The sequence below is a fragment of the Pseudarthrobacter sp. J1738 genome, from assembly GCF_050490315.1.
In the GTDB taxonomy this organism is placed as follows: domain Bacteria; phylum Actinomycetota; class Actinomycetes; order Actinomycetales; family Micrococcaceae; genus JBNPEO01.
In genome coordinates, this window is sequence record NZ_JBNPEO010000002.1 from 287305 (window position 1) to 344975 (window position 57671).

At 56.0% G+C, this 57671-nt stretch carries 51 protein-coding genes (2 of these 51 only partly in view); 16 read left to right on the top strand and 35 right to left on the bottom strand.

The features are described 5' to 3' along the window. Nucleotides 1-2386, bottom strand: partial view of a chromosome segregation protein SMC gene (gene smc, locus ACQR35_RS04985; RefSeq protein WP_430269383.1) — the 5' portion only. 1190 nt of this gene lie to the left of the window's left edge; 2386 of the gene's 3576 nt are visible here — the first part of the coding sequence; its start codon is at nt 2384-2386; its stop codon lies off the left edge, out of view. Between the two features lie 242 nt (nt 2387-2628). Between smc and ACQR35_RS04990 the strand changes: the two genes are divergently transcribed. Further along, a complete protein-coding gene (locus ACQR35_RS04990; RefSeq protein WP_430269384.1) occupies nt 2629-3552 on the top strand; it encodes a 2-dehydropantoate 2-reductase in 924 nt (307 codons plus the stop codon). A gap of 95 nt (nt 3553-3647) precedes the next feature. Here the strand turns inward: ACQR35_RS04990 and ACQR35_RS04995 are convergent, their stop codons facing one another. The 4 genes from ACQR35_RS04995 to ACQR35_RS05010 form a co-directional block, all read right to left on the bottom strand. After that, nucleotides 3648-4136: a peptidoglycan-binding domain-containing protein gene (locus tag ACQR35_RS04995; RefSeq protein WP_430269385.1), complete on the bottom strand. Its 489-nt coding sequence runs from the start codon at nt 4134-4136 to the stop codon at nt 3648-3650. Between the two features lie 276 nt (nt 4137-4412). After that, on the bottom strand, nt 4413-4754 hold the full coding sequence (locus tag ACQR35_RS05000) for a ribonuclease E inhibitor RraB (RefSeq protein WP_430268150.1): 342 nt from the start codon (nt 4752-4754) through the stop codon (nt 4413-4415). Between the two features lie 122 nt (nt 4755-4876). Beyond that, complete coding sequence (locus tag ACQR35_RS05005; RefSeq protein ID WP_430269386.1) at nt 4877-5131, bottom strand: Txe/YoeB family addiction module toxin; 255 nt, start codon at nt 5129-5131, stop codon at nt 4877-4879. After that, nucleotides 5132-5392: a type II toxin-antitoxin system Phd/YefM family antitoxin gene (locus tag ACQR35_RS05010; RefSeq protein ID WP_430268148.1), complete on the bottom strand. Its 261-nt coding sequence runs from the start codon at nt 5390-5392 to the stop codon at nt 5132-5134. It abuts the gene before it with no gap. 117 nt (nt 5393-5509) lie between these two features. Here ACQR35_RS05010 and ACQR35_RS05015 point away from each other — a divergent pair, with 117 nt between their 5' ends. Further along, nucleotides 5510-6097, top strand: coding sequence for an Abi family protein (locus tag ACQR35_RS05015; RefSeq protein ID WP_430269387.1), 588 nt, complete (start codon nt 5510-5512; stop codon nt 6095-6097). A gap of 279 nt (nt 6098-6376) precedes the next feature. Here the strand turns inward: ACQR35_RS05015 and mutM are convergent, their stop codons facing one another. The 5 genes from mutM to coaD form a co-directional block, all read right to left on the bottom strand. Beyond that, nucleotides 6377-7375: a bifunctional DNA-formamidopyrimidine glycosylase/DNA-(apurinic or apyrimidinic site) lyase gene (gene mutM / locus ACQR35_RS05020; RefSeq protein WP_430269388.1), complete on the bottom strand. Its 999-nt coding sequence runs from the start codon at nt 7373-7375 to the stop codon at nt 6377-6379. 8 nt (nt 7376-7383) lie between these two features. Further along, on the bottom strand, nt 7384-8121 hold the full coding sequence (gene rnc / locus ACQR35_RS05025; RefSeq protein WP_430269389.1) for a ribonuclease III: 738 nt from the start codon (nt 8119-8121) through the stop codon (nt 7384-7386). Nucleotides 8122-8139: 18 nt separating this feature from the next. Beyond that, on the bottom strand, nt 8140-8343 hold the full coding sequence (gene rpmF / locus ACQR35_RS05030) for a 50S ribosomal protein L32 (RefSeq protein ID WP_430269390.1): 204 nt from the start codon (nt 8341-8343) through the stop codon (nt 8140-8142). 33 nt (nt 8344-8376) lie between these two features. Continuing rightward, nucleotides 8377-8904 (bottom strand): YceD family protein, encoded by a 528-nt coding sequence (locus ACQR35_RS05035; protein WP_430268235.1) that lies wholly within the window; start codon nt 8902-8904, stop codon nt 8377-8379. Nucleotides 8905-9054: 150 nt separating this feature from the next. Next, nucleotides 9055-9540 (bottom strand): pantetheine-phosphate adenylyltransferase, encoded by a 486-nt coding sequence (coaD, locus tag ACQR35_RS05040; RefSeq protein ID WP_430268143.1) that lies wholly within the window; start codon nt 9538-9540, stop codon nt 9055-9057. A 125-nt stretch (nt 9541-9665) separates the two neighbouring features. Between coaD and ACQR35_RS05045 the strand changes: the two genes are divergently transcribed. Together ACQR35_RS05045 and ACQR35_RS05050 are read left to right on the top strand one after the other, a co-directional pair. Next, a complete protein-coding gene (locus ACQR35_RS05045; RefSeq protein ID WP_430269493.1) occupies nt 9666-10943 on the top strand; it encodes an aminotransferase class I/II-fold pyridoxal phosphate-dependent enzyme in 1278 nt (425 codons plus the stop codon). Beyond that, nucleotides 10940-11719, top strand: a complete 780-nt coding sequence (locus tag ACQR35_RS05050; protein WP_430268142.1) for a spermidine synthase — start codon at nt 10940-10942, stop codon at nt 11717-11719. Before ACQR35_RS05045 ends, ACQR35_RS05050 begins: the two co-directional genes overlap by 4 nt. Nucleotides 11720-11736: 17 nt before the next feature. On the opposite strand, the gene rsmD is transcribed toward ACQR35_RS05050, so the two are convergent. The 4 genes from rsmD to thiL are packed head-to-tail and all read right to left on the bottom strand — an operon-like array spanning nt 11737 to nt 16767. After that, nucleotides 11737-12315: a 16S rRNA (guanine(966)-N(2))-methyltransferase RsmD gene (gene rsmD, locus ACQR35_RS05055; RefSeq protein WP_430268141.1), complete on the bottom strand. Its 579-nt coding sequence runs from the start codon at nt 12313-12315 to the stop codon at nt 11737-11739. A gap of 48 nt (nt 12316-12363) precedes the next feature. Further along, entirely contained in the window at nt 12364-14697 is a 2334-nt protein-coding gene (locus tag ACQR35_RS05060; RefSeq protein WP_430269391.1) for an ATP-dependent DNA helicase RecG, read from the bottom strand. Continuing rightward, on the bottom strand, nt 14694-15665 hold the full coding sequence (locus ACQR35_RS05065; protein WP_430269494.1) for a DAK2 domain-containing protein: 972 nt from the start codon (nt 15663-15665) through the stop codon (nt 14694-14696). The genes ACQR35_RS05060 and ACQR35_RS05065 overlap by 4 nt, the downstream gene beginning before the upstream one ends. A gap of 22 nt (nt 15666-15687) precedes the next feature. After that, nucleotides 15688-16767 carry a thiamine-phosphate kinase gene (gene thiL, locus ACQR35_RS05070; RefSeq protein WP_430269392.1) on the bottom strand — a complete coding sequence of 360 codons (1080 nt, stop codon included), beginning with the start codon at nt 16765-16767 and terminating at the stop codon, nt 15688-15690. A gap of 33 nt (nt 16768-16800) precedes the next feature. Here thiL and ACQR35_RS05075 point away from each other — a divergent pair, with 33 nt between their 5' ends. Further along, entirely contained in the window at nt 16801-17370 is a 570-nt protein-coding gene (locus ACQR35_RS05075; RefSeq protein WP_430269393.1) for a YdcF family protein, read from the top strand. A 477-nt stretch (nt 17371-17847) separates the two neighbouring features. Further along, nucleotides 17848-18993, top strand: coding sequence for a non-hydrolyzing UDP-N-acetylglucosamine 2-epimerase (wecB, locus tag ACQR35_RS05080; protein ID WP_430269394.1), 1146 nt, complete (start codon nt 17848-17850; stop codon nt 18991-18993). A gap of 79 nt (nt 18994-19072) precedes the next feature. On the opposite strand, the gene ACQR35_RS05085 is transcribed toward wecB, so the two are convergent. Further along, nucleotides 19073-19762, bottom strand: a complete 690-nt coding sequence (locus ACQR35_RS05085) for a hypothetical protein (RefSeq protein ID WP_430269395.1) — start codon at nt 19760-19762, stop codon at nt 19073-19075. 382 nt (nt 19763-20144) lie between these two features. Here ACQR35_RS05085 and ACQR35_RS05090 point away from each other — a divergent pair, with 382 nt between their 5' ends. Further along, entirely contained in the window at nt 20145-23459 is a 3315-nt protein-coding gene (locus tag ACQR35_RS05090; protein WP_430269396.1) for an FkbM family methyltransferase, read from the top strand. 102 nt (nt 23460-23561) lie between these two features. Here the strand turns inward: ACQR35_RS05090 and ACQR35_RS05095 are convergent, their stop codons facing one another. Together ACQR35_RS05095 and ACQR35_RS05100 are read right to left on the bottom strand one after the other, a co-directional pair. Then, nucleotides 23562-25025: a glycosyltransferase gene (locus ACQR35_RS05095; RefSeq protein ID WP_430269397.1), complete on the bottom strand. Its 1464-nt coding sequence runs from the start codon at nt 25023-25025 to the stop codon at nt 23562-23564. Between the two features lie 11 nt (nt 25026-25036). Beyond that, nucleotides 25037-26356: a hypothetical protein gene (locus ACQR35_RS05100; protein WP_430269398.1), complete on the bottom strand. Its 1320-nt coding sequence runs from the start codon at nt 26354-26356 to the stop codon at nt 25037-25039. A gap of 271 nt (nt 26357-26627) precedes the next feature. On the opposite strand from ACQR35_RS05100, the gene ACQR35_RS05105 reads away from it, so the two are divergent. The 5 genes from ACQR35_RS05105 (at nt 26628) to ACQR35_RS05125 (ending at nt 34627) form a co-directional block, all read left to right on the top strand. Beyond that, entirely contained in the window at nt 26628-27932 is a 1305-nt protein-coding gene (locus ACQR35_RS05105) for a hypothetical protein (RefSeq protein ID WP_430268335.1), read from the top strand. Between the two features lie 308 nt (nt 27933-28240). Further along, nucleotides 28241-29497 (top strand): nucleotide sugar dehydrogenase, encoded by a 1257-nt coding sequence (locus ACQR35_RS05110; protein ID WP_430268336.1) that lies wholly within the window; start codon nt 28241-28243, stop codon nt 29495-29497. A gap of 9 nt (nt 29498-29506) precedes the next feature. Then, nucleotides 29507-32293 carry a glycosyltransferase family 2 protein gene (locus tag ACQR35_RS05115; RefSeq protein WP_430269399.1) on the top strand — a complete coding sequence of 929 codons (2787 nt, stop codon included), beginning with the start codon at nt 29507-29509 and terminating at the stop codon, nt 32291-32293. Nucleotides 32294-32997: 704 nt separating this feature from the next. Further along, entirely contained in the window at nt 32998-33747 is a 750-nt protein-coding gene (locus ACQR35_RS05120; protein ID WP_430269400.1) for a glycosyltransferase, read from the top strand. 277 nt (nt 33748-34024) lie between these two features. Further along, on the top strand, nt 34025-34627 hold the full coding sequence (locus ACQR35_RS05125) for a hypothetical protein (protein WP_430269401.1): 603 nt from the start codon (nt 34025-34027) through the stop codon (nt 34625-34627). On the opposite strand, the gene ACQR35_RS05130 is transcribed toward ACQR35_RS05125, so the two are convergent. The 8 genes from ACQR35_RS05130 to ACQR35_RS05165 all read right to left on the bottom strand — a co-directional run bounded on the left by ACQR35_RS05130 (nt 34593) and on the right by ACQR35_RS05165 (nt 44214). Further along, on the bottom strand, nt 34593-35363 hold the full coding sequence (locus tag ACQR35_RS05130) for a DUF6270 domain-containing protein (protein WP_430269402.1): 771 nt from the start codon (nt 35361-35363) through the stop codon (nt 34593-34595). The two genes, ACQR35_RS05125 and ACQR35_RS05130, sit on opposite strands and share 35 nt — an antisense overlap. Next, the gene (gene wecC, locus ACQR35_RS05135) at nt 35363-36655 is read right to left on the bottom strand and encodes a UDP-N-acetyl-D-mannosamine dehydrogenase (RefSeq protein WP_430269403.1); all 1293 of its coding nucleotides are present in this window, start codon (nt 36653-36655) and stop codon (nt 35363-35365) included. Before wecC ends, ACQR35_RS05130 begins: the two co-directional genes overlap by 1 nt. A gap of 66 nt (nt 36656-36721) precedes the next feature. Then, on the bottom strand, nt 36722-38413 hold the full coding sequence (locus ACQR35_RS05140; protein ID WP_430268342.1) for a glycosyltransferase family protein: 1692 nt from the start codon (nt 38411-38413) through the stop codon (nt 36722-36724). Between the two features lie 212 nt (nt 38414-38625). Further along, nucleotides 38626-39507, bottom strand: coding sequence for an ABC transporter ATP-binding protein (locus ACQR35_RS05145; protein WP_430268343.1), 882 nt, complete (start codon nt 39505-39507; stop codon nt 38626-38628). Further along, entirely contained in the window at nt 39494-40372 is an 879-nt protein-coding gene (locus ACQR35_RS05150) for an ABC transporter permease (protein WP_430268344.1), read from the bottom strand. The genes ACQR35_RS05145 and ACQR35_RS05150 overlap by 14 nt, the downstream gene beginning before the upstream one ends. Beyond that, entirely contained in the window at nt 40372-41928 is a 1557-nt protein-coding gene (locus tag ACQR35_RS05155; protein WP_430269404.1) for a glycosyltransferase family 4 protein, read from the bottom strand. Before ACQR35_RS05155 ends, ACQR35_RS05150 begins: the two co-directional genes overlap by 1 nt. Nucleotides 41929-42152: 224 nt before the next feature. Continuing rightward, entirely contained in the window at nt 42153-43349 is a 1197-nt protein-coding gene (locus tag ACQR35_RS05160) for a glycosyltransferase family 4 protein (protein WP_430269405.1), read from the bottom strand. A gap of 55 nt (nt 43350-43404) precedes the next feature. Next, nucleotides 43405-44214 (bottom strand): hypothetical protein, encoded by an 810-nt coding sequence (locus tag ACQR35_RS05165; protein WP_430269406.1) that lies wholly within the window; start codon nt 44212-44214, stop codon nt 43405-43407. A 243-nt stretch (nt 44215-44457) separates the two neighbouring features. Between ACQR35_RS05165 and ACQR35_RS05170 the strand changes: the two genes are divergently transcribed. Further along, the gene (locus ACQR35_RS05170; protein WP_430269407.1) at nt 44458-46146 is read left to right on the top strand and encodes an ATP-binding protein; all 1689 of its coding nucleotides are present in this window, start codon (nt 44458-44460) and stop codon (nt 46144-46146) included. Here the strand turns inward: ACQR35_RS05170 and ACQR35_RS05175 are convergent. The 3 genes from ACQR35_RS05175 to ACQR35_RS05185 are packed head-to-tail and all read right to left on the bottom strand — an operon-like array spanning nt 46115 to nt 48941. Then, entirely contained in the window at nt 46115-47587 is a 1473-nt protein-coding gene (locus tag ACQR35_RS05175; RefSeq protein WP_430269408.1) for a glycosyltransferase family 2 protein, read from the bottom strand. The genes ACQR35_RS05170 and ACQR35_RS05175 overlap by 32 nt on opposite strands. Next, a complete protein-coding gene (locus ACQR35_RS05180) occupies nt 47587-48570 on the bottom strand; it encodes a HEAT repeat domain-containing protein (protein WP_430269409.1) in 984 nt (327 codons plus the stop codon). Before ACQR35_RS05180 ends, ACQR35_RS05175 begins: the two co-directional genes overlap by 1 nt. A gap of 2 nt (nt 48571-48572) precedes the next feature. Continuing rightward, the gene (locus ACQR35_RS05185) at nt 48573-48941 is read right to left on the bottom strand and encodes a response regulator transcription factor (RefSeq protein WP_430268351.1); all 369 of its coding nucleotides are present in this window, start codon (nt 48939-48941) and stop codon (nt 48573-48575) included. Nucleotides 48942-49123: 182 nt separating this feature from the next. On the opposite strand from ACQR35_RS05185, the gene ACQR35_RS05190 reads away from it, so the two are divergent. After that, a complete protein-coding gene (locus tag ACQR35_RS05190) occupies nt 49124-49570 on the top strand; it encodes a DUF3515 domain-containing protein (protein ID WP_430268409.1) in 447 nt (148 codons plus the stop codon). Nucleotides 49571-49591: 21 nt separating this feature from the next. Here the strand turns inward: ACQR35_RS05190 and ACQR35_RS05195 are convergent, their stop codons facing one another. The 6 genes from ACQR35_RS05195 to leuC form a co-directional block, all read right to left on the bottom strand. Next, nucleotides 49592-50722, bottom strand: a complete 1131-nt coding sequence (locus ACQR35_RS05195; RefSeq protein WP_430269410.1) for a D-alanine--D-alanine ligase family protein — start codon at nt 50720-50722, stop codon at nt 49592-49594. 23 nt (nt 50723-50745) lie between these two features. Continuing rightward, complete coding sequence (locus tag ACQR35_RS05200) at nt 50746-51819, bottom strand: NAD(P)H-dependent glycerol-3-phosphate dehydrogenase (protein WP_430269411.1); 1074 nt, start codon at nt 51817-51819, stop codon at nt 50746-50748. Beyond that, a complete protein-coding gene (locus ACQR35_RS05205; protein WP_430269412.1) occupies nt 51816-52592 on the bottom strand; it encodes a lysophospholipid acyltransferase family protein in 777 nt (258 codons plus the stop codon). The genes ACQR35_RS05200 and ACQR35_RS05205 overlap by 4 nt, the downstream gene beginning before the upstream one ends. Before the next feature lie 12 nt (nt 52593-52604). After that, the gene (gene murA / locus ACQR35_RS05210; RefSeq protein ID WP_430269413.1) at nt 52605-53930 is read right to left on the bottom strand and encodes a UDP-N-acetylglucosamine 1-carboxyvinyltransferase; all 1326 of its coding nucleotides are present in this window, start codon (nt 53928-53930) and stop codon (nt 52605-52607) included. Between the two features lie 224 nt (nt 53931-54154). Beyond that, nucleotides 54155-54754, bottom strand: coding sequence for a 3-isopropylmalate dehydratase small subunit (gene leuD / locus ACQR35_RS05215; RefSeq protein ID WP_430269414.1), 600 nt, complete (start codon nt 54752-54754; stop codon nt 54155-54157). Nucleotides 54755-54782: 28 nt separating this feature from the next. Beyond that, the gene (leuC, locus tag ACQR35_RS05220; protein WP_430269415.1) at nt 54783-56237 is read right to left on the bottom strand and encodes a 3-isopropylmalate dehydratase large subunit; all 1455 of its coding nucleotides are present in this window, start codon (nt 56235-56237) and stop codon (nt 54783-54785) included. A gap of 112 nt (nt 56238-56349) precedes the next feature. Here leuC and ACQR35_RS05225 point away from each other — a divergent pair, with 112 nt between their 5' ends. Then, entirely contained in the window at nt 56350-57069 is a 720-nt protein-coding gene (locus ACQR35_RS05225; protein ID WP_430268358.1) for an IclR family transcriptional regulator, read from the top strand. 35 nt (nt 57070-57104) lie between these two features. Beyond that, nucleotides 57105-57647 (top strand): DUF1697 domain-containing protein, encoded by a 543-nt coding sequence (locus ACQR35_RS05230; RefSeq protein WP_430268359.1) that lies wholly within the window; start codon nt 57105-57107, stop codon nt 57645-57647. Here ACQR35_RS05230 and ACQR35_RS05235 read toward each other — a convergent pair. Then, nucleotides 57625-57671, bottom strand: partial view of a GTPase gene (locus tag ACQR35_RS05235; protein WP_430269416.1) — the 3' portion only. It continues 1573 nt past the right edge of the window; 47 of the gene's 1620 nt are visible here — the last part of the coding sequence; the start codon falls outside the window, past its right edge — the gene reads right to left on this strand; it ends in the stop codon at nt 57625-57627. The genes ACQR35_RS05230 and ACQR35_RS05235 overlap by 23 nt on opposite strands.

Genomic DNA, 57671 nt, shown 5'->3' on the forward strand with positions numbered 1-57671 from the left:
CCAAGGCTGCACGCTGTTCCGCAGATGGTTCTTCCTCGTCCTGAGTGCCCGGGTCCTCCTGAGCGGCATCGAGGCGTTGCGTGGCTTCTTCGAGGGCAGCCTGTTCGCGCACAAGGTTGGCCTGGGCCGTTTCCAAAGACGCGGAAAGACGTTCTTGCTCGCCAATGGCCGAGCGTAGTTGCGAGTTCAGCTGGCCAAGTCGCTCGGCCACTGCGGCAAATTGGGCGTCTGAATCATGCAGCTTGGCCAGAGCGGAGTCAGCCCGGTCGTGTGCCTGGGTTTTTCGCGAAGTGAGCGAGGCCTGCGAAAAACGATAGCGCTCAAGATCAGCTTGGATGGCGGCGAGCTGCTTTTGGGTTTCGTCGGCTGCGGACTGGGTTTCCAACAACGACGGTGCGGCACCGGAACCACCGTGAGCTCGGGAAGCCGTGAGCAACTCCCCCGACGGAGTCACGGCCGTCAGCTCCGGACGTTCGGCAATAACGCTCGCGGCGGCTTCCAGAGAATCCACCAGGACAGTGTTTTCCAAAAGTGCGACGACGGCCTGACCGGCTTGAGAGGATGCGCTCACAACGGTGTTCGCCCAGTTAGCACCGGCGGGCAGAGGTCCGGAGGATTTTTTAGAACTGGTTTTGCCTGTTGCTGTGTCAGGTGCTTTTCCGGGAGCCCCGGAACCGCCGGCGATCAGCAGCGAGGCTGTGCCGGCGTCGTCCGTTTTGAGTTCTTCCAAGGCCGTTAAGGCGGCTTGAGCGTCAGCAACTACCAGTCCACCGGCAATGGAGCCGAGCGCCGCGGCGATGGCCGCCTCATGCCCGGAGGTGATTTTGACCGAGGCGGATACCTCGCCGAGCAGCCCTGCCGCACCGTGTTCTAGGAGTGCCGCGGTGCCGTCTTTACGGTTCAGCCCCAGGCTGAGCGCTTCGAGTCGGGCGGCGAGGGCAGCCCGCTGTTGTTCGGCGGCGCTGGAGTTTTCGGCGAGTTGACGGCCTTCTTCATTCAGGGCGTCGAGTTCATTGGCGGCCGTCTCGTATTCGGCGTCGAGATCTTCTTCCCCGGCTTCGGCCCCGGCAACCTGAGATTCGAGGGCAGCAAAATCCAGTTGTGCTTTGGTGCGGCGCTCCTCCCCTGCCCGGAGCGATTCGTGCAAACGGCCCACTTCGGCCGCTGCGGATTCCATCCGAGAACGGGCAGAACCAAGGTGACCGGCAAGCCTTGCGAGCCCTTCGCGCCTGTCCGCGGCAGCCCGGAGCAGCGCGGTGAATCGTTGCTCTTCCGCGTTGGCGTTGGCTTCGGCTTGGGCCCGGTTTTCGACGGCGGCGCTCAGGGCTGCGGCGCGAATTTCCAGTTCGGTGGTGAGATTTTGCTCTTCACTACGCAGGCGGGCGGCTTGTTCTTGAAGCTGTTCGGGGTCTCTGCCACCAAAACTTGGGCCGGACTCGCTGCCCAAGAGGCGTTGCCGATCCTGGGCGAGCTGGGCAAGCGAGCGGAACTTCTCGCGCACTGCTGAGAGCTGGTACCAAGTGTCACGCAGCGCGCCCAATTGTGGTGCGGCTTGCGCAGCTGCCTGTTCCAGAGTGTTTTGAGCAGCGCGGGCGTCCGTGAGGCGTCGCTCAACCTCGGCCCGGCGTTCCTTCAGCGCCGTTTCATCAGCGACCTCTTGAGCCAAAACCGAGCTCAGCTGCACTAGATCATCGGCCAAGAGTCTGGCTTTGGCATCGCGGACCTCGAACTGGACACTCTGTGCCCGGCGGGCAACTTCGGCCTGTTTGCCAAGGGGCGTCAGTTGCCTGCGGATTTCGCTGGTAAGGTCGCTGAGCCGTTGCAGGTTAGCCTGCATGGCGTCGAGTTTGCGGACCGTGCGTTCTTTGCGGCGGCGGTGTTTGAGAATTCCGGCGGCCTCTTCGATGAAACCGCGGCGATCCTCGGGGGTGGCGTGAAGGACGCGGTCCAGTTGCCCCTGACCCACAATCACGTGCATCTCCCGGCCCAAGCCGGAGTCGGAGAGGAGCTCTTGAATGTCCAAGAGCCGGCACGGCGCGGAGTTGATGGCGTACTCGCTGCCACCGTTGCGGAACAGTGTGCGGGAGATGGTGACTTCGCTGTAGTCGATCGGCAGGGCACCGTCGGTGTTATCGATGGTGAGTTGGACGTGCGCACGGCCCAGCGGCGGGCGGCCGGCGGTACCTGCGAAGATGACGTCTTCCATCTTGCCGCCGCGCAAAGTTTTGGCGCCTTGTTCGCCCATCACCCATGCGAGGGCGTCCACCACATTGGATTTGCCGGAACCGTTAGGACCCACGACCGCCGTTACGCCAGGCTCAAAGTCGAAGGTGGTTGCGGAGGCGAAAGACTTAAACCCCCGGACGGTTAGGCTCTTGAGGTGCAAGGTGGTCCGGATCTCCTGGCGGTGCGGTCTGAAATTCCGACGTCGATGTGTCGGCGCGGCGTGTACGTCCAATCTATCCGGTGCTAGGCACATTTCCGGGCAGATTCGCCTTAGTACTTAGGACAGTCCTGCACCGCCGCCGCCGTCTGCAGTGCGGAGTTGGGGATAGGCTTTTGCAAACATGACCAGCCCGTTTACCTCAGGTGAGGGCTGAAATTCATTCCCAGAGGGAGCACGTAACCATGACACGAATCCTCATTGTTGGGGCCGGAGCAACCGGCGGAGCTCTCGGAGCACGGCTGGTTGCCGCGGGCAGGGAGGTGACGTTTTTGGTTCGCGAACGGCGCACGGCCCAACTCGCAGCTGATGGTCTGCGTTTTACGGCTTCGGGTCTGGAGGTCAGCCACACGGTTCAGGCTGTCACGGCTTTAGATAGCGCCGGCGAATTTGATGTGGTGATTGTTGCGGTCAAGGCACCGGCCTTAGAAGCGATTCTTCCTACACTGGCTCCCGCCGTTGGTGCGAACACCCAGATCATTCCCTTGCTGAACGGTATGGCGCACATGGATCTCCTCGAGGGTGCTTTTCCCGGACGCGTGATGGGTGGAATCGTAAAAATTGTGGCGACCTTGGACGAGTCCGCCACCGTGGTTCAGATGACTCCCATGAGTAGCCTGACAATTGGTTCGCTTGATTCCACTCCCGTCCCCGCGGAAATTGTTGAGGCCCTCGATGTGGAAGGGATCGATCTGGAAGTCAGGGAAAACATCGTTGCGGGCTTGTGGGAGAAGTGGGCATTCATTGCTGGCGCGGGTGTGATCACTTGCCTGTTCCGCGGGAGCATCGGCGACATCCTGGCAGCTGGCGGCAAGGAGCTAATCCTTCGAGCAGTCGAGGAATGCGAATCCGTTGCCCGCACCGCCGGCTATCCTGTCAGCGAAGCAGGCCACCAACTATCTCTGACGTTGTTCACTCAAGCTGGTTCCGGCTTTACCTCCTCGCTCTACCGCGATCTTCAGCACGGTGATCCTCTTGAGGCGGAGCACATCCTGGGTGACTTCGCCGCCCGGGCGAAGGCTCTCGGCGTCGACGCTCCCCTGCTCGACGCCGCAATTCTCCAGCTGCGCACCCACCATCAGCAGAGCCTGGCGGCCAATAAGATGTAGCCCAAAAAAACTAACGGCCCCGGCGCAGTGAAGCGCCGGGGCCGATAGTTGAGTTACCTAGCGTTTGTTCGATTGTTCAGGAACAGAGGATCCGACTAGTAACGCTTAATCGTGCGGTAGTACGGATACGTAGAGGTAGGAACTTCTACATAGCAACCAGCGTTATAGGCGGCCTGCCAAGCGCCGTTTTTAGTGGCCCCTGAGGATGAGTAGTAGAAGTTGACTTGGCCAGCGTAGAAACACAGCCTGTTCCACGTAGTCTTGCCGACCACTCCGTCCGTCGAGAGGCCAACCCACCCCTGGAAACGGCGGGCTTGCGTATCCGTTGCAGGCCCAAAGCTGTTGTCAACGGTGAGGCCATAGCCGCCATAGGATCGACCGTATTGGTAATTGATCCCATTGAGCATCCGCTGGATGTTGCCGATGCAGCTCGCGTAACCGCCACGCGAATATTGATAAGCGGTACAACCCTGGCCACTTGTGCCCGAGTACGCTTCCGCCGACGAGGCCGGAATAATCATGCCAGCCCCAGCTAGGGAAACCGCTAGGGCTCCGCCGGCGATTAGCCGTTTGATCCTTCCCATGTTGTACTCCTTCGTTTGGATATTCGAAGGGCCCCCGGATGAGCGCCCGCTTTGCGCAGATCGCACCAGGGTGCACAACATAAAAAGACCAATCCCCCAGTTGCATTCGTAACGCACAAAATTCAGAGTAGCTAGAGAATTGCCGCTTGTCAGTAGTTAAACAAAACTTTGGATAAATTCAGTGCGGAAGGCGGTTCTCACATCTTTGGACTACAAAGAATTAGCGAATTCGTGGATTCATCCAAGTCGCGCCACGAGCTGGGCGAAGGCGCAAGGCTACGAAGTAACTACGGGCCCGCCCCACCCCTCGTAGTCGCCGCCAAATTTGTGGAATACGGTAAGCACTTCTTCAGTGAACTTTTCTACGGTTTCTGGGTCCACAGGAGTCACCTTGTGGGCCTCTAAAAGAACATATCCCCGTCCCTCGCTGATGCGAGTTTCGTAGCCCAACGAGGCTAGCTCCAAGCTGGCATCAGTTGCTGACTGCTTTTCCGGAAATTCCCCGCTGTGATCTACCTTCCGGGGCGTGCTGAGCCGGTCAGACATGCTGCGTCGTTGTTGCAGCTGTTGCACTGTAAGCTTCCGCTGTTGAGCGAGTTCTTGGGAAAGTGTTGTCATGGCCCAAAGACTACTGGCCGGTAGGAACCGAGTTGGCGGAAGCGCGCCGTGAGTCCCGACGACTTACCTTAGAAACTGGGCCGGGCGTGGCGGCGATTGCGCCCCACTGCACCAGTGACATATCAGTAGTGGTAACGGGCCTGGAGAATGACCAGATCGTCACCGTCTACCAAGTAGACCAGCCGATGCTCCACGTCGATCCGTCGCGAGCAAGACCCCTGAGCCCCGTATTTCAGCTGCTCGGGCTTACCAATGCCGGCAAACGGTTCTCTCAGGCAGGCATCGATCAGCAGATTAATCCGCTTGAGAATCTTGCGGTCGGCTGTTTGCCAATGCTTGTAGTCGTCCCAAGCGGCTTCGTCCCAGACGAGACGCACCTAGAGCCCCTCGTCTAACCTGTCGAGCTCGTGGATTTCGGTTTTACCCGTGGTTGCGCGCTCGTAAGCGTCCAGAAGACGGCGAGCGTTGGCCGGGGAGCGAAACAGGTAGGCAGTCTCCTGCCATGCCGCATACTCGTCCGCCGGCATAAGAACGGCGTTACCTTTGCGGGAAACGATCTCCACCGCATCATGGTCTGCGTTAATCCGCTCAATCAAAGGAAAGAGGGTCTTACGTGCCTCACTGGCGCTTATGGACATAACGTCATCCCTCCAATTCCTTGACTCGTACCCAATTACGGTACCACTTACCAAATCGGACGATATTCAAAAAACGCTGGCGACCAACGCGGTACTCGCCATTACGACAAGCCTGCCATGGATTTGGACGAGCTGCTTGACCCTCTGATCGACCGGGGACTGATGATCGACGACCGAGATCGTGCCCTTCGTCTCCTAGTCTTAGACGCGCTCGAACGCATCGAGGTCGCCGTGCGCGCAGCCCTGACGGATCACGTGTCAACGACTTACGACGATCCTCACTGGTACTTAGATGCCTCGCACTTTAGGGACCACGGCAGGCAAGCACAGCTCCTCAGGATCGTGAGGGAGACCTGCGATGCGCGCCTTAGTGGAATGCCGGATAGCGGAGAAGACTCGCTGGTCCACCGCTCAGCCCTCGAGCATTACCGCATCACCTACGGCACGCCCGAATTGCCGCCGTCGTGGCTCATGGTTGAGACCCTTACTGTTGGACAGCTGGCCAGCACCTTTCGGAACCTCCGACTCCGAGCCGATCGAACTGCGATTGCCGGTCGAATAGGACTGACGGCTCGTCTGCTCGAGTCGTGGTTGCAAACCTACGTCCGGGTCCGGAACGTATGCGCCCACCACGGGAGGCTGTGGAATGTAGGACTTGACGGTCTACCCGGCTATCCCGACTTCGAGTTCACTTTCCTGGCTTGAGCGAGAGAACGCGCTGCCCGAAAGTGCGAGGAAAAGGCTCTACCCAGTCCTCGTCTCGCTGCAAACCGTCCTTGGCACCATCTCGCCGCGAAGCTCTTGGGCCAGAATGCTCTACGATCTGATCGGGCAAAGGCCGGCGATGAACCGCCGTGCCATGGGCATTCCGGAAAGTTGGGCCGAGGATCCGTTCTGGCAACGTCACCTCCGCTAGCCGACGGTGACCGCGTTGATTTGCGAGGCGCCGCTTTTCAAAAGCATTCCGTCGGTACCAACCATCGACTAACGTTTCCGCTGGCACATCGGGCAGAAGTGGCTGGACCGATTAGTGAACTTCTCCCGGACAACTGGCGCTCCGCAGCGGTCGCAGGGCTGGCCGGTTCGCCCGTAAACGTTTAGGGAACGGGAGAAGTAACCGGAGGCTCCGTTGACGTTGACATACAACGAATCAAAGCTGGTCCCGCCGGCGTCGAGTGCTTCCGTCATCACTTCACGGGCGGCCTCAACAATAGTCTTTGCCGACTTTTTGGTCAGAGAATCTGAGGCGCGCGCATAGTGCATTTTGGCTCGCCACAGCGCCTCGTCAGCATAGATATTGCCAATTCCGGAGATCAGTTCCTGATCCAACAGGGCGCGTTTGATGGCGGTTCGTTTTGATTTGAGTCGGTGGAAGAACAACTCGAAGTCGAATTCTGGATCCAGCGGGTCACGGGCAATGTGCGCCGCCTGCTCGGGGATCAGATGTGTGAGGAGTTCGACGCCGTCACTCACCTCTGGTAACAAAGGCGCGGCTTCGGTCTGCCAACGGCCACCGGCACCACCATCGGCCGTGGCAACGAGCGGCGAGAGCGCAAGGCCACCGAAGATTCGTTGATCCACAAAGCGCAACTCCCCCGGCATTCCCGGCCGCGGGCTGAGGTTCAGCCGAACCTTAAGATGCTTTTCGTCCGCAGCCTCGGAGTCCTCCACAAGCAACTGCCCGCTCATTCCAAGGTGCGCCACAAGCGCGAGGCCAGAAGGCGCTGGAGCAACGGCGGCCGCGGCAGGCGCCGTCGTACTTTCACCTATAGCCAAAGACGGAAAACTCAGCGGCATCCATAGAAACTTGCCGCGACGAACGGCGGCGGTAACAACGGCACCGGAAAGTTGGGCAGAAAAGTCGCCCAAGAGATGCCGGCGAAGTGATCGTGGGTCCAGGACGTCCACGTTTTCCACGGTTCGTCCCACAACCCAGCGTTGGAGTCCGCGGCGAACTACTTCGACTTCGGGAAGTTCAGGCACTTAGGTACTTAGGAGTTGGTCCCAGAAACGGAAACCGAACCAGCTGGCGTGACACCGTCAACGGCGGCCGGGGCCAGCGTTTTCCAGGTGTCTGCAGCGGCTTCCTGTTCGGCTTCCTTTTTGGAATTGCCGGAACCTTTGCCGTATTCGTTTCCGCCAATGAGCAGCACTGCCTCAAAGGTGCGGGCGTGGTCTGGGCCGGAGCCGGTGACCTCGTAGTGAATGGTGCCCATTTGGCGGGCTGCGGCGAGTTCCTGGATGTTTGTTTTCCAGTCAGTGCCGGCGCCAAGGGCTGCAGCATCCTTGAGCAGAGGGCCAATGAGGCGCATCACCAATTGGCGCGCTACTTCAATGCCGTTGCTCAGGTAGGTCGCACCGATCAGCGCTTCCATGGTGTCCGCCAGGATGGAGGACTTGTTTTTCCCGTTGGTCAGCTTTTCGCCTTGACCAAGAAGAATAAAACTACCCACGTCTAGGCTGCGCGCTATCCCGGCAAGAGCTCGCGTACTGACTACGGCTGAGCGGCGTTTAGCCAGCTCACCTTCGGGCAGTTCTGGGTTGTCCCGGAACAGCGCGTCGGTTACGGAGTAGCCCAAAATGGAGTCGCCTAGAAATTCCAGACGCTCATTGGTGGGCATGCCGCCGTTTTCATAGGCATACGAACGGTGTGTCAGAGCAAGACGAAGCGTCCCGGCGTCAATAGTGACACCGAGACGCTCCAGAAGCTCTTCAGTTGAAGACGTCATGATCAGCCTAGTGGCAGATTAGACGTCAGCTACCTTGCGGCCCTTGTATTCAAGGAACAGCGCGGTGCCTGCAGCGTCAGTTACGACCTTTGCCTGGTGCGGCAGGCTGTAGGACACGCGGCCGTTTTCGACGGTCTTTACCAGGTTGGGGGCAGTTGCCTTCCACTGGGACCGGCGGGCGCGGGTATTTGCGCGGGACATTTTCCGCTTGGGAACAGCCACGGCTAACTCTTTTCTCTCTTAGTCCAACACTTATCAGTCAGTTTTGCCGGTTTTGCCTTGCAGATCTGCGAGGGCAGCCCAGCGAGGATCTAGCACCTCGTGGTGGTGCCCCGGATCATCCTGCAGGCGCGCTCCGCATTCGGAGCACAGACCCTGACAGTCTTCCCGGCACACCGGCTGGAACGGCAGGGTGGTTACCACTGCGTCCCGCAACACCGGTTCAAGATCGATTGAATCGTGCTCGACTCGACGTTGCTCTTCATCTTCATCCTCAGACAAGGACGCATTGTCCTCGTAAAAGAAAAGTTCTTGCACATTGACCTGTTGGTCATACGCAAGGGGATCCAGGCAGCGGCCGCATTCGCCAACAATCTCGACGTCTACGGTTCCCGATACCAAAATTCCTTCGTGTACGGCCTCCAGTCTCAAGTCCAACTCGATATCCGAGCCTTCTTTGACACCAATGAGTGCCACACCAAGATCACTTGGTGCGGGTACATGCTCCGTCAGTGTTCGCATAGTGCCCGGACTGCGTCCGAGGTCCTTGACATCGATAGTCAGGGGCGAACTGAGATCACGCTTAATGGGAACTCCTGGTTGAACATATGACCGACGTACCATCTTAGCCTGAAGTCATTGGTGGACTCAAACCGGGTGGTCCGGACAAGCCGGGCCGCAAGATGGCACCGAAACAGTCTACCCGTGGTGGGACTACTTAGGTGCAGACTCGCCAGCGCTGAGCCGTTTGAGCACTGCTCGCGGTATGAATTCGGACACATCCCCGCCGAGTGCGTGCACTTCTTTGATCAGAGTTGAGGACAAATGAAGATAGTGCCCCTCGGCCGGAATAAACACCGTTTCCACTCCGGAGAGCTTTCGGTTCATGGTTGCCATGGGCAGTTCGTAGTCAAAGTCGCCGGAGGAGCGCAGGCCCTTAACGATTGCTGTTGCCCCGCGGCGGCGGCAATATTCGGCAAGGAGCCCCTCACCCATGGGTTCCACCACCACTCCGCGGAGTGCCGAGAGCGTCTCGCGAGCCATGTCCAGCCGGTCTTGAAGGTCAAAGCGATACTTCTTGGCAGGGTTAGTGGACACTGCAACGATCACTTCGTCGAACAAACTTGTGGCACGTGCAATGACTTCAAGGTGTCCATTGTGGATGGGGTCGAAGGACCCGGGGCATACTGCGCGGCGCATAGTGAGAACCTACCCCATTCCGGGGCCGGGATACCATGGCAGCAGACTGGGCGATTAAGGGCTGAGCGATCATGGGCTGGGCGATCAAGGGCCCGGCAACCAAAGAATGGGAAACGGTGGGCAAGATGATGGACGAAGGTTCCGGGGCTATGCAACCGTGGCAGCGCACTGCAATGGGTGCAAACCTTCTCTCCTTTGACGGAGGTTCTCCCACCGGTAGCTTGGGAGTCACTATTTTTGAAGAGATGACCTCTCTTGCCACTGCTACCGGTGCTATCAACTTAGGTCAGGGTTTCCCGGACGAGGATGGTCCGGAAGTGATCAAAGATGCGGCTCGTTTGGCCATCAGCAACGGTGCTAATCAGTATGCGCCCGGCAAGGGCTTTATCAACTTGCGTAGCGCCATTTCCCGGCACCAGCAACGCTTTTACGGGCTAATTCCGGACCCGGAAACGGAAATCATTGTTACCACCGGCGCCACCGAAGCCATTGCGGCGAGCATCCTGGCTTTGGTCTCCCCCGGCGATGAAGTTATTACTTTTGAGCCTTTTTATGATTCTTACGGCGCCATGATTGCTCTGGCCGGCGGCAAGCACGTTACGGTCCAGCTGAAAGCGCCGGAGTTCCAACCAGACTTGGATGAGCTGACCGAAGCTTTCTCAGACCGCACCAAAGTGGTTCTGCTGAACAATCCGCACAACCCCACGGGCGCGGTTTTTGGCGCGAATATTTTGGAGCGTTTGGTTCAGTTAGCCCACCAGTACGACGCCGTGATCATCAGTGACGAGGTTTATGAGCACCTTGTGTTTGGGGCTGAGACAGTTGTGCCAGCCCATGTGCCCATCGCTACGGTGCCGGGAGCGGCGGAGCGGACGCTGACGATTTCTTCAGCTGGCAAGACTTTTTCTTTGACCGGCTGGAAGGTTGGTTGGCTCATGGGCCCGGCAGATTTGGTTGCCGCGGTGCGCACTGTCAAACAATTTATGTCTTACAGTTCAGGTCCCCCGTTCCAGAACGCTATTGCTCAGGCCCTAGAACTTCCGGATTCGTATTACACCTCGGTGGCAGCCACACTCAAAGGCAAACGGGACCTGCTGATTACCGGGCTCAAGGCAGCTGGGTTGGCTCCATACACTCCGGCTGGCACTTATTTTGTCAATGCTGACGTCACGCCTTTGGGTGTCACAGATGCAACAGCGCTGGCCCGCGCCTTGCCTGAGCTGATTGGTGTTGCGGCCATACCGGTAGGTGTCTTCTGCACCCCTGAGGGTGCCAAGAACTATCAGAGCCTCTTGCGCTTTGCCTTCTGCAAACGGGAAGAAGTCATTACCCAAGCCGTTGATCGCCTCGCGGGACTCGGTTCAGCGATCAGCACCTCAGGTCTACTTGGAAGCCTCAAGTGACAGCTCGGCGCTTTCTGCGAGGAATTGGACTGCACGCGAGCATCGAAGAGGACGGCTTCACTCCCGGTGCGTATGTGATGAGCATTGGGGATGCCGAACAGTCACATGTGAACATGGGCCACCCTGAAGAGATCTTCTACGAGTACTTGCGCCGAATGGGCAATGTGGTTGACCTTCTGGCACCTGCTGGCCAGCCGATCCGCGCCCTGCATTTGGGAGCCGGAGCATTGACGTTGGCGCGCTACATTCAAGCTACCCGGCCCGGATCTATCCAAGTTGCCGTGGAGTTGGAACGCGAGCTTTTGGACTTTGTTCTGGACGCTCTCCCCTTGCCCGCGGGAACTAAACTCACCACCCGAGTAGGTGACGCACGGGCCGAGCTCGCTGAGCTTGCCGCAGCGGAGAACGCAGAACTTTTTGACTGTATTGTGCTGGACATTTTTTCCGGCCCTGAGGCTCCGGAACATATTGCGTGCACGGAGTTTTACCAAGAGGCTGCAGCGATGCTGGCTCCCGGTGGTGTGCTGTTAGTCAACGTTGGCGACGAACCTGGATTAACTCTGGTGAGGAGCCAGGTTGCAGCAATGCGTAGGGCCATCACTGATGTTGCGGCTACCGCGGAGTCAGGAATGTTCGCCGGACGCTACCCAGGCAACATCATCTTGCTAGGGACCACCACAGCTTTCCCACCGGAGTGGAGCCCCGCACTGGTGGCTGCAGGTCCACACCCGGCAAGAGTGCTGACCGGGGTGGATCTGGACCCCATCAGCGACTAGTAGCTGCTTACGTGGGGCTAGTCGGTAGGCGTGGGCTCGGCGAACCACAACACTGTCTCGCCATACTTCTTCTCCGAGAACCTCTCGAGCCCCTCGGGCCAGATGGGTTCGGGTGAGCGCGAGGAGCGTTCCAGCACCAGCACTCCGCCTTGGTCTAGGTGCGGGGCCAATTTGGCAAGGACAGCGGCTAAGGGTTCCTCTTCTAGCGGGTAGGGAGGGTCCATCATCACCAGATCCCAGTGTGGCCCGTGTTCGGGGACCCGGTCCAAAAATGATTCGACCTTGGAACGGTGCACTGTAACGACTTTTTTGCCTATAGCGTCGTTGACCATGGTTGCGTTGCGCTGGCATACAGCTGAGGCTTTGTCATTGAATTCAACAAGTTCCACCACAGCAGCTCCACGGCTGGCACTCTCAAGTCCTAGGGCGCCGGAACCTGCGTAAAGGTCTAGGACCCGGGCGCCGGCGATAATGTCAAAGGCATCAAGGCGCGAAAAAAGGGCCTCTTTGACCCGGTCTGTGGTGGGCCTTGTGGCTGATCCGGGCACGCTGGTCAACGGCGATCCACCAGCTGCGCCGGCAATAATCCGGCTCACGCGGCACTCACTGCAAAGACAGTAGTTCCAGCGAGTATCACCATGCGTTTAGCCTCGCTCAAGGAAGGCCTCCTTTTCCGGGTTCAAATAATTTTCAATCGCTCGGGCCAGATTGGTGTGCCGCTCCAGCGAAGGATCGTCAGCAACAATACTTTGTGCCTGTTCACGTGCTCGCTCAATAATGTTGCCGTGCTCCAGGACTCGCAAAAACCGCAGTGTGGAGCGTCCGCCAGACTGGCTTGCACCAAGAATGTCGCCCTCACGCCGGAGTTTCAGGTCCTCGTGTGAGAGCTGGAACCCATCGGTGGTGGAAGCGACTGCGTCAAGCCGTTGCCGGCTGGGGTGCCCTGGTTCGAGTGAAGTCACCAGCAGGCACGTGCCCGGCAGCCCGCCACGTCCCACACGGCCACGGAGCTGATGCAATTGGGAGATGCCAAAGCGGTCGGCATCCAGAATGATCATCAGGGTGGCGTTGTGCACGTCAACGCCCACCTCAATCACCGTGGTGGAAACCAACAACTTGACCTGATTCGCTGCGAACGCAGCCATGGTGGACTGCTTATCTTCGGGCGCTAACCGTCCGTGAAGTGGAGCCATCGGCACTTCTGCGAGCGCGGGGTTCTCAGTCAAGTGTTCGACGACGGCACTCACCGAGGCGAGCTGGCGCCCGCCGTCGTTCTCGCCGTCCGGTTCGGTAGCGGAGGGCGAGAATTCGCCCGGTGTGAAGTCGCCGTCGTCGTTGTCACCGATCTTGGGGCACACCACATAGACCTGGTGCCCAGCGTCGATTTCTTCGCGTGAACGCTGCCATAAGCGTTGGGCCCAGTTGGGGTTTTCTGCCAGTCCCACCACGTGGGTAGTGATGGGCGCGCGTCCCGCGGGCAGCTCATCAAGGATCGAGGTCTCCAAATCACCGAACACTGTCATGGCTACCGTGCGCGGGATGGGGGTAGCTGTCATCACCAGCAAGTGCGGCGGTTTGTGGGCTTTGGCACGGAGAGCGTCGCGCTGTTCAACACCAAAGCGGTGCTGCTCATCCACCACAATCAGTCCGAGGTCAAAAAAGACCACGTTCTCGCTCAAGAGCGCGTGAGTGCCGATGATAATTCCCGCAGTCCCGGAGGCAGCGTCAAGGAGGGATTGCTTCCGGGCCGCGGTGGGCATGGAGCCTGTCAACAGCGCCAGCTGCACGGTGGGTGTGCTGCTGAGCCCGCCAAAAAGTCCGTCCGCCGCGAGTGCGCCCAGGGTGCGGCGGATTGAGTCGAAGTGCTGCGCGGCAAGAACTTCGGTGGGCGCGAGTAGTACGGCTTGTCCCCCGGCATCCACTACTTGAAGCATGGCCAAAAGCGCCACAATTGTTTTACCCGAGCCCACTTCGCCTTGAAGGAGCCGGTTCATGGGGTGGGCGCGTTCCAATTCGTGCGCCAGTGTGGCCGCAATGGACTCTTGGCCAGCGGTGAGCGTAAACGGCAAATTCGCTGTGAACGTCTCTAACAATCCACCGCCAATGGCTTTACGGCTGGTGGCCTCTTGAGCTGCCACTTCAGCCCGGCGCCGGGCCAACGCGGTTTGCAGGACCACTGCTTCTTGGTAACGAAAACGCGCCTGCGCACGGGCCCAGTCAGCGGGTTCACTGGGTGTGTGAATGAGCCGATACGCCTGAGCCAAGGGCAACACTTTGTGCTGGTTTCCTTGGTGGTTTGTGGATCCGGAGCTCTCTGCCGCTAGGCCGGCTAGTGGATCCGGAATCGCGTCCAAGTCCATCACTTCAAGGAGGGCCACCATCAGTTTTTGGATGGCCCAGGACGTGAGCTTAGCGGTGGCCGGGTAGATCGGGATGGGCTGCTTGGCTAAGGCTTCGGCGTCCAGTATTGAATTTGAAACTGTTGAATTTGAAGCTGTTGAATTTGAATCGCCTGTCCCGTGCCCGGGTGACTCTTCAATCACTAAAAAGTCAGGATTTGTCAGGCTCAGCGAATTGGCATAGCGAGTCACTTTGCCGGAAAACATGGCCAAGGTGCCGGGCACAAGCTCATTGCGCGCACGGAAGCCGTTGAAAAAACTGACCTTGAGCGTCGGGGTTGCTTGAGCTACCAGTTGGAGTCCGGAGCCTTGATCATCCGCAATGATCACGTCCGTCAGAGTTCCCTTACGGGCTCGCATGTGACGAGTATTGCTGGAGATCACCCGTGCAATGAGGGTGACGTCTTCATCCAGAGGGACTTCGGCGATGGGGGTGAGTTCACCACGGTTGAGATAGCGGCGTGGAAAGTGGTGCAGTAGTTCACCAGCGGTGGTGTAGCCAAGATGTTTTTCCACCATGGTGGCGGCGCGTTTGCCCAGCACCCGGTCAAGGCTTAGCGAGGTGGGATCCCCGCTCATACCGAAGAGTCTCCACCCGCGTGGCCTGAATCCGAGTCAGCGCCGGCCAATTGTGTCAGTGTCACGTTAGCCGGTGTCCCAAGTGAGTTGATCAGGGCCAGCGCCGGGCCGGGATCCGCAACGTGGACATGTACCCGCCAGCGATAGTTGTCGGTTTGGGCATCAGATTCGCCCACGGGCGACATAATTACCGAGTCGCCCATCTCATCCAGGCGCAAGCGCAGCGTTGCGGCGTCCAACGGCGAAAGGTCGATGGTGCACATAACTTCAGTGCCGTCGTCGTCCGGCATTTGGTTGTGAATGTGCGGGTAGTCGGTGTTGTACCCATGGAGGTTTTCTAGGAGATCATCTTGCAAGCCAACGCCAAGGATGGTGGAGCGTAGCGCGTCCAGGATCAGGAGCATCCCCACTCCCCCGGCGTCAACGATTTTGGCCGCATTCAGGGCTTCGAGCTCGTTTTCGGTTTGAACCACCGCCGTCAGGGCGGCGTCCACGGCGGCGTCCAAAGCAATACTGAGGGCGTGGTTGCTGTCGTCACCATTTTGCGCGGCATCCGCGTCAGCTGCGGCGCTCGCGGCAGCTTCGAGCACGGAGAGCATGGTTCCGGGCACTGGATCGCTGAGCGCTGACCAGGCTCGGATTTGTGCACGGTTCAGTGCGGTGGCCAATACTGAAGCGCTGAGCCGGATGTGTCCATGCAGCGGTTCGGCGAAGGCACCGAGAAATACTGAGAACAAGGTTCCGGAGTTGCCGCGTGCGTTTTCCATGGCGGCCCGGCCGGCCCGGTTGATGAGGACACCGAGGTCAGTGGTTTCGGGGCATTCTTGAATGCCTTGGGCCGCGGCTCGAACCGTTTGGTAGAGGTTGGTGCCGGTGTCCCCGTCAGCTACCGGGAAAATGTTGATGGCGTTGAGCCTGTCGCTGTGGTTGCCCAAGGTGACTTCGGCTTTGCTCAACCACCGCTTCATCGCTTGCGCGTTGGCGGTAATTTTATTCTGCAAAGTGATCCCATCCTGCACTGGAAATTCCCGGGCTGCCGTTTGCTGTCCCGGGAAGTACAACTCGGGCTGTGTCCCCCGGCGCAACGGCCACAATTGAGCCTATCGCAGCGAAGCCCTCTGGCAGCGGAACTTCGGGACCGAACGTGGCTAGAAGTCCGTGGTCCTCCCCGCCGCGCAGGATCCATTCCATGGGGTCCACACCCAACAATTGCCCGGCGGCCTCCAGTGGGGCACGGCGAGAATTGAGCGCAGCGGCGTCTAAGTGGACCGCGACGCCACTCGCTTTCGCGAGCCGGCCACCATCGCGTAGAAGAGAGTCAGAAATGTCCATCATGGCGGTGGCCCCTGATGCGGCAGCCATGGGCCCTGCGGCGAGGGGAGGTTCGGGGCGGCACTGGAGACGGATGAGGTTTTGGAACTCGGATGCGGCTTGGCTCCGGCGCTGTTCTTGAGCGTGGTCTGCTGCTGTTGTCAACGGTGGTGCTGACTCAAGTAGCGCCAGTCCGGCAGCGGCGTGTCCCAGACGGCCTGCTACTGCCAGCACATCGCCCGCTTTTGCTCCGGAACGGAGCACTGGTGTGGCACCTGCGAGGTCTCCGGTAACGGCGGCTGTGATGGAGAGTTCCGTTCCGGCACCAAGATCTCCTCCCACCACTGAGCAGCGGGTGGCGCCCAAGGTAAAGAGTGCGTCACTGAGCCCCTCGGCGAGAGCTTCCACCCACACCACCGGGGTGTGTGGTGGAAGGGTGAGGCTAACAACTAAGGCCGTGGGGACTGCACCCATCGCGTTAATATCGCTGAGGTTTTGAGCGGCCGCTTTCCATCCGACGTCGTACCCGGTGGTTTGGTAACCGTTGGGCCAGAGAAGCCGAAAGTCTTGGTCTTGGGTTTGGGTGTCCACGCTGATGACTAGCCGCCCGTCTGGGGCGCTGATGATGGCGGCGTCGTCGCCCGGTCCCAGCAGCGGAGCGGCCGTGGAATCGATAGCACGGTTGTGCAGTCGCGGGAAGATCCGTTCGAGCAATTGCCCTTCGGAAAGATCGGAGACGAGGAGTTCTTGGGTGGCCACGGTTCTACGCTACCGCCAGCATAGGATGGCATGGTGGCTCGGGCATGGGAAAGAACGCTTCTGCGTGTGGGGATTGCCGTGCTCCTGTGCACATTCTTGTGGCTATTTGTTGCTGCCCGGCTTTTTGTGTTTGTGCCACAAGGTCATCCCGGGAAAGTGGACGCGGTAATTGTCCTCGGCGGCCGTAGCGATGAGCGTTTGCCGGCGGGGATGAAGCTCCAAGAGTCCACTGGGGCACCCATGCTGGTGCTCTCCAAAACAGGGCTGCTGGGAAACGTGGAAGCGGACATGCTGTGTGATACGCGCAGTAATCCCAGTTCCTCGTTTGAGTGCTTCACTGCCGTTCCGCTGAACACTCGCGGTGAGGCAGAAGCCATTTCTGAGTTGGTACGGGTGCATGGTTGGAAGCACATTGCGGTGGTGACCTCGAAGTATCACGTGACTCGTTCTGGGGAGTTGCTCCGCCAATGCACAGTGGCTGACGTGACAATGGTTTACAGCGAACCTTCCTTAGGTGTGTTGGGCTGGGCCTGGCGGTTGGTGGTTGAAAGTGCCGGGACCGTTGATGTGATGATGCGCCCGGAGTGTGATTCCCCGCGCTAAGTAGGTAAGAATTAGCTGAGCTTTGTTTGTTGACTAGAGATTTAGGTGGTGAGGCGCTAGTGGAGCAGGACCCTTCTCAGGCATGGCTGGCGCCCCGGCATCTTAGGGCTGGCCGTGGGATTGTTGACTCGAGCATGTTTGCACCGCACGGGACCGTGGCCGGCCACGCCACGTCAGCTAGGAGGTCCAAAGTGATAAACGTCCGTAGCGACAAGTCAAAGCACGAAAGGGGCAAAGCCGTCAAGATTCAGGCCCGGACAATGCGTGTTCGACCAGCAGCCACCCCATTGACTGATTCTGTTAACGCTCGCGAAATAGCACACCGGCGGAAGCGTCGAGTGGCGCTTCTAATAAGTAGTCTCGTAATCGCCAGCATTCCACTGTTGGGATTCGCCCTTTACGTGTCGCTGCAGTGACCATCTCGCCCCCTGTGGCGCATAAGATTGCTCAACGTTCATAAACGCACATGGGGTAACAATGCCAAAGATCATGCCAATATTCGGTACTCGTCCCGAAGCCATCAAAATGGCTCCGATTATTAGCGCTTTCCAGAAGGACTCGGACTTTGAATGTGTAGTCACAGTTACTGGCCAGCACCGCGAAATGCTAGACCAAGTCAACGACTTGTTCGGCATTGAACCCAACTTCGACCTGAACATCCTCAGCCAGGGCCAGACGCTCTCCGACATCATGACCCGCACCATGACCGGACTGGACACACTTTTTGACCTAGTGCGTCCTGATGCAGTGATTGTTCAAGGTGACACCACCACTTCCACTGCTGCAGCCATTGCCGCCTTCTATCACGGGATCCCGGTGGTCCATGCGGAAGCTGGCCTGCGCAGTGGCGATTTGTTCTCGCCGTTCCCTGAAGAAGGCAACCGCAAACTTACTACCCAAATCGCCAGCCTCCATCTCGCACCCACAAGCGTCAGCAAAGCCAATCTTTTGGCCGAGGGAGTCAACGCTGCTGACGTAGTGGTTACAGGAAATACTGTTATTGATGCGCTCCTAACCACCGTTGGCAAAACGGTCCCGTTCGCGGATCCTCAGTTGGAGGAACTGGCAGCGAGCGGCCGCCGTATCCTGTTGGTAACAACGCACCGCCGCGAGAACCAGGGCGATGCCATGCGCGGTGTAGGCCGCGCTCTGGCCCGCATCGCTGATGCTGAGCCCGACTTGGTAATTGTCCTGCCGGCGCACAAGAACCCTGTAGTTCGTGAAGCTGTTTTGCCGGCTCTTGAAGGCAAAACCAACGTCATTGTCACCGAGCCACTGGCGTACGGTGAGTTTACCCGTATGCTTTCCCTCGCTCACATTGTCCTCACCGATTCCGGTGGAGTCCAAGAAGAAGCACCTAGCCTAGGCAAGCCGGTACTCGTAATGCGCGACAACACTGAACGGCCCGAAGCCGTCGACGCAGGAACTGCAACGCTCATCGGCACCGATGAAGCGCGCATCGTCATTGAAGTCGACCGACTACTCAACGATCAAGCCGCCTATGACGCCATGGCCAACGCAGTAAACCCATACGGCGACGGAAACGCCTCGGCTAGAAGCGTCGCAGCTGTAGCCGCGTTTCTAGGAATAGGCCAACGGATGCCTGACTTCGGAAAACCCTAGCACTGCCCACCAGCGGCGGTAGACTCTCGCGGCGGGCATTTCTGGGGCATCATTGCCGGTTCCGAGCATCGACGCGTGACTATTCTTCCTCAGAATTGATGCTGTCCAACACACTTTGTTTGTGGCTAGGAACTAGGACGCTGAGCGCCTCGCGCATCTCGTCAAGATAAAGATCAAGCTTGACAGCCTGCGAGGTGAAGCTTTCTACCAAGTCAGCCCTATTTCCTAGAAGCTCCTTGCGGTCGCTTCTAACTGCTTCAACAGATTTGTGGACTCGCTCCAATAGCGATTCCATGCCACGGACTGCGGTGAGCGCACCGTTTAGCTGATCATTGGCCTTGATCGCAGCTCGCGCGCGAGCTGCCTCACTGTTCGCCAATGATTCGACGGTCTTGAGTGACGTGGCATTGACTCGGTTCAATTGCTCATTGGACTTGTTGGCTGCCCTAGCCCGGGCAGCCTCACTGTTTGCAACTGCCCCTCCGAGACGGCGAGCAATGTCCTCAACGGATGACAATTGCTTGTTTGCCTTTGCCGCGTAACGTGCTGAGGCTCCTCCGACTTTTCGCAAAGTACGAAGCAGAAGGTAACCAACCCCTACAAGCGTCAAAGTCAAGAACGCGAAAATCACGGACACATATACGGACGGCGTTGACGTTGCAGCCAGAACGCTCACAATCACGATGCTGCTGATGGCCCACGCCGCTAGCCCCAGCTCAATCTTCTTCTTTTTCACAGAGTGCTCCAAATAGCTTGCGAGATCGGACACTTTCCGCGTTGTAAGTGCATCACAGTTTCCGGTGACCGCGTATGGATGAGGAAAGTAAATTCTGCCTTAGATCCTAGCGTCTGCGTTCCCCGGCCGTAGCTAAAAGAATCAGATGCTGTGGCACAAAGGCGCCGAGCATCGAGCTGAACAGCCAGCGAGACAAGTCCCCATACCGATTCGCATATGTCTTGCCTCCAGCGGATCTTATGCCGTCCGGTCGGCGCCATGGCGCAGACGGGACGGCATAAATTACTGAGAAGATTTTTTCCCCAAGAGTGTTGGCAACATAGACTTGACGCAACACGTGCACTTGAATCAATCCCGTCGGGAGCGTCGCTAAAGTGTCATGAGGATATATAGCAGATCAAACAAAAGGTGCTCCATGCTCAGCAACCGGACGATCCAGACCACTACTTTTGAAGTCCGCGGGAAGGCCGTGTCTATATCCGGCGATGCAGAAGAGTACATTTTCAAGCTGGTCCAGAGTCACAAAAGCTTCTACGAAAAGGACCTACTCGACGTATTAGCCACGCTGCCGCTGCGGGACGGTCTGATCGTAGACGTCGGTGCGAATCTCGGAAACCACACGGTTTACTTCGGCACCTTCATGGAAAACTCAATTGTTGCCATCGAACCCGTTGAGTCAAATTTTGAGTTGCTCCTGCGCAATATTCGTGACAATAAACTCCAAGCCCGGGTCCAAGCCGTTAACACAGTTGTTTGGGACCAGCCCGGCCAATTTAGTATGGATAATCCCAATCCGTCGAACGGCGGAACATTCCAAGCGCATCCTGCCATCGCAGGAGCGCCCGCCATATCCGGGCAAACCCTGGACGAAATAATCTCCGATCGTCCGGTGTCGTTGATCAAGATCGACGTCGAAGGTGCTGAAGACAAGGTTCTCGCCGGTGGGATGTCTATCATCCGCAAAGACTTCCCAGTTGTCGTAGCTGAATCCCACTCCCCTGAGGCATACCGCAAAGTGGCTGCGCTACTACTTCCAGAAGGCTACGAAATCGTGGCTCAGGCAGGACGAAGTACGAATTACCTGTGGGTCCACTCAAGATCCTTGAAGTCGGAGTCTGCGCCTCAGCTCCGTCACAGGCTCGAAGTGGACAATCAGAAGTCAGCAACACATCTTCTTCTCTCCGGAATCGATCGAATTTCTCGCAAGTTAACAGCCATGGACGCGGCATTTGCAGCTACAACTGGCGAATCGGGCGACTTATCTAGGGGTACCGCTGGCGAAATTGCTTCCCTTAAATTGGAAGTCGCGAGCCTGCTCGAAGGCCAACTTTCGCGCCTACTCGAACTGAATGCATCTGCAGCCGAACGCCACGATCTCCTTGCAAACACTGGCAAAGCTGCCGCAGAGGATCTAAGTGAACTCAAGGCCCGACTTGATGATGTTGCTGCTCGCATCTCGGATAATGCCACCATCACCGATCAAATTTGCGACACAACGTTGAAAGCCAACAATTTACTCGAGCTTGCTAAGTCCGAAATCAGTGAACATATCTTTGAGCGCTTCGCTGAATTCACTGCCGATGCAAGAACCCAATGGGATTCGCAACGCAACGACCTCCAAGGTGTTGCCTCCTCTGTGGAAGCGTCCAAGAGTGCCGTTGACATCGCGGTGTCAAGCCTCAACGCGCGCGAGGCTACAAAGTCGGAGACGAAACTGAACGATAAGTTGGAACGCTCCCTAGCTGAGCTTGAGCTCGCCTTGGACGAACGTGAAGTTTTCGAAATCGCCGCAATTTCATGGCAACGTGCGTTTTCGAACCTTGCCACGAAATGGGAGAAGGCCAACCCCGGAACCCTGTCTGCGAAAGCCGCGATGGCCTCGGTGCAGGAGGTCATTGCCCGACGCGGAGGCTTTGAAGCCTTAGCAGAACCCACTTCAGGAGTGACGCCTGCCGTTCGGGAACTGGAGGGAAACGGATTTAGACGGACCGAAACCGTGCGTATCGGTATCGCGACTATGCCGGGCCGCGAACCAGGGCTTAGGACAGTCATCAATTCACTCCTCCCACAAGCCGATGAGATTTTTGTATATCTGAATGGCATGGACGAAGTCCCGACGGGCATTGTTCACGACAGCCGTGTCCGCTTCTTTACTGGGCCAGACTATGGCGACCGAGGTAAGTTTCTGTTCGTCGAGGATTTTACTGGGTACTACTTGACTTGCGATGACGATATCGAGTATCCAGACTTTTACGTTGATTACATGATCGATGGCATCGAGCGTTATGGCCGGAAGGCAATTGTCGGTTGGCACGGTTCGATCTTTGGCCCAGATTTCGAAGATTACTACAACAGCAAGTACCGTCAGGTACTCTCCTTCTCCACACTTCGAGGTAAGGACACTCCAGTCCATCTGCTCGGTACAGGCATCGCAGGATTTCACACGAGCACAATGCCCGTACTTTTCGAAGACTTTGAATATCCAAACATGGCCGATGCTTTTCTGGCGAGGAAGGCTCAACAACTCAAAGTTCCAATGGTTGTTCTACGCCATGAGCGCGGGTGGGCAATCCCTATCGACGCAAAAGCTCCATCGATTTCCAACGCTTCGCTTGGGAAAGGGGAGGCTGTTGAGAAATTCGATGTCCGCTCGCACGTGACCAAGGTAGTCAAAGACCATGGGAGGTGGCAATTCAACGTCGCTGACCAAATCGTCGTTCGCGAGCCGTTACAGGTTGCCATCATTGGACGAACGGATCGGGAACGCTGGAAAAAGGGCGGGATCCTCAAGTCATGCCATTTGACGGCATCGATGCTGCGGCAATTCGGTGTTGGTGTAACTCTCGAGGACATCGAAACCGGCGACCCCGAGAACCTCAGCGGGACGGCACCCTCCGTCGTCATGATTTACGTCGGAGATCCTGAACGGCCTGATTTCGTCAAGGTCGAGAGATTGATTGACCTTCATGCGAAAAAGGGGCGCGTGGTAATACTAAATCTTTCGGTGAACGGAAAGACCAGCCGGAATCAACACATCCGGGACCGCTTTTTAGGCTGGGAAAAACTCTACGGAAATCGTGTAGTTCTCATGGTCTTCACTGAGTCGATGGTTGACAATCATGAATTGACGGACATCAAACACCTTATTACGCCGATTCCTAAAACTCTTTCACTGCCATCGCCTCCAGCAGCCGAATTCCATAAATCAGAGGGAATTTTTGTCGGCGACATTGCAAAACTCAGCGACGACGGCCTTATGACCCACCCGGCAAAGGAATGGCTCAGCGCAATCCGGCGAGCAGTACCAGAAGCAACAATCTACGGCGTCCGCCAATACAAACCCCGTTACGATGTACCGCTGGATGTTGACGTCGTATGGCCCTTTTTGCGTGAGGATTTCTCCGAAAAGGTATCGGCCATGCGACTCATGGTTACACCGATCAAGTACGCAACATTCGAAATGGTTCCCGTAGAGGTTGCCGCACTCGGTGTACCAGTGGTTTACCAAGAAATGCCCCAGTCCTTGTCTGAGTATCTGGGCCTTGCTGGCGTTCGGGTCGACACACCGGAAGAACTAGAAGCATGCTTGCCGATTCTGTATCGCGATCCTTTGGTTTGGCGCGGTCAAAGCCGCGCAGGACGGCTCAGAGCCCAAAGCGCTGACTTACAGAGCGCCGCCGGGCAGATGTACATGCGCATCGCTACCCTGGCAAAACGGGCCCGTTTCTGAGCAGTTAGGTTTACACCAAAAATAAAGAGAGCAGGCCAGCCGATAAATCGCAGGGCCTGCTCTCTCTATCTACAAGCCCGAAGCCAATAAGACAGGCACTTGTTAGAGCGATTCGCGACGAGCCGCGGTTACGCCACGGCGAATCTGCGACGATTCAAACATGTCAATCCAACGTTGAATTACTGCTGGCCCGCTGTAGGTCTTCGCCTTTTCCAAAGCCGCTGCCCTCATACGGTCTCTTGAAGCTGAATCCGCTTCGAGGACCCGGAGCATTGCTCGTTCCAGTTCCGCTATATCTCCCGATTCGACCAGATAGCCGTCTTTTCCATGAGAGATCATGGTTCGGGGACCATAGTCAATGTCATATGCGACTACCGGGCAGCCCCGCGACATGGACTCCAGAATGGTCATGCCGAATGCTTCTCGTGTGCTCGTCAGCAATGACAAAGCCGCGCCCGCGCAGGCCTGGGCAGCACCGGCGCTATACCCGTGGAGCACCACAGCGTGTTCGACTCCTAACTCAGCAATCAGTTTGAGCAAGTCGTCACGCGATGGCCCCTCGCCAAATACCTCTAGTGTTGCGCCTGGCCGCTTCTTGAGGACTCCACTGAAAGCCAAAATCGCGTCGCCAACACGTTTAAGCGGTGTCAAAGAGGCAATCAGGATGCAGCGTTCTCCATCTTGGTTCGACTGCTCGAAACTGTCGACCATGCATTCGTGCGGGATCGAAAATTGGTTGGGATTTTGGCCGAAGCGATCCGACCAATGCTCCAGCTGTTGGTCCGTAAGAAACACCAGCCCATCGGACTCTGCGTTATATCGATCAGCAGCAGCCCATCCGGGAACCAAGTGTGTAGTGGGAGTGATCGGGGCAGCCAGCGTTGCGCCGTGGGCAACACGATAATTGTAGACATTGCTACCGCTGATCAAATCAAAGAAGATCTCGTCGCCAGACTGAGACATGTATTGGAAGTCCTGAATGACGAACACCTCATCATCCCCGGAAATCTGTTGCAACCAGAACGCCCATAGATCACGTGTCGATGCCAGCTCGGCGCGAACTTGACCGTCGGAACCTAGGAGTTGAATATCTTGGGCACCCTTCCACATGGAGCGATCCCCGATTACGGTCGCACGCATATAAATCGAACCGTTGTCACGGAAATACTCAACGAAGTGCTTGTCTTCCCCTATCGGCCAACTTCGAGAGCGAATGATCAACTTATAACGAAGAACATCGGCCTCTGATTCTTCGAAATCATCGCCCACAGGTTTCGCATCAATAACCGGTAGGCTATCTAACGCATCGGACTTTAGGTATTCGTGGATGTTTACAAGATCAACTTGATCGTTCATACGTCCGGATTGAACTAATTGCTCTCGAATAAGCGGATAATCCAGATGGTAATCAAATGTCAATATTTGCGCGCTCAGACCGTATTCTACGAATCGCCGAGCTCTCCACAGGACCGACAGCATTCCCCCACGAACCCCTGAACGAAACGCCCCGAAGACTATTACAATCTTCGCGTTGGTGAGACTGGATGGAATTTGGACATCACTCATTTGACAGACCTTTACGATTTGGTGCGCGCCGCGGGGGAAGGAACGGCACGGATCCGTTGTCTGGGCGAATTAATATAGGCGTTGATGCGGGCAATTGAATCTGCACGGGACAGGGGGAAATGCCCTCCCTTTTTGAGATGCCACGCGCTATACGTTTCAACACTGAATTGCGCGTGCGCCCAGTCGTGTTCTTCCATGAGTTCGCTGATTTTGTACAAGAACGCCCCCATTTGCTTCGCCACATGCTGGCTGTCTCGGTTGTTCTGCAGGTAGAGGAAGTCCGGAACGTACTTTTCGCGTCTGAAGCGTTCCACGACGTCAATGCGGTGGCGAAATTCGGGTTCGACGTCTTCGGCCGTTTTGTAGCCGAGTCCGGCGGCGATGGTTGCATCCGATGCGGAGCGGGCAAAGTACTTGGTTAAATCAACTTGGGGAATATCAACAATGGCTCGGGAACCGTGGAGGACAGCAGCCATTTGGAACGATGAATACCCCCCTGCGGATGCTCCGAAAAATGTCACATTTTCCGCCAAGATGCCCTGTTCAGCCATGATCTTGCGAATAATCGAAACCATTTCCTCGATGTAGTCACGTTCCCTAGTTCCTACCCACCATCCGGCCAGTAGCCTTTCGTCGGCATAGATAGAAGGGTCATTCAGGAATAAAGCCGAGGCATCGATCTCACGAGCCCAAGACCACCTATAAAAGTGAGGCAATCCGACAACTTGTCGGTTCAATGCGTCCTGACCGAAGACAACGAGCTTCTTCGAATTTGCCTTAAGCTCGCTAATGAACTCGAACCTGACGCCGCCTTCATTGACCTCGACTACGGTTCGCTTTCCGACGGTGGGGGCGTAATCAGCAATGGACGCGAATTTTTCCGTTTCTGTGGGGAATTCGTCATTCTTGGGATTGTATTTAGACCCGGAAGGCTGATTGCTAACGAGGCGGTGAATATGCCCAGTCACTTTCAGCTTGAACTCGTCATCCGTTTCGGCCGCTACCAGACGGGAAACGATGCTTGGGTGGCCTGTGTCGACATAGTGGCGCAAAAACACCATAAGCTGCGATGCCTCCGGCAGTGCGTCTAAGATCTCAATCAAGTGGTCCACAGTGACAGGAGCTTCGAAAACCGCAAGGCCCAATACGTGAGTTCTGTCCGTCGCGGCAGCCAGCGATCGCGCGTTTTCCAGCGGGATCGCGTTGCGAACGGCAGTCCGATCCGCTAGGAAATGCTCGTATTGAAGGTGCTCTAAGGCGGCATCTATTACGCCCCCCGGAGCGTCCAAATTTTCAATCCAGTCAAACCGCCCTGACACCTCGACCGCCAAAATATGAGTCCGTTCTCCTAAGTTCAAGCACAGGTAAACCGCCTGCGCCTATGTACTTTCATTACTGTCTCATGTTGCCCCTCCAATCCGGTAGCTGCCAGCCGCCTGGCAAAGTTTCCAATGCTGAATCACCCTCGTCTGGCGCGCAAGTCCTGTCTGCAACTAGTTAGTTTTCCCATTCGATCGCAACGCGCTTGCACGAACATGTAGAATGTGGCGACCTCTACTAAAGCCGCTGCGACCGGTGCTGTCCTCCAGGAGACTTAACCATATGTTCGACCAAGATCCGGCTGTCATCGATTGGCTTGTGAATTTAGATGCTCCAGGCGGCACGATTGATTCCTACATTGAATCTATGCAGCTACATCACCGAGATCTGACATCAAACTTCCAGCGGGGCCAGTCTAGGACCGCCAACCTCGAATCATTCATGACCTATTGGCGCTCGACTGGCATTCAAGACCAACGTGTGGTGGCACTGGTATCGGCGCCTAGTGGAGCGCCCAGCATCGATTATGTTGCCCTGAATAAAGCCCTTTCCCCAAACGTTCATGTGCTGGCGTTCGTGCGCAATTATCAAAAGTCTGAGTTTCCTCAAATCTTCGTCCAAGGTTGCACAGTGGATCTACCGAAGGAGTTCGCCCTGAAAATTGGCGGTCATATGTCACGGCTCATCCGGGCCCAACCAGAAGGATCTCCATTCAACCCTCCATCGGTTCCTTTCCCAACCACTCGATATGACTACGTTGGGATTGATTCCTACAGTCCCGTTGTCGATGAAGTGCACACGCTGAGCGTCGATCTCGATGGAGTCAAGTTCGACATGCTTTCAGATTTGCGTTCGAGATCCCGTAAGTTGGTCGTAATTGGCCAGAGCGCACTGACTCGAAGCCAAGTGAATTTGCCGCTGTTCCATCGCTGGAGCTGGACTGCTGACCTCGATGGTTCGGCGCTCGTCCTGAATGATCCCACACTCTATCTTGATGACGCGCTCGATGCAGGTTGGTGGATCGGCACAAGAGAGCGAGATTACGCACGTGAGATGTCGGCAATAGTGGCGAAAACGGCTTCGTCGTTGGGACTCAGCAACGAAGACGTCATTTTCTATGGCGGATCGGCTGGCGGGTTCGCGTCTTTCCATATGGCGGCTTGCCTCCCCGGCTCAAGTGTGATCGCAGATATTCCACAAACAAACCTACGGCTCTACCACGTCCGAAAGGCCGTCGACCACGCGGCCAAGGCCGGCTTGGGATTCGAGTCAATTGAGCACGTAGATGCGGACTACCTGCACCGAATCGACGTCATCGAACGCTTCGTTCACGAGCAGCACGTACCGGATTTCCTGTACCTGCAAAATAATCGAGATCAGAGTCATCTAATGTCTCAGTACGTGCCGTTCGTTACGCGTCTCGCCGAGCTTCAAATGAAGCATTCTTGGGCGCGCAGTCGGAGTCGAATGGAGATCTACAGTGCTTGGAGCAAGATTCGCGGAGGGCACTTTCCCCTGAATCGCCACGACACCATGCAGTACCTAAACAATTGGAAAAAAGAGTTAGTGGGCCCGATTTTCCGCTGAAATCCGACTGCCATGGGCCGAACCATCTATGCAAGATGTAACGCGCCACTTTTTACCTAGTAAATCGCTGACAATCGAGCCCTAAAATTATGCTGTCGATATGAGGCATCGATCGTCAAGACGGTATGATCATCAGACTTGGGGATCGCGCCGTCTTTTGGCACGGCTCACTGACATCCCATCCAAGGGGTCATCGGGGATTGCATTTGTCGGGATCGGTCACAAAACTCCAGCTGGAGAGATCCTCCCGACAAATTCGGTATGAACCGACATTTTCCATTAGGGCAACGTTGAAGAAGGATGAACGGTTGAAAAATCTCGTTGTTATTGGTCAAGGTTACGTCGGATTGCCATTGGCGCAAGGCGCAGTGTCTGCCGGACTAAGCGTGACCGGCCTAGAGCTAAACCAAGCTGTCGTCGACAACCTGAACAATGCCGTGTCGCATGTCGATGACCTCAGCAATTCCGAAATTCAAGCCATGATCGATGGCGGCTACAACGCTTCATCCGACCCATCCGTGATCAAAGATGCAGACGTCGTAGTCATCTGCGTGCCCACGCCGTTGGGTGAAGCAGGAAGCCCCGATTTGCGAGCAGTTACTTCCGCTACCACCACTATTGCGGCACACCTCACAAAGGGAACTCTTGTGGTCCTAGAGTCAACCACTTACCCCGGCACCACCGAGGATCTTTGCCAACCCATCCTTGAAGCTGAAGGCCACAAGATCGATTCTGATTTCTACCTAGCCTTCTCCCCCGAGCGAATCGACCCCGGAAACAAGGTCTACAAGCTTAAAAACACGCCGAAAGTAGTCGGTGGTGTCACCTCAGAATCGACTCGATTGGCCACGGATTTCTACAGCAAGTTCGTTGACACCGTCGTTCCAGTCAAGGGTGCCAAGGAAGCCGAAACGGCGAAGCTCCTCGAAAACACCTATCGTCACATCAATATTGCCCTCGTCAACGAAATGTCTAAGTTCTGCCACGAGCTGGGCATTGATCTCTGGGACGTCATCGACGCCGCCAAAACTAAGCCCTTCGGATTCCAAGCGTTTTACCCGGGCCCGGGCGTAGGGGGCCACTGCATCCCAATCGATCCGAATTACTTGAGCTACCAGGTTCGCAGCGCCCTGGGATACCCGTTCCGCTTCGTGGAACTGGCTGAAGAAATTAACAACTCCATGCCCCGCTATGTCGTGGACCGAGTACAGTCGCTGCTGAACGATACCTTGAAACCCCTTCGCGGCTCCCGCGTCCTTCTCTTGGGCGTTACATACAAGTCAGACATCGCAGATCAGCGCGAATCACCCGCTATGGATGTCGCCGAAGTACTAGCGGCACGCGGAGCAGAAATCTCCTACCACGACCCGAAAGTATCTACGTGGACGGCTGCAGGTCGGACCTACGAGTCGATTAAGGACCTTGGCGATGCCGTTTCGGACGCCGACGTCGTTGTGCTTCTTCAGAACCACACGGCGTACGACGTCGAGGATCTGAGCTCACGCGCAAAGATCTTCTTCGACACTCGCGGCGCGACAAAGTCCGATTCAGCGGACCGTCTTTAGAATTTGCGAGTGCGAGTGCTCAAAGGCATAGGTAAATGGCAGGCAGTCGGCGGTCTTATTGCGAGTGCAGGACTGCTGGCCACCGTCGTCGGCTCGATTCTCGATCTCCGCATTCTGGTGGTAGCTGGTTTCGCTCTGTTCTCTTGGGCCGCGCTGGCCATAATTGTCACCAACGGTCGGACGTCAAATCTTCGAACCAAACAGATTAAATCTGCGCTGGCCCGCCTTGAGAAGCGGGACAAAAGGCCAGATTCCAACGAGGCAGCCAAGAAATCCGACTCACCAGTACGCCTTCAGAGGGCTGAGCATGGCATAGGCCCGGAATTTGAGTACGCCTCGCGAATGGACTCAGCCCAATCGCAGCTTGAGACATTCGCCCTACGATCCCGTAGCCAAGACATCCGAAATGCATTTGCTCGTCGGGCCACTAACGGACAATCCCGGTTCGCTGATTTGATGCGCCAGGTTGCAGTCTTCGACGTAGGCGGCGGTTCCTCAGTATTTTCGGAGACGGTTCCCACCTGGCGCCCCGAGGCTATGCTTTCGCTCGCCCGGATTCTAGTCAACCAACAGTCGCTAAGAACCGATGTTGAGGACGCCGCGCGATTGTTCAAACTCGTGGAAAAACAGTTCGGTACCCAGAAACTTGGACGAACTGACCGCTTTATCTACCTCGAGGCATTGGGTATTCTCGGTGCGGATCGGACATTACAGGATGCCTTATCTCGATTTAGAACTAAGTCCAATTTCCCTGTCCAAGCTTCGCTGTTATCCCTGAACGCCATAGGTCTGAAGGACCAAGCGACCACGAATGTTTGGCTCGAGCGTCTCAATGAATTGATCGAGGGACATGCACTGGCTCCGGTAGCGATGGTTAATCCCCAAGTACCCTCAATTGATACCCTTCGAACGAACATTGACCAGGCGACAATTGACGGACCCTTAGTAACCGTCATAGTGCCGACATATAACGGGGCCGACCTGATTGATACCGCGCTAAGTTCTCTGACTGGTCAGACGTGGCGAAACTTGGAGATTATCGTCGTCGATGATCACTCGGATGAGGAGCAATTTGCGCGGCTGCAGCAGGCATGCGCCGTTGACCCTCGAATTGTGCTGAAGAGACAATCATCAAATCTTGGACCTTATTGCGCGCGAAATCTTGGTCTGAGCGTGGCGAGGGGAGAATTCGTGACCATCCATGACGACGACGATTGGTCTCACGCTCAGAAAATCGAGCTGCAAGTTCAAGCTCTACTGGAAACGCCTGCGGTAGCGGCCAATATGAGTCAGCATGTTCGATGCACACCTGAAATCAATTTCTTACGCATCAACAACAATCCCCAGTTCACCCAACCGAATTTCTCATCCCTTATGGTACGACGCTCGATTTTGGAGCAACTGGGTGGGTGGGACGCAGTTAATCGCGGCGCAGACGCAGAATTCCGTGACAGATTGGTCAAGTTCACGGGTCAGGCAGTTCCAGTTGTCGGTCAAGTCCCTCTGTCATTCACCAGAACTCGGACAGGATCCCTAACCGCAGGCGAACTCTCTCGTGGATACGTTGACCCATCCCGATTGCTCTACATGTTCGCATATCAAGCGTGGCATGAGCGTGCCGAGAACTCAGGATCCTTTGCGATCAACAACGAGCCATCGAGACCCTTTGTGATCCCACGGAACATGCAACCCGGTCCCAGGAACGGACACCTTGGCGACTACGACGTTGTCTTCGCAACGGATTTCAAATTCCCAGGTGGAACTACGGCGCTGACTCTCACTGAAATTCGACTGGCGTCGTCATCGGGGCTTCGAGTCGGTGTAATTCAGATCGATTCTCCCCTCAACTCATTCTCGTCTCCTATCGCGTCGGGGCTCTTTGAGGTCACAAACGTTCCCAATGTCGACATCTTAGGACTGAACGATCGAGCAAATGTCGCTTTGCTCGTTGTCCGTCATCCCTCTGTGGTCACATTCTTGGACGGTGCAAAAAGCAACCTCGTGGTCGGCTCATGCGTGCTCATCGTCAACAACCCGCCATTCCTCAGGGACGGGTCTGGGATGGTCTTTGATCTTCGCTCCTGCCTTCTCAATCTCGATTCCTTGTTCAACGTCGCCGCTATGGTTTTGGCTGAGTCGAAGTTGACGCGAGAGTTATGCGTTGGGCTCGTGGAGAGTAGCCGGTTGTCTGAGGACACATGGCCAGGCGTAATTGACGTTGTTCTAAGTTCACCGGCTCTCCCTTCAGAAAGCTCGGCGATCCTCGGAAGACATTCCCGGGACCACGGGCTCAAGTGGCCGTCTCGGATCGAAGATTTTGAAGCAGCATACAAGTCGAAAAACGGTGAATTCTCTACGTCGATTCTTGGCGGTGCAGACAGCCTCATCAAAAAATTCGGGCCCAGTGCCATTGCCGGCATCAAGGTCCACCCATTCGGCTCGATGAACGTTTCACAGTTTCTGACAGGAGTTCACTTTTGGGCTTACTTCCATGACGACCAACTTACAGAGTCCTTTGGAATGGCCGCGGCAGAGGCCATGGCGGCAGGCAAGGTTGTCTTCTTGCCCGCCTACATGGAGAAAACGTTCGCTAACGGCGCCGTATACTGCTCGCCGGACGAAGTCAGCGAACTGGTATCTAAATTTTCGCGGGACTCCGACCTCTATTTAGCCCAATCAGCGAAAGCTCAAGCAGTCGTTGAAGCTCGGTTCTCGCGGAGCGCTTTATTGCAGAGAATCTCCAAATTTTCGATAGCTCAGGAATCAGGCACAACACCTTCAGGAAGCGTTGGATGAAACGACTGCTACGCATCGGACTAAGTGCAGCTGCAGGTAGCGTAATCAGTGGGGTTGTCGTGGTATCTCTGATTAACGTTGCACCCACGGGGCAGCGTGGTCCCCTTCTAGCTAGCGTCATCATAAGTCTCCTGATTTACCTTGCTCTGTCTTGTGCCTTTTTGGTTCGCCACCAAACCTCCGGGCTGAACAAAGCCATGCGGCAGCTTTCTCTGATGAAAGAAGCGGAGTCCCGCCACGACTATCATCGAAGCCGCGAACAACAGGAAGTGTCGTTGACTTTGGTCCGTCTACGCGCGCTGGCCGAGGGACTAGTCGGCGATCATTTGCCCTTAGACGAAACGCTACGCCTATCGTTCGACGAGTCATCGAAGCTTCCGCGTGTCTTATTCGTGACCAGCAACGGCGCAGGCATGGGGCATCTGACACGCTGTATGGCCATTGCACGCAGTGGTCGGGAGTCTTTTCAGTCGCACTTTGTATCGCTGGCATCCTCGGCAGCAATCGTGAACTCTTTAGGTTTCGAGGTTCTCAAGTTTCCCAGCCAAAAGGCGTCTAGCGGGATATCGCATCGTGAATGGAACGATAGATTTTCAGAATTTTTTGACGCTGTCTGCAGAGCCAACCGACCTGACGCCATAGTTTTCGACGGGACTTGGATTTATCGGGGCATTCACGAATCCGCGCGCCGGCATGGGATCAAAATGATTTGGCTGAGAAGAGGCCTCTGGCATGACGGCGCCAGTACGGCCCAAATCAAAGACAGTAAGTCGATCGTTGATCATTTGCTCGTCCCCTTTGACATTGCCGCTGAAGCCGACACCGGGCCCGTTTCGAGGAGCGAAGGAACCCAGGTTAACGCCGCAACTCTTACGACGCCCGCCGACAGCACTGACCGAGATCGCGCAATCCAAGACCTGGGACTGGACCCCCGACGCAGGTATGTACTAGTCCAGCTTGGTGCAGGTGTCATCAACGACATTAATGATCTCAGGGAACTTGTCATCTCCGAGGTCCTCAAGAGGTCTCCGGAAGTAGACATTGTTCTCGGCTTGTCGCCTCTGAGTCCGGACTACGAGGATGTGCGACTGCGTGTGCACGTCCTTCGCAAATATCCGATCGCCGACTACCTCCAAGCCTTTGATTTTATGGTCATCGCCGCTGGTTATAACTCCGTCCACGAGTCCGTCCGATTCACCACACCGGCAATCGTGATCCCCAACTTGGAAACGCTGACCGATAATCAATCTCTTAGGGCCAGCGAGTTTGAGCGACTCGGTTACGGACTGGCGGCTATAACTAGGCAAGAAATTATTTTGGCGCTTAGCCGGATGCTAACCGATTCTGAGCTGCAGACATTTCGCAAATCCTTAGAATCGTCCGTCCGCTCTGATATTGATTCGGGCGAAGACGCCGCCCAAGTCATAAAAGATTGGTTGAGCTCCAATGGCTGAACGCTCTCACCCAGAAGAATACTACGCACTTCCCTTACACCTCAGCCGAAGTCTTGGTTCACTTCGTCTAACTCCAGAACCAGCCGTAGAACGCGTTCGACTGGGGCCATCCGTCGACCTCGATTTTCTCTGCTCTTTGGCACCCTCGGAAACACTTTTCGTGGCATTCCATGGAGCAATGCGACCAGGAGTCGATCTATATCCTCGTTTTGAACGAGCCGAGTCGCTCCGACGACGTACTTCCACTTACTTGTCCTTTGCAGATCCAACGTGGCATTTGAACCACAAGCTGGCAATTTCGTGGTTCCTAGGCGGCCCTGAATGGGACGCGCTGGACCCAATCGAGCTAGTCATCAAAGAAGCTATGACAGTCTCTGGAGCAAATAGAGTGATATTCGTCGGCGGTTCTGGCGGCGGCTTCGCGGCACTCAGAGCCAGCATCCGATTCCCTGGGTCGTTGGCCTATGTTCAATCGCCCCAAACAGTTGTTACTCGCTACCTGCCGGCTGCGGTGGAGGCCTACTTCGGCTCAGTTTGGGGGCAAAACAAAACCGATGTGGCGATGTCCTCCCCGCAGCGCTTCGATTTGGCTTCACTATATCGTGTCAATGCCGGTCTCAACGTCGTTTACTATCTCCAGAATTTGAATGATCCCACCCATATTCGCGACCACTATAAGCCTTTCAAACGCATCCACGGCGTTACAGAAGCGGAGGGGGAAAGCGTAGACGGAACCAAATACTTCTATTTGTCAGACTCTGAGCTGCTGCGCCATGGTCCCCCGACCGCCGCTGAATTCGAGCTCAATTTCGACCGAGCGATTCGGTTCTATGAATCAGTGCTTCTCAAACGTCCAACGAAGATGAAAAATTTGATCTAGAAGACGTGGCAGCGAGTTCAGAGAGCCTCCTTCCCACAAAATCGTAGAATTCCTGAACATAGTGGAACGGCGCAAGACCCCATTTCTGCTGCGGATCACTGATCGTCACAGCGGCTGGAGGCCGAATTAGATTCGCTTCCGACAATTTGCTACGCAAGAATTCTCGATATCGTTCATAGAGTTCGTTTGCCTCGGACGGCTTCATGCCAGCATGTACTAGCTTGCTGTCTAGTTCCGGGCCAGCGATGGTCGACGCCCAGTCAGCATCTATAAACGCTACCTCCACTCTCCGAGGCAACTCAGCTACTAGTTTCAGTAGTTTGTCCACGGCAATAGTCCACTCAGCGAAATGCTCATCACTGCCGCTAGCTATCTTGCGCCAGGACCCTGGCTTCGCGGTTAAGAACTGGCTTTCTCGGAATGCGGACGAGTCAGTGATTCGTTCCTCTCCTCTAACGAGAACGTGAAATCGTTCGTCGATAATGTCGAGGAGAAGTAGGTCAAATTGTTGTGTCCGCAAATTTTCGACAAGCGACTTGGACGCATCGGCCTCTAGCATCCTTCGTTGGAAACTTGACCTGACCAAAGCCGGGGCCGTGCCGAGGTCCGTCTTTCTTCGACCAAATGCAGAGATAATCGAAGATCTAGCAAAGTATCCTGCGAGCTCGACTCCGGGTTGAGGCGAAAGTTCCATAGTGTCTCGCGATACACAGCTGCCATAGATTAAGACTTGCATTAGTTTGCCTGGACTGCCGCGATTGGAGCCGACGCAGCTTGTTTCGACCACAGTCCGCAAGTATCAAGAATTCGCAGTGCCGCGAAGTCCTCTCGACAATAAGCGCGAAAAGCCGTGTGCTCGACAAGCACGCATACGACGCCTGCTTCGGTTTTTGCAGATTCCACGCTTCCCAACGTGACATTTTGAAATGCTGCGAGTTTCTGCGGCAGCGCCTTAACGTGGGGCTCAACGACGCTGATTGCAAGATCCGGCATGGTCTCAGCAAGCTCACCAACGATGGCCACGGCAGGCGATTCGCGCAGGTCATCTATGTCTGGCTTGTATGCCAGCCCCATGACTGTCACCGACCTAGCGCCGGAATCAATCACCATCGACCGTATCGTTCCTGTCACCTCGGCTGGTTTGGAATCGTTGATCTGACGGGCTTGCCGCATTAGTAATGTCTCGTCTGGAGCAGCGCTAATGAGAAACCATGGGTCAACGGCAATGCAGTGTCCGCCTACGCCAGGTCCCGGCTTCAAAATGTTCACCCGTGGATGGTGGTTGGCTAGATCGATCAATTCCCATCCGTCGATGCCCAGCGAGTCGGCTACCTTAGCAATTTCATTTGCCAACGCAATATTGACGTCCCGGTAAGCATTCTCAACCAATTTGGCCGTCTCCGCAGTCGTGGCGTTTGTCGTCAGCAACTGTCCTTTACAGAAAGTGTTGTAGAGGGCAGCCGCTCGAATAGTCGACGCCCCGGATAGCCCTCCTACAATACGATCGTTTTGGATCATTTCGATCATGATTCGACCCGGTAGTACTCGCTCGGGACAGTGAGCGAAATGCACTGCCCGCTCGCTGTGCTGATCGTTTAGTGCAACCTCGATATCCGGTCTCAACGTCGAAACTAGTTCAGCAATCCTACGCGTTGTTCCTGGAGGTGAGGTGGACTCGAGAATCACAAGCTCTCCCCCAGTCAGGACTGTGGCGATTGACGAGGCTGCCGCTTCGACGTACGAGAGGTCCGGAAGGCGATCGTGGCTGAAAGGCGTAGGGACGGCGATGATGAACACATCAGACGCTGGAATAGTTGACTGAGCTCGTAACCAACCGCGACTCACCGCACCAGCAACAGAAACGTCCAAATCCGGCTCAACAAATGGAACTTGTCCGGCGTTGACTGCGTCAACTACCTGCTGTTTAGTGTCAACGCCGACGACGTCGAAACCTTGACTCGCCAAAACTGCGGCCGTCGGCAGACCAATGTATCCCAGGCCAATGACTGAGATTCTCATGTTGTCCATCAAAGCTATCCACTCTTTCCTGATAAACGCCGACTCACGTTCGCTACGCGTATTCCATGTGGCGAGCTATATGAAGACGTGTTCCCCAAAATTGCCGTGCACTTCAACGTCCCCTAACGACAAAGCCTCCAAGTCGCTGAGACGCCATGTGTGTTGATGACTCTTGCGCACCTGAACAAAGTTAAACCGGTCGGCCGCGTATATCGAGGCTCCAGAAGCAACCACGCGGGACAAGAATTCGGTGTCCTCGCCCTGTTTCAATGCTGCAAACCGGATGTCAGTAAAAAGACTTCGCGGGGCCGTGATTGTCGGGCCCATGACATGATTGGCGAAACGATGCTCTTTGTCAGCGAATCTACGTAGCAAGACGTCCAGCCCTTCAATTCTCATGTAGTGGGCACCCTTGCCCACTACATCTGCACCGCTGAAACTTAAAGCGTTGACGAGGTCCTGTAAGTAATGAGGACCATAGAGATCGTCGTCGTCCATTTTAGACAGCACGTCGCCGTCGCTAGCATCTATCAACTCATTGAGACACTCGCCCAATGTTCGGTCGGCGAAACCATGAATAAGCTTTATCTCCTCTATGGCATAACGGCTCTGAAGGTTTTTGATTTCCTGAGCTGCAGGCTCGAACCCATGCGTCAAAATGACTAGCTGCCGGCTCTCGTAAGTTTGTTGTCCGAACTGACTAAAGACGTGGTCGAGTTGATAAGGGCGGTTGGTGGCAACTAGGCAAGAAACATACGGCGAACGAATCTCATCGCGCCGCTTTACGGTCTCCAAAATTGTAGACACTCGCTGCGTGTAAGTGTGTTGGGCCCAAATCCGACGTTGCGCGAGGTGGGCTGCGCGCTCGCCAATGTCTTCGTTTCGAATGAGTGCGCGTACCGAGTGCTGGGTCTCCAGCGCGTTGCGAGCTACCCACACTTCGTCCGGTGGAAAGAACTCTCCGATAGCAGCACTAGGCGCCGTAACGACAGGAGTTCCAGAAGCTTCAATCTCAAAAATCCGCCTCGCACACATGCTCGGCGAGTCTGTAACTGAATTGACATTGAGGAAAACTTTGTACGATTTGTATGCAGTGAGCATCTCTTCGTAAGGCAATTGACCTACAACGTATCCAGAGAAGTGGTCTGGAAATTGGTATCGTGGATCCCCACCGAGCATCCGCGAAAAAATCTCGAGACCGAAGCCTGTCCCCTTCGAGCCCGCGACGGCACCGGATAGCAAGTAGTCAAGTTGCGCGCGTCGCTCTGGATACTTATGCGTAAAGTACATCCCCGCAAACGCTATGCCCCGTTCATGCCAACCGTGGCTGGGGCGAACGGGGTTGTGAACTGCTGGCTGGGCCGCAAATGGCAGAACATCAACACGGTCATGACCAAGATCTCGAATATAGTCTGGGATCTTCCTCTGATCGCTTGTGAATACAACGTCGAAGAGTCGCGCAGCCCCTAAGAAGTCCTCGTAATGTGGGGGGTCCTCTTTGTTCCAGAAAACAGTGGGAATCCCTTGCTGCTGGCACCACTCAACGAGAGAAATGAGATCTTCGCTCGGGCCGTTGTTGCCTGTCAATTTGTATTGCCACGCGCCAGAATTTCCTGCCCACGCCGACTCCACAAAGAGCAGATCTGGGAGACATGATTCGAGCGTCTGCTTCCATGAACCTGGTTGGACTGTGATTGCGTTCCACTCAAAGCCAAACGCCATAAGCGAAAATTCGTCGAGAATGACTGCGACCGACAAATCTCTCACTGGGCCCCTACGCCGCTGTGGCACTGTTGGTTCGAAGCGTAGATTCTTTACACGCGACCCGAAGTTCAGGAAGCCTGATCGTCCCCGAACCACAGCAGACGGCTGTCGGCTTTCGGCTATCTGACGTTGTCGCCAAAGCTTGAACCCATCGACGCCTCCGGTTCGAAAATGCCAAGCTGCAGTTCTCGCGTTTCGCACCTTACGTCGAAGCGTCATTCGACCCTCCGACGTCCAGCTGCCCGCTCCAAAACCTGCACACGCTGAGTCTCCTTGCGCGCGGCTCGTTTCACACGGTCTGCTGAGGCGCTGTCGCCTTTTCGAAGGTGCCAAATGAATTTCTCATAAAGATCCACGACGCGATCCACCTCACCGTCCTGAATCATTTCGCCCTGATCAAGCCAAATCGCTCTGGTGCAGAGGTCCCGAATTGTGGGCATGCCATGGCTCACCAAGAATACGCAGCCCGCTCCTTCTCGCAACTCGGTCATTCGGCGGCGAGTACGCTCACCAAACTCTGCATCCCCAGTATTGAGCGCCTCATCCAAAATTAGAATCTCAGGATCGATGGCCGCAGCGATCGCGAATCGCAGCCGAGCGGACATACCCGAAGAATACGATTTCATAGGCAAATGGATGGAATTTTCCAGAGCAGAAAGTTCGACAATCGAATCAAATTTTTCCCGAATTTCTTTCTTGCTCATCCCCATAGCCAGACACCCCAACATGATGTTGGCATCGCCTGCCAAATCGGGAACAAGCGCCGCGCTGACGCCGAGGGAAATAGGAGTACTTGTAGCTAGCACACTACCCGTAGTGCTGGTCTCTTGTCCTCCGATCAAGCGCATCAACGTGCTCTTGCCGGATCCATTGCGACCAATTACACCTATGGATTCCCCATGCTGGGCAACCAATGAAATCGGTCGAAGAGCCTGCACGGTGACTCGCTTCTTGGGGTTCCACACACGAGACAACGCGCGCCGTGCAAACCCGGAATCGGGTCCATAAACGTTCTCCGAACTCCCCACCCGATAAGTCATGCTGACATTGTCCAAGACAACAGCTGGTGACGAAACGGAATAATCAACTACGTCCATAGCTTTCCTCCCCTCGCCAAAAGAAGATGAGTCCGACCGTCAGACTGGCCACTGCCCAAATTGCAAGTGTAAGCCACCTTGTCATGCTCGGCCACGTGTCATAGAGCAAACAATCGCGGACGATATCAAGAACGGCAAAAAGCGGATTTGCATGCATCAGATTCATCAGCACTGGATGGCCGGCAAAGCGATCGACAGAGAAAAAGACTGCTGACACGTACATCCATGCACGAAGTCCAAAACCAACCAAATACGACAGGTCAGGAATGACCGAGACCATCCGAGCCAGAAATAGAGATAACCCGAGGTGAAACATAACTTGCAATAATAGTGTCGGCAAAAGGAAAAGCCACTTCACAGAAATGGTCTCGGCTGGCGGGATCAGAATCACGAGAATCAGCATGATCAAAATCGTTGGAACGCTAGCCATGGCTTCCCTGACGTTAACAGCTATCGGTAACGTCGCCCGCGGAAACTTAAAAGCCTGAAGGATATTCTGATTGGAAACCATCGATCGAGCCGACGTCGTTATCGGCCGCGTACTGAACTGGAATAGAAAAATCCCGATTAAGAGATAAGAAATAAAATTTGGAATGCCTGCTCCTGTTCCGAGCATCACACCAAAAATTAAATAAAAAACCAAGCCATTTAGCAATGGATTGAGTAGCAGCCATGCACCGCCTAAACGATCTTTGGCGTTGCCGCTCAGGACACGCGCGCGTGAATCGTAGTATATGAAAAATCGGTAGTCCCATAGGCTCACTAGATAATCTAGGAAATTTGGTCGAGCCCCCACTCGGCGCAACTTCCTGATATTTACCGAAGTTGGAATGGGTACATCGACCGCTCCAGCTGTCTGTTTCATCAGCCTCCATTCTTTGTAAGTCGGTCGTATGCAGACAACGCTCGCTTAGCGTTCGCTTTCCAAGTTCGATCCAAAAGAGTCACTTGCCGAGCTCGGCGTCCAAGCTGGTAACGCTTTTGGGGTGAAACAAGTAGACGGTCAATACTACTGGCAAGCGACGCCGGATTTTCCGCCTGTGCAAACATACCTGTTTCGCCTTCGGCCAGAAGTTCACGTAATGCTGGCAGGTCGCTCGCCACAACCGGACGCGCTGAAGCCATAGCCTCTACTGGCTTCAGCGGAGTTACATCTCTGGTGACCGAAGAATCAATGCGAGGCACCACAAACACGTCCAATGCAGCATGATAGATCGGGGTGAGATTCCGAGGTACCCTGCCAGTAAAAATCGTTTGAGCGGAAATACCCAACTCTTGTGCTAGGGCACGGAGGCTGGGGGCGGACACGCCGTCACCGACGATCAAGACACGCAATTTGCTGAAGCGCGGGATCAATAGCGCTGCAGCCCGCAGTAGTGTGTCCAAACCCTCATAATCAACAAGACTGCTGACCGTTCCGATCATCAAAGCGTCCTCAGCCAGGCCTAGCTGCCGGCGGGCATCCTGCTGAGTCATCGGTTCGTCGAGAAATGCACCACCAACAGCATTCGGCGCCACCAAAATATTAGCCGAATCAACCCCGGCATCCACGATATTGGCTCTCATAGCTTCACCTAGCGTCACTACAAGGTCCGCGCGCTTCATCACATCGGCTTCTCGTTCTCTAAACAATCTGAACCGTTCACTTCTAATGGCTTCCGGCCCACGAGTGGACGCCCATGTGTCAGCGAGCTGTCCCCGCACTTCATAGACCCACGGAATACCCAGTGCATCCGCTGCGGCTGCCGTAACCAGAGCGTTAGTAAAGTGAGTTGTTGTGTGTAGGACGCTCGCGCCGCGGCGGACTGCTTCATCCGCTACCAATTCCGCTTGCTGTTGAAGTCGCGCCGCCATACCCTCTTTCAGCCGTCCAGGGTTTATTCTCACATAATCAATACCGTCAACCGAGTCGGCACCAGAGGCCAGAACTTTCCCCACTTGGACCGGATAACCCAGCCTTGTGACGGCCGAGACATTCCAACCCAAATCCCGCTGAGCGGTCAGAATTGAGTGTGTTCGCTGCGCGTAGCCACTTCCAGTGTGAGGTAGTGAATTGGTGAGAACGTGCATTACAGTGCGTTTTCTCGGTTGATGTTCTCTAGGGGTCAGAACCGGGAGGAAACCGGTGAACACCTTGAGTTCTGACTCAAGCCGCCGACGTTGAGAAGCGAGACGCTTCGCACTACGGCTGCCGCCGTGCTTCGCCTCTTCCAACTTCAAGTGTTCAACTGCGGCGGTCATCGCGCCGTCATACCAAAACCGCCGCGCGATAAAAGCAGCATGATTAGGCGCTTGGGCTCCGTTGAGGGCTAGCGAGTCAGCCTGCTCCAGGCACCCGGCTGCGAGCGCCAAGTCGGCGAGCCGAACGGCCGAGGACCCTGAAATTGATTTGGATAAGGCCGTGTCCAATGCGTTTTGCACACTAGTGATCTTCCCCAACGCGAAGTTGGCCAATATCGCCGCAAATGTGGTGGAATTCCGCCCTAGGAATCTCCCAGCTGCTGGCATGACTTTCCGCACCAGCCCTCCCGGGAGTCGCCGGATCACCTGAATCGCTAGAACTGCAGGATCGTCATTAAGGTGTTCTGACGCGGTGGCGGCTGCTAGCCGAAGGTTCTGTAACAGCTGTGGCTTAGCGGAAAGGGTCACCTGTCACCGGAGCTTCGTGCCAAAAGTTCATCAATCAGTTCCATATAGTGTTTGGCAGATGCACGAATTTCCGCATGGTCTTCCACCCAGTCGCGCCCCCTGCTACCTACGTCTAAGCGGCTCCTATCGTCCGCTAAGTCATTCCACAACTGCGCAATGGCTTCAACCGTGCTCGGGACTACGTCACCGGCGTCAGAATCAGAGATAATGCGTGCCGCTTCGCCACGTACCACGGCTGTAACGTGACGCCCTACGGCCAGAACTTCGTACGTTTTAGAGGGAATAGTGGTCTCGAAGGACTTCCAGTCATCTCGTAGGGACACGATGCATGAGTCCGCCAGCTTGTAGGCTTCCAAAACTGCCTCACGTTTTACCGGGGGGTGAAAGGTGACTGGAGCGCCGATCTCGCGAGCGAGTTGTATTAGTCCTGGCTTGGCAACTCCATAACCCACCATGTGCAAGTGCATACGGCTACCAACCTTTGCAGCAGCCTGAACCATCAGCTCCAAACGTTGGCTTTCACCATGGTTGCCCAGATACAACACGTCTAGCTGTTCTTTGTCCACAACTGGTGCCGGAAGGAGAGGGACGGATCTCAAGTCCAGACCGTTGGGAACAGTCGCAACTACGGCAACTCCACGTTCTAGAAGAGTCTTAGCAAAACCCTCAGTGACTGTGACAACCAAGTTTGCTTTGTTTTGCACAAACTCCACGGCTTTTTCTGCTAGAGACTTCACTTGTCCTTGAACTAGGCGTGCGTCGCGTGCCAAGTCCGGCCAAGCGTCCCGCATTTCCACTACCAATGGGACGCGGAAAATTTTGGCCACCACATGACCGGCAGCCAGAATTGGCAAGCTAGGCGCAGTGACAACAACTACTTCTGGGCGTCGCTGCATCATGGCAGCTGGGACGCTCAGCACTGCCGTGTACAGGTTGTCTACAAATCTGCCAACGCGGGTCTGAGCATGCCGTAAATACGGAACTCGCCGAATGCGTTCGCCATGTTCGCCCCGTTGATGACCCCAAGGATATCCGGCGTCTGCGCGCCGTTCCGTGCGTTTGCCGTTCGGGAAGTGCGATACGGGGGTAACTACATCTACTCGCCATCCGGCCGCTTGGAACTCCCGGACAAAGGAACTCCAGCGCCGTTGCGGGGGACTTTGGTCTGGCCAGTAACTGTGAGTAAGCAACATTACGTGCCGTATTTGGACGGGACGTTCTCCTACAGTGAAGCCTTCCAAGATGCCCCTACTTGCTCAGTGAGCCGGGTGCGCGAGTTCCCTTGGAATTCATTGCCCGGAAGTACAGAACCCCAAGACCAATAAGTACCACCACAACGATTCCCTGTGTGAGCGGCGACGTTACTGCTGCGGCAGCCTGGGTGGAGATGGTTTCAAGAGAAGGCAGCGCCGGGACAGCGTTCTGCTTGTTGGACGTAGCCGCGTCCACAACTGCCTGAGACTTCTTGGCGGCCAGCGTCTTTGCAGCAGCCCCCGCGTCAGAAAGAACTGGACCCAGTTCGGCCGGTTGTCCATCTGCAAGGGACGGGTCCAGAGCGAGGGCAAGGTCCGGACCGAGCGCAGCGGCCACATCAGCGGCGACGGCCCCCGGTAAATCAGTCTGGGTAGCCACCCCGGGGATGGTCTGAGCGGGAGGCTGCACTGCACCTGGGTTCGAAACTTGCCCACCAGATACAGCACCACTGGTTGACGATGGTTGCGGGGTTGGAACAATCCCACCGGTTGACGGCGCTGTTTCCGACGGATTCGTATCCACGGGAGCCGGAAGAGTTTCTACAGGTGCCTGCGGAGAGTCGCTGGGTGCTGGCACAGGCAATTCAACCGGTGTCTCGGGAGGGGCCGGAATATCCGAGGGCACCGGTTCGGCGGTAGGTGTTGCCAACGGGTCACCGTCCATGGGGGCAGTCTCGCCAGCAGTCGCCGGGTCTGAACTGACTGTATCCACTGTGGTTACAGATGCATCGTCAGCTATTGCCGCGCCAGCAGGGAGGAGCAATAGAGCTAAGGTCAAAAGGCCAGATGCCAACTTCTTGTTCAAGCGAAACCCCCCACACACGAAACTTCCCGATTTGTGCCCTAATTGGCCGCAGAGAAAGCGAAACACTTCATTGTACTAGCAATCTGGTTGCTTAGGACAAGCAGCCAGCGATGCTCAGCGATTGATACAGAGTTGAGACTCGGCATCCCCTTGTGTGGCATACACTGACCATGACCATCACAACACTGATTCCGGCGGAGTTCAGCCCCTGTTCGCCGATGCGGGAGAGACGAGCGGGTGCACGTGACAAACCACCAAAAATCTGCTCTGGGCATGCTGTACAAATCCGGGAATGTTCGTACGGATACCCTCCTGAGCCAAGGCGCCTTCCTGGGTATGTTTGGCGTGGTTTCTTTAGTGACCGGGCTGAGCGAACCAAGCCTTTTGGTCAGCAGCTCTTATCTTGCAGCGGCAATCATTGTCACCGTGGCCAGCGTTTGGACAGTGATCGTCAATCCGCGCCCCACGAGAACAACGTTAAGCGCTTTACTAGTTGCCATCATTCCCGCTCTTGACTTGGCCTCCGTAGTTATCTTGCGCAGTAACAGCAACCCATTGGAAGCTGTATACGCCTTTGGCTATCTGGGGGTTCTTCCAGCTTTTTGGCTCGGTTCAATTCGAAAATGGTGGTGGGTCGCCGTTGCCGGAGCAGCTGCGGTTGCTGCGGTAGAAGTGCCCTGGCAAAACATCGAGCAAACACTAGTTCACGCGAGCGCTCAGTATGTAGCTGCCAACACCTTGATTCCCTTGCTGATTGTCACGGCGGCTCTTGTGGCAAAGGGCCAACGCCACCAATTCGATGAACACCGGAAAGTTATTGATGCTAGGGAGCATGAGCTCGCCACTAGCCTTACCGAGCAGAAAAAAGGCCAAGAGGTTCTGGCTAAGGTACTGGACACAGTAAACATGGGCATTTTGGTCATCGACAAGGACGGCAACGATGTTTTGGCCAACCCTGCGATGAGAAACCATCCAGTGCTAACAGGCAAAAAACAGCGGACCATAGATCTTGAGACGAACCAGCAATTTTTGGACGCCGATGGGCTCACTCCCATTGCTCCCGGCCACGGCCCAGTTAGTGCCGCCATGCGTGGAGAGTCTTCACGTGGACGCGTGTTCTGGATGGAAAGCGCTGACGGCACACGTTACGCCATCAGTGTTTCAGCAACCCCCATCCTCGATGAGCAGGGGAACTTCAGCCGTTCAGTGGTGGCCTTGGATGACGTCACAGATTTTATGAACAATCTTCAAGCCAAGGACGACTTCCTTGCCTCGATCTCCCACGAGCTCCGAACACCACTGACCTCGATTGGTGGTTATCTGGAGCTCCTTCAAGACCAAACCGCTGGTACCGATACCAAATTCGCAAAGTACCTCGAGGCGATGGAGCGCAACGTGCGGCGTCTAAAAGTCCTTGTGGCTGATCTCCTCACGGCCGCACAGTTCCAGCGCGGAAGCCTAGAACTACGTCCCAGAGCGGCCGATTTGCAAACGATTGTCCGTCACGCAGCGGAGCAATTCCTCTCTCAAGCCATCGCTAAGGGGCTTCACTACACCGTTCAAGACGGCCCTGAGCTGCCAACGACTCTTGATGTTCAGCGCATGGGCCAAGTGTTGGAGAACCTCATTTCTAACGCCGTCAAGTACACTCCAGCAGGCGGAAGCGTCACAATCTCGGCCACGGCCTCTCCTGATACTAAAACTCTGGAGGTAGTGATTGAAGACTCGGGCGTTGGAGTGTCCACAGGCGATCAAAGCCACTTGTTTAGCCGGTTTTACCGGGCGACGTCTGCCGTTGAATCCAACGTTCCTGGAATAGGGTTGGGGCTTGCCATTAGCAAATCAATCGTGGAGGGCCACTGTGGAACTCTTGAGTTCCACAGTGTAGAAGGACGTGGAACTACCGTGAGAGTCGTTCTCCCGCAGCAGTAACAGCCGCGTCCCGCTCATCGGCGAATCCAGTGCGAGTCATTGTTCCCCACTCGGCTGCCGAACCGCGCAGAGCTGCCCACCAGCCCTGTAAACGCCAAACTGCCGTCAACTGCCGGTAGCCAAAGTTCTCCACTATCGCCGCAAAAATGCACGCCCACAGGTCCCGCCACTTGGTGTAACGGTGGAACGAAGCTTCCTCCACCACCAAGGCAACCAAACTCACAAAAATGGCGTAAACGTAGGACACCAACAACAACAGAAGAGCATAGTGCGGATCCACTAGCCCCAACCACAAACCAAGTGGAACCAAGATGAGTCCCGAGAGCTCCAACGCTGGTGCGATCAACTCGAAGAGCCAATAAAACGGCAGGGCAATCATGCCAACCCGCCCGTACCGCGGATTCAGTGTCATGCCTCGGTACTGTGACAGAACTTCCCAAAGACCGCGGTGCCAGCGTCTGCGTTGGCGCGCAAGGACAGTCAAATTTGGCGGCACTTCAGTCCAGCTCACCGGCTCAGCAACAAACACAACCCGGTACCGCCGTTTAGAGTCGATCATTTTCTTGTGGATGCGCATCACAAGTTCAAAATCTTCACCAATGCAGTCCGGGTCCAGACCGCCGGCTTCGAGCAAAACGTCGCGCCGGAACATTCCAAAGGCGCCCGAAATCAGAATGAGTGCTTTGAGCTGTGACCATCCAGTTCGGCCCAAGAGGAACGCCCGGAGGTACTCAACTACTTGGATTCGGGCCACCATCTCCTTGGGCATACCCACCTGGACAACACGACCTGCAGAAACGCGGCAACCGTTAACCGCCCTCACCACTCCCCCAGTGGCCACCACATTTTCTGGGTCATCGGCAAAAGGTTTGGAAACGGTGAGGAGCGCATCGGGGTCAATCAGTGAGTCAGCATCCACCATCACCACTAGATCTTTGGCCGAAATGTTGATGCCTGCGTTAAGACTGTCAGAGCGGCCCGAATTTTCCTTGTCCACCACCGTCAGTGGAATGGCCGGATCGTTAGATCGCCAAACCCCCCGCAATGCACCCCTGACCGGAATGCGTTCCGGGACTTCACGGGCGTCCAACTCCAAGGAAAACGTCTCAATCAGCTTCTGAAGAGTGGCGTCCTTACTCCCGTCGTTGACCACAATGACTTCATGGTCCGGATAGCGGAGGTCCAACACGGAACGAACGGAAGTGGTGATAACCATTTCCTCGTTGTAAGCCGGCATCACCACCGATATACCTAGACTTAGCGGCGATCCTGCCACAGCACGCTCACCGCTAAAAAACGTCCTGCGCAGGTATGCGGCAAAGTTCGTTGAAGCGAGCCCAATCAGCACTAGATAGGAGGTGTTGATCACCAAAAAGTACAGCAACATGGGCCACGCAACGATGGCAAAAATGGTGGTAAGTATGCCGCGAGCAATTTCCATTACTGTGCTTTCACTTCGGTGTTTTGCGGCCAAATCGCCGTTGCGTATCGCACTTCAGGATCGGTGCTGGTAGCCAAGGCTGTACGGACGTTGAAAGTCCAAGCCTCTGGAAGCTGCATGAGCGCATGTGCCGCGGCCAGCCGTACTGCTGGAACCGCATCGTTCATTGCACGGTGAAAAAGTGGCTGAATGGCTGCGCTGCCATGTAACTGCCCCAGCGAACGGGCCGCGGCTTGACGCACCAATGCATCTGAGTCACCCAACAGCGTTATGAGCCGAGAGGCCGCACCGGGGCTCTGCAAGTAACCAGCCAATTGGGCGGTGGTACGCCGGACGGCAGCGTCTGGATCCGTAAAGCCGTCGTCAATAGCTGTTCCTGAGTGCTCGGCGAGGTTCAACAGAGCCGAGGCGGCCACTGTGGTTGGCACACCTGAATCGCTTCTAAGCGCGTTCAGCAACGGCCTAACGGCACTGGGGTTTCCCGTACGGCCCAAAGCACGGACTGCCACAATCCGAACTTCAACATCCGGGTCTACGGCAAGGTCCAATAACGGCGCAAGGCTTTGCGGCCCAGCTGTTAGACCCAAGACTTCAGCGGCCCGTGCACGTACCACCGCATCCCTAGCATCTGCGTCCTTAACGGCGCGGTCGATGGTTCCACAGGCTTCAAGCAATTGGGTCAGAGACTCGGCGGCCTCGCCTTGGACTTCCACAAGAAGTCCCAAAATCGTTTTCTCTGCTGCAGCCCTTTCCGCCCTGCCGTGGGAGTTTAACTCCCGAGCAAAGGACTCAACTTCGTCCGGCTCAGCAACCGTTGCCTGCAGGATCAGCGAACGCGTCCGCTGCTCAAGCGCGGCAGCCCGCCGCGCGGTCAACTTTCGCGTGACTCGCAAGAGAACAAGGAGCAGAAACACTGCTGCTGTTGCTGCGGTACTTCCCACCAAAACCGCTACGACCACGGGGCCGGCCAGTAATGTCTGCACGTTTAGTTTCGTGCTATCAGCGCGTTTACCCGGACTAACAACTCACGTGGACTGAATGGTTTGGCTACATAGTCATCGGCACCAACAGCAAATCCCACTTCAATGTCACGTTCTTGAGTACGCGCCGTCAGCAATAAAACTGGTGTGGTGATTTCTGCGTTTCGCATGGCACGCAGCACGTCGATTCCGGACATTCCAGGCATCATCACGTCAAGAACGACGGCGTCGAACTCACCTGTGGAGGCGCTTTCCAGTCCACTAATACCGTCGTGCGCCGAGGTGACGAGATAGCCTGCCGATTCGAGCTTGATTCCCACCAAATCACGGATGTCCGCGTCATCGTCGACCACAAGAACTTTCTTGCCTGACATGTTGTACAACCCACTTCGTTTCGGCAACCCCCACGGTTGCATACGCTGAAATTCTAACGTGTACGGTGCGAGGTAGCACGGCGACTATCGGCAAGCGTGGGATCGCATTGGCCCGGTAGGCTGTTTAGGTGTCTTCTTCTCCTCGTTACCCCCGTGCTGTTTCTCTTTTTGCTGTAGGCAGTCTGCTCGCGGCAGGGACTCTATCGGCTTGCTCACCAACAGTGAACGTTACTGCTGCCAAAGATGCTGCCAACCCCGAATGCGCCAAAATGATGGTGGCCTTGCCGGACACACTGGGGGATCAAAAGCTGCGTGCTACCAATGCGCAAGCGACCGCTGCCTGGGGTGATCCGTCCCAGGTTGTTCTTCGCTGTGGGGTCAATCCCCCTGGTCCCACCACTGATCGTTGTGTAACAGTCAATGGCGTGGATTGGGTCATCAAAGAGGGTAACCCAGCATGGACACTCACCACTTTTGGTCGCGTTCCAGCGACGGAGATTTTGATGGATCCGAACAAGATCAGTTCTGCTACCGTTTTGGCCGAGTTAGCAGCACCAGCGGCCAAGATTCCGGCAGGCAACAAGTGCGTTGGTCAAGAGGATCTTCAGAACTTACCCACTACTAAGTAGGTGCTCCAGTCAGTAGGAACTCTAGCGTAGGCCGGTCTTGCGCTCTAGCGCCAAAGCAATGAGCTCATCAATGAGGTCTGGGTAATTCATTCCACTAGCGGCCCACATCTGCGGGTACATACTCTTGGGAGTAAAACCGGGCATCGTATTGATCTCATTGATGATGAACTCCCCGTCCTCGGTATAGAAAAAGTCCACTCGGCTGAGCCCTTCAGCGCCTACAGCGTCGAACGCCTGCGATGCGAGCTCGCGAACGCGTGCAATGGCAGCATCTGGCAAGTCGGCAGGGCAGCTGAGGGCAGCTGCATTGTCCACGTATTTTGCTTCAAAATCGTAGAAGCTATGCGCGCCGGTAGTAACGGCAATTTCCCCCGGAAGGGAAGCTCGTGGCGCGTCAGTTCCTCGGCCCTCTAGGACTGCACACTCAATCTCACGGCCCACAATTCCGGCTTCAATGACCAATTTGGGATCGTGCTCCCGAGCCTGTGCAATTGCCTGGTCCAGCTCTTGAAGTGAATCAACTTTGGAAATTCCCATACTTGACCCGGCTCTAGCCGGCTTCACAAACACCGGAAAACCTAACGCCTCAACCTGAGCTCGAACCGCTGCTGGATCGTTGGTCCACTGACGGTCTGTGACGGCCACATAAGGTCCAACCTTCAGACCGGCTGCTTCGAAGACCACTTTCATAAAGTGCTTGTCCATACCCACAGCTGATGCCAGCACACCGGAGCCAACGTAGCGTGTATCCGAAAGCTCAAGAAGTCCCTGAATTGTTCCGTCTTCACCAAAGGGCCCATGAAGGAGCGGGAAAACTACGTCCACCGTTCCCAGCTCAACCGGGACTTCATTGGGCGCGGCAACAATAAGTTGGTGCTCTCCACCAATTTCAGCCAGCGCCACCGTTTTGTCTGATGCCAAAACTTCGGGCGCCGCACCAGCCGCCAGTGACATGCTGCTGAGGTCCTCGTTAACAAGTACCCATTGCCCACTCTTAGCGATGCCGATTGGCACAACGTCGTACTTGTCCCGGTCAATGGCGCCGAGTACGCCCGCTGCCGTGACACAGCTAACGCCGTGTTCGCTTGAGCGTCCTCCGAAGAGGACAGCGACGCGCGGTTTGTTGGGATTGCTCACAAGATTTCCATTCATGTTTTCAGCGAACACGGGCACTACTACTGGCTGACTTCTGATTTGAGTTCCCTCGAAAGCAACCGAGGGCCTAGCTCTTCTACTGGCAACCGGCCAGCAAGAACTTCAACCACTGCTGCAGTGATGGGCATGTCAATGCCGTGTTTCAACGCTAACTCAAACACGGCCTCAGCCGACTTGGTACCCTCGGCGGTTTGCGTCATTTGCTCTGCAAGCTCATCTTGAGAAAGTCCCTCGCCCAGCAGCCGGCCAGCGGTGTGGTTCCGTGAAAGTGGAGAGGAACAGGTTGCCACCAAGTCTCCCAAACCGGCTAGGCCGGCCATGGTTTGAGCGTGGCCACCCAGCGCCAGCGCAAGCCGTGATGTCTCAGCCAAGCCTCTTGTGATCACGGAGGCCTTTGTGTTGTCTCCCATGCGGCGGCCCTCGCAGATACCAACAGCAAGCGCAATGATATTTTTGACGATTCCCCCAATTTCTACACCCACCACGTCGGTGCTGGTGTACGGGCGGAAATATGGCGCAGTGCACAACGTCGCCAACCGGTGAGCCAGATTCTCGTCCTCGCAAGCCACCACTGAGGCGGTCGGTTCACAGCGGGCGATTTCCATAGCCAAATTTGGGCCGGAGATCACTGCTACACGCTGAGCGTCTATACCAAGCTCGTCAACAATGACTTCACTCATTCGCGCATCAGTCCCCCGTTCCAGCCCCTTCATCAGGGAAACTACAACGGCCCCGGACGCTAACAACGGTTTCCAGATCCGAAGTTGAGCTCGCAACGATTGAGCGGGGACGGCCAGCACAACGATGCCCGCACCATCAAGAACCTCCGCAATATCAGCTGAGGCACTGATGTTGCTTGGGAGTTGAGTGTCCTTGAGGTACTGCTGATTAGTGTGTTCGGAGTTAATCTCTGCGGCAATATCTGGCCGTCGCGCCCACAACTGAACTTCTCGAGTGGCCCCGGCACTGAGTGCAGCATCACCCAGAACTTTCGCGAAGGTAGTTCCCCAGGAACCGGCACCAAGCACCGCGACTTTAGCTACGCCGTCGTTCACCACTGTGTGGTTTCCTTGCACAGGCTGTGCAGGGCTCATTCTGTTGCTCCCGGCTTTGTGGCGCGTTGATTCTCGCCTCGATCACCAACCCTGCCGTGGGCGCTTTGGCCGTGTTGTGCTGGATCCCAGCGTTCCTCCGGTGCTTTCTCGCCGCGCAGTTCCTCGAGTAATACTGTGATGGCGTCCATGATCTTTTCAGTGGCCGCAGCGAGTGTGGCTTTGTCCATGGGCTGGCCTTGGAACTCACTAAGATCTACGGGGTCACCCACCAAAACGCGCGAAGTCTTGCGTGGAAAAACATGAAGACGCTTGCCATAACGCGGAAACACCTCATGAGCGCCCCATTGAGCGATTGGCACCACCGGAACGCCAGTCTGCAGCGCTAGTCGAGCGGCACCTGTCTTGCCTTTCATCGGCCACAGATCGGGGTCACGGGTGAGGGTGCCCTCAGGAAAAATAACAATGGAACCGCCGCCATCAACAACTTCTTGGGCCACCGTCAAGGAACCATTAGCTCCAACCCCGGTGCGTTCGACAGGTATCTGCTTGCAACTACGCAACAGCTTGCCAAAAACCGGGACATCAAAAAGACCGGCCTTGGCTAGGAAGTGAGGCGGGCGTTTGTTGCTATAAAGCATGTGACCAACCGCCACAGGGTCTAATTCGGTGCAGTGATTCGGCACAGCAATGAAGCCACCCTCCGGTAGCTTCTCCAAGCCCACCCAGTCCTTGCTCATCAACGCGTTCATGATGGGGCGCAGGACGCCAGCCAAAAATGCGAAAGTTGCGCGGGCCGTTAACGTTTCACTCACAGTTTTAGAACCCTACTTTGTGGTGGTGAGATCAAAGTCGGCGCCCAAGGCAGCCAACTTGTCCGTAAAGTGCTCATAGCCTCGGTTGATAATGTCAATGCCCGTCACCCGCGATGTACCTGTGGCGGCTAGCGCTGCGATCAGGTGGCTGAATCCCCCTCGGAGATCAGGAATGTCAATGTCAGCGCCCTTGAGCTGGACTGGACCCGAGATCACCGCTGAGTGAAGGAAGTTTCGCTGCCCAAAGCGGCACGGAACACTGCCCAAGCATTCGCGGTGAAGCTGAATGCTTGCACCCATTCGAATCAAGGCGTCGGTGAAACCGAATCGGTTCTCGTAGACGGTTTCGTGCACGATCGAGACGCCCTCGGCCTGGGTCAAAGCCACCACTAGCGGTTGCTGCCAGTCGGTCATAAATCCGGGGTGGACGTCCGTTTCCAGCACGAGTGGCGAAAGCTTGCCGCCCGGGTGGTAAAAACGAATCCCGTCATCGGTGATGTCCATTCCTCCGCCTACTTTTCGGTAGGTGTTAAGGAACGTCATCATGTCCCGTTGATTGGCACCTTCAACATAGATGTCACCTTTGGTTACCAGGGCAGCAGAGGCCCAAGAAGCCGATTCGTTGCGGTCAGAAAGGGCCTTGTGCTGGTAGCCGCCGAGTTCCTTAACGCCTTCAATACGGATGGTCCGGTCCGTCTGAACGCTGATGATGGCGCCCATCTTTTGCAGAACAGCAATGAGGTCGATGATCTCCGGCTCGGTAGCCGCGCCACTAAGTTCCGTGATGCCCTCAGCCCTAGTGGCGCTGAGCAAGACCTGCTCGGTGGCACCAACGCTGGGGTAAGGCAACGAAATCTTGGTTCCCTGCAAGCCTCTAGGAGCTGAGATGTGAATCCCGCCAGGCCGCTTCTCAACCACGGCACCGAATTGGCGCAGCACATTGAGGTGATAGTCAATGGGCCGGTCGCCAATTTTGCAGCCACCAAGGTCCGGAATAAAAGCCTCACCGATCGCGTGAATCAGCGGCCCACACAACAGGATGGGGATTCGCGAGTCGCCTGCGTGAGCATCGATAGCTGAGGTCGAGGCGGTTTTGGCGTTTTTGGGATCCAAAGTGAGATCCCCTGTGGCAGAGTCCTTCACTACGGAAACGCCGTGTAGCTGCAAGAGGCTGGTAACTACTTCAACATCCTTGATCTCTGGGACGTTGCGCAGAGTGGAGGGCTCGTTGCCGAGTAGCGCCGCGACCATCGCCTTAGGAACTAAGTTCTTCGCGCCACGCACGGAAACTTTGCCGGAAAGCGGCACGCCGCCGCGGATAGTCAGAACACTACTCATAGATACCAGTTCCTTACAGTCAATGGCCTCCCATACGGGCTAAGGCCTCAACCAAGCATAGAAGCTGGGGTTACCAAATCGAAACACCGCGGCCCTGCGTCGCCCAGCACCTTAGATAGGGCTCCAACCTTGGCCATTGAAATTGGCGGCTCTCCCCAGCAAATACTCAGCATCTATGGTGACAGCAGGGCCCGGAATCATATTCCGGGCCCTGCTGTACTCTGCTAGCTCTTGACCGGCAGCGTCTTCGGTTTGAACTCAGGTCGTGTGGCTTCGAAGGCGGTAATGTCCGGCTCGTGTTGGAGGGTCAGGCCGATGTCATCCAACCCTTCGAGCAAACGCCAGCGGGTGTAGTCATCTACTTTGAAGGGCGCAACAATGTTGCCGCACTCCACGGTCTGGGACACCAGGTCAACTTTGACTGCCGTTCCCGGCGCATGCTCAAGTTCTTTCCAGATCTGCTCGATGTCCCCTTGGTCCAACTCTGCAGCCAGTAGGCCTTGCTTTCCGGAGTTGCCGCGGAAAATGTCTGCAAAGCGGGAAGACAAAACGGCTTTGAAGCCATAGTCCTTCAGTGCCCACACTGCGTGCTCGCGGGAGGACCCTGTTCCAAAGTCGGGGCCAGCAACAAGAACTGATCCCGTAGTGTACGGCTCTTGGTTGAGGATGAAGTTTTCATCCTTACGCCAGCCAGCAAAGAGGGCGTCTTCAAAACCGGTGCGGGTGATCCGTTTGAGGTAGACGGCGGGGATGATCTGGTCAGTGTCTACGTTGCTTTGGCGCAGCGGGACGCCAACGCCGGTGTGAGTGGTGAACTTTTCCATGGGAACTCCTGGTCTGTGTCTGGAAGTCTCAGGCGGCGTGAGACGCAGCGCTGGCAGCGGACGTGATGGGATCCAAGTCCGACGGCGAGCTGAGCGTTCCGCGGATGGCGGTAGCGGCAGCAACCACGGGGGAAACCAAGTGGGTACGGCCGCCCTTGCCTTGACGGCCCTCAAAGTTTCGGTTGGACGTGGATGCGCACCGCTCCCCTGGTTCTAACTGATCTGGGTTCATACCCAAACACATCGAGCAACCGGCAAATCGCCACTCAGCGCCGAAGTCTTTGAAGACTTGGTCCAAGCCTTCGGCTTCTGCTTCGAGGCGAACCCGCGCCGAACCCGGCACTACCAGCATCCGAATGTTGGGATCCTTTTCACGCCCACGAATAATATCCGCAGCCGCACGCAGGTCCTCAATACGAGAGTTGGTGCACGATCCCAAAAAGACAGTATCCACACGGACCGACTTCATGGGAGTACCAGGAGCCAAGTCCATGTATTGGAGAGCACGTTCTGCCGCTGCTTTGGCGTTCTCATCGCCAAAGTCTTCGGGGTTAGGAACGGATTCGGACAGCGAGACACCCTGGCCAGGGTTGGTGCCCCATGTAACAAAGGGTTCCAGTGTGTTCGCGTCGAGGTCCACTTCAACGTCAAAGACTGCGTCCGCGTCAGTGGCCAAGCTGTGCCAGTATTCAACTGCGGCATCCCACTCAGCACCAACGGGTGCGTGCGGGCGGCCCTGGACGTAGTCATAGGTGGTCTGGTCAGGCGCCACCATGCCTGCGCGTGCACCAGCTTCGATGGACATGTTGCAGATAGTCATACGAGCTTCCATGGACAGCGCCCGAATGGCGGATCCGCGGTATTCCAGGACGTATCCCTGACCGCCGCCGGTGCCGATCTTGGCGATAACAGCCAAAATGATGTCCTTGGCTGTAACGCCCGGACGCAATGTGCCTTCGACATTGATAGCCATGGTCTTGAAAGGCTTGAGCGATAGTGTCTGGGTGGCCATCACGTGCTCCACCTCAGATGTACCAATACCCATTGCCAGCGCACCGAACGCTCCGTGGGTAGAAGTATGTGAGTCACCACAGACCACCGTCATACCCGGCTGAGTGAGCCCCAACTGGGGACCCACCACGTGAACAATGCCCTGTTCCGCGTCTCCCAAGGAGTGCAGGCGCACACCGAACTCGGCGCAGTTGTTACGCAAGGTTTGAATTTGCGTACGGCTGGTCAGATCAGCAATGGGCTTGTCGATCTCCAAGGTAGGAGTGTTGTGATCCTCTGTGGCAATGGTGAGGTCCGGGCGGCGCAGCTTGCGCCCAGCCAAACGGAGCCCCTCGAAGGCCTGAGGTGAGGTCACTTCATGAACCAAATGAAGGTCGATGTATAGGAGATCTGGCTGAGCGTTGGCGCCCTCACCTTCGCCCTGGCGCACCACGTGCGCGTCCCATACCTTCTGGGCCAGTGTCTTTGCCACGGCCAGCTCCCTTCACTGCTTACGGATGTGTACTTCAACTGAACCAGCAGCACAAGATGTTTTACTAGCTCAACGATTTGCATCTCAGATAATGAGACGTCAATATCATTGTATGGACAACTCAAGTGGAGTCGGCGTGATCGACAAGGCAGCCCAAGTACTCGACGCACTCGAGGCTGGGCCCACTACATTGGCGCAACTCGTTGCTGCCACCGGATTGGCACGCCCCACGGTGCACCGCCTGGCTTTAGCATTGGTCCATCACCGCTTGGTCAGCCGAGATATTCAAGGCCGCTTTGTCCTGGGCAGTCGGCTAGTGGAGCTCGCTTCTGCAGCTGGTGAAGACCGTCTGATCGCCTCCGCCGGTCCGGTACTTCTGCAATTGCGCGATGCTACCGGCGAAAGCGCACAAATCTTCCGCCGTCAAGGTGAATGGCGCGTCTGCGTCGCATCCGCCGAGCGGCCCATCGGCCTTCGGGACACCATTCCGGTAGGTACTCAGTTGTCCATGAAGGCAGGCTCCGCGGCCCAAGTGTTGCTCGCCTGGGAAGACCATGACCGCTTGCTCCAAGGTCTCCAAAATGCACGGTTCACACCCACCGTCCTGGCGGGCGTCCGCCGTCGTGGTTGGGGACAAAGCCTAGGCGAACGTGAACCTGGCGTTGCCTCTGTTTCTGCCCCCGTTCGTGGCCCCTCGGGAAGAGTCATTGCAGCAGTGTCAATCTCTGGCCCCATCGAGCGGCTGACACGCCAGCCCGGCCGCATCCATGCTGAAGTTGTGTGCAACGCTGCGAGAGTTCTCACGGAAGCTCTGCGAAAAACGAACGACTAGCCCCCAACAAACGGCGAAGCACCTAGGCTGACTCCATGAGTACTTTTGCCGTATTTCTGCGGGGCATCAACGTTGGTGGTATCAACATCAACATGGCTGCCCTTGCCCAAGCCCTCAGCGAACTGCACGTGAGTAAGGTCAAGACATTGCTGGCCAGCGGAAACGTTGTGTTGAGCACCGAACTCTCAGCAGAGGAACTCAAAAACAGTGTAGAGACCCAGCTGCGCAGCGAATTTGGCTACGACGCTTGGGTGATAGTTGTCTCTGCGGCAGCTCTGGCCGAAATTGTGGCCAAATGTCCCTATCCGGCAGACAACAAAACCACTCACAGCTACATCACGCTCGCCTCCAATGCAGAGGTTCTGGATGAGCTCGCTGAGGCCTGCCAAAGCGTAGCTGCCGCCGATTACCAACGGCTTTCCGCCGAAGCGCTAGCGTGGCTGGCGCCGGCCGGTGGCACCTTGGAGAGCCCCATCAGTAAACTCACGGCGAAAGCGCGCTACAAATCCAGCACCACCACACGCAATCTGCGCACACTGATCAAAGTCCTGGACGCTACCGCCCGCGCGCAGTCTTGAGCGCTTTGTTGAAGGATTTCAGCC

What these genes read in the sequence shown, in the direction of transcription:
- ACQR35_RS04990 (WP_430269384.1), top strand. Translation starts at nt 2,629, where the DNA reads ATGACACGAATCCTCATTGTTGGGGCCGGAGCAACCGGCGGAGCTCTC.
- ACQR35_RS04995 (WP_430269385.1), bottom strand. Translation starts at nt 4,136, where the DNA reads ATGGGAAGGATCAAACGGCTAATCGCCGGCGGAGCCCTAGCGGTTTCC.
- ACQR35_RS05000 (WP_430268150.1), bottom strand. Translation starts at nt 4,754, where the DNA reads ATGACAACACTTTCCCAAGAACTCGCTCAACAGCGGAAGCTTACAGTG.
- ACQR35_RS05010 (WP_430268148.1), bottom strand. Translation starts at nt 5,392, where the DNA reads ATGTCCATAAGCGCCAGTGAGGCACGTAAGACCCTCTTTCCTTTGATT.
- ACQR35_RS05015 (WP_430269387.1), top strand. Translation starts at nt 5,510, where the DNA reads ATGGATTTGGACGAGCTGCTTGACCCTCTGATCGACCGGGGACTGATG.
- rnc (WP_430269389.1), bottom strand. Translation starts at nt 8,121, where the DNA reads ATGACGTCTTCAACTGAAGAGCTTCTGGAGCGTCTCGGTGTCACTATT.
- coaD (WP_430268143.1), bottom strand. Translation starts at nt 9,540, where the DNA reads ATGCGCCGCGCAGTATGCCCCGGGTCCTTCGACCCCATCCACAATGGA.
- ACQR35_RS05045 (WP_430269493.1), top strand. Translation starts at nt 9,666, where the DNA reads ATGATGGACGAAGGTTCCGGGGCTATGCAACCGTGGCAGCGCACTGCA.
- ACQR35_RS05060 (WP_430269391.1), bottom strand. Translation starts at nt 14,697, where the DNA reads ATGAGCGGGGATCCCACCTCGCTAAGCCTTGACCGGGTGCTGGGCAAA.
- ACQR35_RS05065 (WP_430269494.1), bottom strand. Translation starts at nt 15,665, where the DNA reads ATGAAGCGGTGGTTGAGCAAAGCCGAAGTCACCTTGGGCAACCACAGC.
- wecB (WP_430269394.1), top strand. Translation starts at nt 17,848, where the DNA reads ATGCCAAAGATCATGCCAATATTCGGTACTCGTCCCGAAGCCATCAAA.
- ACQR35_RS05090 (WP_430269396.1), top strand. Translation starts at nt 20,145, where the DNA reads ATGCTCAGCAACCGGACGATCCAGACCACTACTTTTGAAGTCCGCGGG.
- ACQR35_RS05095 (WP_430269397.1), bottom strand. Translation starts at nt 25,025, where the DNA reads ATGAGTGATGTCCAAATTCCATCCAGTCTCACCAACGCGAAGATTGTA.
- ACQR35_RS05105 (WP_430268335.1), top strand. Translation starts at nt 26,628, where the DNA reads ATGTTCGACCAAGATCCGGCTGTCATCGATTGGCTTGTGAATTTAGAT.
- ACQR35_RS05120 (WP_430269400.1), top strand. Translation starts at nt 32,998, where the DNA reads ATGATTTGGCTGAGAAGAGGCCTCTGGCATGACGGCGCCAGTACGGCC.
- ACQR35_RS05130 (WP_430269402.1), bottom strand. Translation starts at nt 35,363, where the DNA reads ATGCAAGTCTTAATCTATGGCAGCTGTGTATCGCGAGACACTATGGAA.
- wecC (WP_430269403.1), bottom strand. Translation starts at nt 36,655, where the DNA reads ATGGACAACATGAGAATCTCAGTCATTGGCCTGGGATACATTGGTCTG.
- ACQR35_RS05145 (WP_430268343.1), bottom strand. Translation starts at nt 39,507, where the DNA reads ATGGACGTAGTTGATTATTCCGTTTCGTCACCAGCTGTTGTCTTGGAC.
- ACQR35_RS05150 (WP_430268344.1), bottom strand. Translation starts at nt 40,372, where the DNA reads ATGAAACAGACAGCTGGAGCGGTCGATGTACCCATTCCAACTTCGGTA.
- ACQR35_RS05160 (WP_430269405.1), bottom strand. Translation starts at nt 43,349, where the DNA reads ATGTTGCTTACTCACAGTTACTGGCCAGACCAAAGTCCCCCGCAACGG.
- ACQR35_RS05175 (WP_430269408.1), bottom strand. Translation starts at nt 47,587, where the DNA reads ATGGAAATTGCTCGCGGCATACTTACCACCATTTTTGCCATCGTTGCG.
- ACQR35_RS05185 (WP_430268351.1), bottom strand. Translation starts at nt 48,941, where the DNA reads ATGTCAGGCAAGAAAGTTCTTGTGGTCGACGATGACGCGGACATCCGT.
- ACQR35_RS05195 (WP_430269410.1), bottom strand. Translation starts at nt 50,722, where the DNA reads ATGAATGGAAATCTTGTGAGCAATCCCAACAAACCGCGCGTCGCTGTC.
- ACQR35_RS05200 (WP_430269411.1), bottom strand. Translation starts at nt 51,819, where the DNA reads ATGAGCCCTGCACAGCCTGTGCAAGGAAACCACACAGTGGTGAACGAC.
- murA (WP_430269413.1), bottom strand. Translation starts at nt 53,930, where the DNA reads ATGAGTAGTGTTCTGACTATCCGCGGCGGCGTGCCGCTTTCCGGCAAA.
- leuD (WP_430269414.1), bottom strand. Translation starts at nt 54,754, where the DNA reads ATGGAAAAGTTCACCACTCACACCGGCGTTGGCGTCCCGCTGCGCCAA.
- ACQR35_RS05225 (WP_430268358.1), top strand. Translation starts at nt 56,350, where the DNA reads ATGGACAACTCAAGTGGAGTCGGCGTGATCGACAAGGCAGCCCAAGTA.
- ACQR35_RS05230 (WP_430268359.1), top strand. Translation starts at nt 57,105, where the DNA reads ATGAGTACTTTTGCCGTATTTCTGCGGGGCATCAACGTTGGTGGTATC.